Here is a 55,666-nt window from a genome sequence, read left to right as displayed (position 1 = left end):
CGGCGTCCTTGCTGGCGGCGGCCAGTGTTATCGCCATTGGCCCTGGGTTGGGCCGCGATGACTGGGGGCGTGCGCTGCTGGCGCTGGCTCTGGAAAGCGGCAAGCCGCTGGTGGTGGATGCGGATGCCCTGACCCTGATGGCCGACGATGACGGCATTGGTCAGGGCGACTGGGTGCTGACCCCCCATCCGGGAGAGGCGGGGCGCCTGCTCGGCGTATCTGCAGCGGATATTCAACAGGATCGCTTTGCGGCTCTGGAAAGTCTGGCGACCCGCTATGGCGGCACGGTGTTGCTGAAGGGCCTGGGAACCCTGATTCAGGGCGAAGATGTGCTGGGCGAGAAGGGGCGCGCCCTGATCCGTGACGGCAATCCTGGAATGGCTTCCGGGGGCATGGGCGATGTGCTCACCGGTGTGATAGCCGCCTTACGCGCACAGGGCCTGACAAGCTATGATGCGACCCGGCTGGGAGCCATGATTCACGCTCGCGCTGCCGATGCCTGCGCGGCCCGTCGTGGCCCCCGAGGCATGCTGGCCACGGACCTGTTGCCATATTTGCGTGCCGAACTGAATGAAACCTGTCTGGCTGGATGACGAGAGCGTGGATGACTGTTGAACATGTGGAGCTGCCCGATGAAGCCGCTACCCTGGCGCTGGGAGTCAGCTTGGCACGGCGCCTTACCGGTGGTGGCTGCGTCTATCTGGAAGGGGATCTGGGTGCCGGCAAGACCACTCTGGTGCGCGGTCTGCTGCGCGGCCTGGGCCACCAGGGGGCGGTAAAGAGCCCGACTTACACGATTGTGGAACCCTACGAGCTTGGCGGCGTCCATATCTATCACTTCGACCTGTATCGTCTTGGTGATCCGGAAGAACTGGAGCTGATAGGCGTACGTGATTATTTCTCCTCCGACAGCCTGTGCTTGCTGGAGTGGCCGGAGCGGGGCGCCGGGGTGGTGCCTTCACCGGATTTGACCATTACACTGGCCGTTAACGGCCGTGGAAGAAAGGCGACCCTGGATTGGGCCTATGACGCATCGTGACAATAAAAATAACCTGACGACACTGTTTGTCCTTCTGGTCAGTGTATTCTGGGCCAGTCAGGGGTTTGCCCAGACGAACATTGATTCGGTGCGCCTGCACCGGGCGCCGGACCACACCCGTATCGTCTTCGATCTGCCAGCGCCGGTGGATCACAAGCTCGACAAGCTGGCCAATCCGGACCGCATCGTGCTGGATCTGCTGGATGCCAGCCTGGGCTTTGACGTCAACACCCTGGATTACGCCAGCAGCCCTATCGCCAACATTCGCGTGGGCAAGCACAGCGACAAGACCCGTGTGGTCTTCGACATGAAAGACGGCGTGCGCACTCGCACCAACCTGCTCAAGCCTATTGAGCCCCATGGCTGGCGTCTGGTGGTGGATCTGTTTGACAGTGAACTGCAGAGTCCGGCCAAGACCAGTCCGGAACCGGAAAAGAAAAAGGAAGCACCCAGCGAGCCACGGTTGATGGTAGTTGCCATTGATGCCGGCCATGGTGGTGAAGACCCGGGTGCTCGTGGGCCCAGCGGCGTCTACGAGAAAACCCTGGTATTGCAGATCGCCAAGAAGGTGGAAAAGCAGGTCAATGATCAGGCCGGCATGCGTGCAGTGATGGTGCGTGACGGGGATTATTATGTGCCTCTCGCCGAGCGTCGTCGCATCGCCCGTGAAGATCACGGGGCGGATGTGTTTATTTCCATTCACGCGGATGCCTTCACGGATGCCCGCGCCAACGGTGCCTCCGTGTTCGCCCTGTCCAGCAGTGGAGCCACCAGTGCCCGGGCCCGCTACCTGGCCAAGATTGCCAATGAATCAGACCGGGTGGCCGGGGTCTACGAAGAGGAAAAGGACGACAGCTCCCTGCTCAGCGTGCTGGCGGATCTGCGCATGAACGGCTCCATGGCCGGCAGCCTTTACCTGGGGCGCCAGGTGCTGGGGGAAATGGGCAAGGTGACCAAGCTGCACGGCAACCGGGACCGGGTGGAGCAGGCCGGGTTTGCCGTGCTCAAGGAGCCGGAAATGGTATCGATCCTGGTGGAGACCGGTTTTATTTCCAACCCCAGGGAGGAGCGCAACCTGCGCTCCTCTGCCCACCAGAGCAAGCTGGCCCGTTCCATCGTCAACGGGGTGGACGCCTATTTTCGCAGTCACCCGGCGCCGCATAGCTGGTATGCGGCGCAGCGCCGTGAGCACGGCGAGCAGTATCGTATCCAGCCCGGTGATACACTCTCGGAAATTGCCCGTCAGTACAGCGTATCCGAACAGGCAATCCGCAGTGCCAATGCCCTGAATGGTGATCGCATTGTGGTTGGGCAGGTATTAAAAATTCCTCGTTCATGAAGGGGCTATGAGGGCGCATCCTCTATGCCAACGTCATCCCGGGCACAAGCGCAGCGCAGAACAGACGAAGTCTGGCCCCGAAGGGGTGAGCGCAGTGAATAGCCCCGGGATGACATGCCGCTTAATTGGCGAATAGCCATGAATCCCACCAACAGAGACGCCCGTGACAAAGATCCAACTGCTTGATTCCCGCCTTGCCAACCAGATCGCCGCCGGTGAGGTGGTGGAACGTCCTGCCTCGGTATTGAAAGAACTGCTGGAGAACGCCCTGGATGCCGGCTCGGAATCCATCAGCGTGGATGTGGAGCAGGGTGGGGTAAAGCTGGTGCGGGTGCGCGATAACGGCAGCGGCATCGACCGCGACGATCTGCCCCTGGCCCTGTCCCGTCATGCCACCAGCAAGATCCGTGGCCTCGACGATCTGGAAGCTATCGGCACTCTCGGGTTTCGCGGCGAGGCCCTGGCCGCAATCAGTTCGGTATCGCGGCTGACTCTGGCCAGCAACGTGGAGGGCGAAGCGGAAGGCTGGCAGGTGCAGGTGGAAGGGCGCGACATGGCCCCCTCTGTGACCCCGGCCGGGCATCCGCGCGGCACCACCGTGACCATGCGCGACCTGTTCTTCAATACTCCGGCCCGGCGTCGTTTCCTGCGTACTGAGAAGACCGAATTCAATCACCTGGAAGAAGTGTTTCGGCGTATCGCGCTCAGTGAATTCAATACCGCTTTCCGTCTGACCCACAACCAGAAGGTGATCCACCAGTTGCCCGCAGGACTGGATGACACCCTGCGCGCGGCGCGGGTGGCGAAGCTGTGCGGCAAGGGCTTCATGGAGCAGGCGATCCCGGTGGATGTGGAGCGCGATGGCATCCGTCTGCACGGCTGGATGGGGCTGCCCACGTTTTCCCGCTCCCAAGCGGATCTTCAATACTTTTATGTGAATGGCCGGGTGATTCGCGACAAGGTAGTCAGTCACGCGGTCCGTCAGGCCTATGCGGATGTGCTCTATCACGGTCGCCATCCGGCCTATGTGCTATTTCTGGAGCTGGACCCGGCTCAGGTGGATGTGAATGTGCACCCCACCAAGCACGAGGTGCGTTTCCGTGAGCAGCGCATGGTGCACGGCTTCCTTTATAGCTCCCTGCACCGGGCCATTGCTGAGGTGCGCCCGGGCCAGTCATTGGCCGCCAATGTGGTGGACGAGGGGGAGTCGGTGATGCCGGCCATGGAGCCCAGTCAGGCCAGCATGTCCCTGTCCGCCCCGGCAGGCCGGCCTTCTTATGCGTCACCGTCCGGCAACGGATTCGGCTATGGCCAAGGTCAGCGGCAGGCAGACGCCTACGGAGCGCTGGTGCGTTCCGGTGTGGCTGAAGCGCCAGCCATGCCGGCGGCCTCGGACCAGGAAGCCGTGCCGCCGCTGGGTTATGCGGTGGCGCAGTTACATGGCATCTTTATTCTCGCTGAAAACCAGCAGGGGTTGGTGGTGGTGGATATGCACGCTGCCCACGAGCGCATTACCTACGAGCGGCTGAAACAGAGCTGGTCCGAGGACAAGGTGCGCAGCCAGCCGTTGCTGGTGCCGGTGTCGCTGGCGGTATCCTCCCGGGAAGCAGACTTTGCCGAGCAGCAGCCGGAGGTGTTTTCCCGGCTGGGCTTTATGGTGGAGCGTGCCGGGCCGGAGACTCTGGTGGTACGCGAAGTGCCGGCCATGCTGCGTGATAGTGACAGCGAGGCCATGGTGCGCGATGTATTGTCTGACCTGCTGGCCCAGGGAAGCAGCGAACGAATTGAACAGAAGCTGGATGAGTTGCTCTCCACCATGGCCTGCCACGGCAGTGTGCGTGCCAACCGCCGGCTGACCATCCCGGAAATGAATGCTCTGCTACGCGACATGGAAGCCACCGAGCGTTCTGGCCAGTGCAACCATGGCCGTCCCACCTGGACCCAGATGAGCCTGAAGGATCTGGATCGGCTGTTTATGCGGGGGCAGTGAGTGGAAGCTGCAAGCTGGGCATCGTCCGCTGAGGACAGGACAGATCTCGGGCTGCCTGTGCTGCTCCTCATGGGGCCCACCTGCTCTGGCAAGACTGCGCTGGCCATCGAGGCGGCGCAGACACTGCCCATCGACATCATCAATGTGGATTCCGCGCTGGTCTATCGGGGGCTGGACATCGGTGCGGCGCGGCCCAGTGACGAGGAGCTGGCAGCGGCCCCGCACCGGCTGCTGGGATTTCGCGAGCTGAACATGCCTTACTCGGCGGCGGATTTTCGCGCCGATGCCCTGCGGGAAATCGAACAGATCCATGCCAATGGCAAACTGCCCCTGCTGGTGGGCGGCACCATTCTCTATTTCAAGGCACTGGTGGAGGGGCTGGCGCCCCTGCCGGAGGCGGATCCGGCGGTGCGAGCCGAGATTACGGCCCTGGCCGAGAGTAAAGGCTGGCCGGCAGTGCATGCGGCCCTGGCCCAGGTGGACCCGGTCAGCGCCGAACGGCTCAAGTCCACGGACCGTCAGCGCCTGCAGCGGGCCCTGGAAGTGCACCGGGTCACCGGTCGGCCCCTGTCCGCCTTTCATGCGGATCATCATACAACTGTCACACAGAACCGGGATGGTTTGAGTGAGTTCAGTGCCTTTCCCTGGCCGGTGTATAGCGCGGCCCTGGTGCCGCCAGATCGTGCCTGGCTACATCACATGATTGAGCAGCGTTTCCGGCAGATGCTGGAACAGGGGTTGGTAGAAGAGGTGCAGGGCCTGCGACAGCTGCCCGAAATCCATCGGAATCTGCCGGCCATGAAGGCGGTGGGTTACCGCCAGGTGTGGGACTATCTGGATGGCCAGTATGATTATGACAGCATGGTGGAGCGTGGCATTATCGCGACCCGGCAATTAGCCAAACGACAGTTCACCTGGCTGCGTAAATGGCCGTATCTGCACGGCTTCGACAGTAACGATGCGTCACAGCGGCAGGCGCTAGTGGAGCAGCTTGCGAAGATCTGTAAATCTGTGTTTAGTTAGCCCTGTTGCTGGACTTTTTGGTTTATAATTCGCCAAATATCGATTTTGAGCCATTTTGCGGCAATTTGAGATGTGTGGCGCAGAATGTGTTGGGTCGGGACCTGGAACCAATTTGCTGGGTTGTTGACAAAAAATTTGCCCGATAGCGCATCGGGTGAAGGCAGTGACCGTATGGGACGGTTTCACTGTGTTGCAGCGCTGATTGCCCGAAGTGTTGGGCACTACTTTTTACTGTTATTTCAAGGAGACTTGCCATGTCAAAGGGGCACTCGCTACAAGACCCTTTTCTCAACGCCCTTCGTAAAGAGCGTATTCCGGTTTCTATCTTTCTGGTGAACGGAATAAAGCTGCAGGGGCAGATTGAGTCTTTTGACCAATATGTCGTGCTGCTGAAAAATGCAGTCAGTCAGATGGTTTACAAACACGCTATTTCCACCGTCGTGCCCGCCCGCAACCCCCGTGGCGGCGGTAACCCGGCCATGACTGCCACCGGTACAGGCGCGCCTGCTGCTCCTGCTGCCGATGAGGGTTTCGGCAACCAGTAACACTGCCGCAGATCCTGTAATAGAGCCACCTTCGGGTGGCTCTTTGCGTTGTGGCCGGGCTAACGGTCCTGATCGGTACTTTTTCATGCCGGTTTCCCTGTCTTCTTGCTCTGACTGGTTTAAACTGGCGGTCACATCCCCCATGTCAGTTCTTTATGGACCTATTTGATCGCACAGAGCAGACCAGAACCGGCGCCGGTGAACGCGCTGTTCTGGTGCATTTGGATCTGCCCGATGCCATGGGCCGCGAAGATCTGGATGAATTTTATCACCTGGTCACGTCAAGCGGCGTAGAACCGGCGGCGGAGTTGACCGGCAAGCGTGACCGGCCTGATCCGGCCCTGTTTATCGGCTCAGGCAAGAGTGAGGAGCTGGCGGCGCTGGTAAGCGACATCAAAGCGGATGTGGTGCTGTTCAATCATGCTCTGAGCCCGGCTCAGGAGCGTAACCTGGAGCGGGTGGTCAAATGCCGGGTGCTGGATCGCACCGGCCTGATTCTGGATATCTTCGCCCAGCGTGCCCGTACCCATGAAGGGCGCTTGCAGGTGGAGCTGGCCCAGTTGCGCCACTTGTCTTCCCGGCTGGTCAGGGGCTGGACTCACCTGGAGCGGCAGAAGGGCGGCATCGGCCTGCGTGGTCCCGGTGAAACCCAGCTGGAAACCGACCGCCGGTTGCTTCGTGATCGTATCCGCGCCATCGAATCGCGTCTGGAGAAGGTGCGCAAGCAGCGGGCTCAGGGACGTCGCGCTCGCCAGCGTTCCGAAACACCACTGATTTCCCTGGTGGGCTATACCAATGCGGGCAAGTCCACTTTGTTCAACGCCATCACCACTGGCGATGTGTATGTGGCAGACCAGCTGTTCGCCACCCTGGACCCGACCCTGCGCAAGGTAAAGGTGCCGGGCGTGGGGCCGGCGATTCTGGCCGACACCGTGGGTTTTATCCGTCATCTGCCCCACCGGCTGGTGCAGGCGTTTCGCGCGACTCTGGAAGAAACCGTTAACGCCACCTTGCTGTTGCACGTGACAGACTGCAGTGCAGAAGAGCGCGACAGTAATGTGGCGGCGGTGAACGAAGTGCTGGAAGAGATTGGCGGTGACACCCTGCCAGTGCTGCACGTTTACAACAAGGTGGATAATCTGGGCCAGTCACCGAAAATTGATCGGGATGAGCACGGCAATCCCTGGCGCGTATGGATTTCTGCGCAGACGGGAGATGGTTTTGATCTACTGTTTCAGGCCATCGCCGAGCGACTGGCCGCCGGTTGGGTGGATTGCTGGGTGCGTCTGCCCGCGTCTGCCGGTCGTCTGCGTGCTCGCCTGCACGAGGCCGGCGAAGTGCTGGAGGAGCAGGCGGCTCTGGATGGCAGCATGCTGCTGCGTATCAACGTGAACCGGGTGCATTTTGAACGTCTATTGCGTGAGCAGGGGCTCACGGAAGAAGAACTGGTGGTGCCGGCTCCTGCGGTTGCAGGGGATGATGCCCCTTCCTACAATTCACAACGCTCGCACGATGCGAGCCATCAATAATCCGGTGGGCACAGCGCCCGGACCGATTGGAGACCTACATGGCGTGGAATGAACCCGGCGGCAACAAGCCGAAGGACCCTTGGGGTGGAGGCGGTGACCAGGGGCCGCCGGATCTGGATGAAGCTCTGAAGAATCTGAAAGAGAAGATCAACAGCGTATTCGGCGGCAAGGGCGGCAAGTCAGGAGGCGGCGGTCGCAGTGGCGGTGGTTCTCCCTGGCCGGTGCTGATCATCGCTGTGGTGATCGGCGTGGTGGTTTACGGCCTGGTCGGCTTTTTCCAGGTGGATCAGCGCGAACGTGCCGTGGTGCTGCGTTTCGGTGAATACAACCGCACCGTAGATCCAGGTCTGCGCTGGCGTGCACCGATCATTGAGCAGTACGAGAAGGTGGACGTGGAGCAGAATCGCCGCTACGAAATCACTGAGGCAATGCTCACCCGTGACACCAACATCGTCAGTGTGACCTTGCAGGTGCAGTATCAGGTGCTGGACCCGATTCCCTTCCTGCTGAAAGTGGCGCGCCCGGAAGTCATTCTGCAGCACGCCACCAGCTCTGCCCTGCGCCATGTGGTGGGTACCTCCACCATGGATGATGTGCTCAAGGACAACCGTGAGGCCATCCGGGTACAGGTCCGTGAACGTCTTGATGAATACCTGAATCGTTACGATACCGGTCTGGTATTGAAGCAGGTGGTGCTGGATCGGACCCAGGCACCGGATGCCGTACGTGACGCCTTCGATGATGTATCCAGAGCCAAGGAAGATGAGGACCGTTTCAAGAAGGAAGCGGAAGCCTATCGTAATGCGGTGATTCCTCAGGCTCGAGGCGAGGCCAAGCGCCTGGAAGAGGAGGCGGAAGCCTACCGGAACCGTCTGATTGACAGCGCCGTGGGTGATGCAGAGCGCTTTAGCGATCTGTTGACCGAATACCGCAAGGCACCTGAAGTGACCCGTGAGCGTCTCTATCTGGAAACCATGACGGAGGTGTACAGCGCCACCAGCAAGGTGCTGGTGGATGTGGATAACGGCAATAGCCTCATCTACCTGCCACTGGAGCAGCTGGTCAAGGGGCGTGGGGGCAATGTCAAAGTGCCAGAGAGTAAAGGAGGCGCCAATCCGGCCAGTTCTTCATCAGCAGGAGCCGACGATGGCGGCAGTGGTCGCGAGGCCTCTCGCAGCCTCTACAGCACACCAAATCGGGAGTTGCGCTAATGAATAATCGTGGATGGTTGGCGCTGCTGGCTCTGGGTGTTCTGGCCCTGCTGGCGCTGGATTCCTTCTTTATTGTGAACCAGGCCGAAAAGGCGGTGCTCAAGCAGTTTAGCCGGATCGACAAGGCCGACGTGGAGCCGGGCATTTATTTCAAATGGCCACTGGTGGAAGAGGTGGTACGGGTAGATGGTCGTGCCCTGGTGTACGACGTGCCCACCCAGTCTTTCCTCACGGCCGAAAAGAAATTGCTCAACGTGGATGCCTTTGTGGTCTGGCGTATCAACAATGTGCAGCGCTACATCGTCAGTGTGGGTGGCGGCTCTTCCAATGCCCAGGTAATGGAAGGGCGGGCCCGCCAGTTGCTGGACCCGCGGGTCAACGAGGCGTTGCGTAACGAGTTTGCCTCACGCACCGTATTCCAGGTTGTCGCTGGTGAAAGCGATGTGGAGAAACTGGAAGGTGACACGGCCGTACTGCGCGATCCGGTAACTGGTGAAATGACCGAGGTGCCGAGGGATCAGCTGGACGAGTCCATTATCCGTGAAGCCGAGGCCGAAGCCTCCACGGACAAGGTGGATCCCCGGAAAATGGCCAGCGATCAGCGCGAAGCGCTGATGGATCAGGTTCGTGCCAAAGTGAACGAATCCACCATGGAAGACCTGGGTATCGAAGTGGTGGATATCCGTGTCAAGCAGGTGGACTGGCCCGATCAGGTCCGTGGCCGGGTGTTTGATCGTATGCGCGCCGAGCGTCAGCGTGATGCGGCAGCCCACCGTTCCCAGGGCCGTGAGGAAGCGGAGAAAATCCGCGCCGGTGCGGATCGTCAGCGTAGTGAAATCCTTGCTGAAGCCTACCGCAAGGCTCAGGCCACTCGCGGTGAGGGTGACGCTCAGGCCGCTGCCACTTATGCCCAGGCCTACAATCAGGACAAGGAGTTCTTCCGCTTCTATCGCAGCCTCCAGGCCTACAAGGAGAGCTTCAAGGACAAGGAAGATGTGCTGATCCTGGAGCCGGATGGCGAGTTCTTCCGCTATCTGAAGGGGGCCAAGGGCACGCAGCCCTAAGCCCATTCTGAAAAGCCCTGTCGACCCGGTCGGCAGGGCTTTTTTGTGACTCCAGGGAAGAGGGCGTTAACCTGTCCGCCGCCGGGAGACCGTGGTAGAATGCTGCAACCGGGGGCCGAGGCTCCCGGTTTTTTTGTGGCTGTCTGGCAGGAACAATGGACTTCAGCTTATTGATCAAGGCCCTGTGCCTGGTATTGGTGATCGAGGGCATTCCGCTGTTTCTGGCGCCTAATCGTGCGCGTGAGGCGGCCTTGCAGGTTGCCCGCATGCCCGGGCGCTCACTGAGAATTCTGGGGCTGGTGCTGATGATACTGGGTGCCGGCCTGCTACTACTGATGCGGTCGTAAATGATGAACCAGGAAGAACAGTGGCTACTGCCCGACGGGGTAGAAGAGGTTCTCCCGGGCCGAGCCCGGGCCATTGAGCAATTACGCCGGCAGACGCTGGATCTGTACCAGCGCTGGGGCTATGAACTGGTTTTCCCGCCACTGATCGAGTTTCTCGAGTCCTTGCTCAACGGCGCCGGTCGTGATCTTGAGCGGGAAACCTTCAAGATCACTGATCAGCTGACTGGCCGCCTGATGGGCGTGCGCGCGGATATAACCCCTCAGGTGGCGCGCATGGATGCCCACAGCCTGCGCCGTTCGGCCCCCTCCCGCCTGTGTTACTGCTCCAGTGCCCTGCGCACTCGCCCGGCGGTGGCCGGCGCTACCCGGCTGCCCTACCAGCTGGGGGTGGAGCTGTTCGGCCATGCCGGCAGCGACAGCGATCTGGAAGTGATGACCCTGCTGCTGGATACCCTGGCCCTGGCTGGCGTAGCCAATGAAGTGGTGCTGGATCTGGGGCACGTGGGACTGTTCCGCGGGCTGCTGGATGCCTGTGATTTGAGTGATGCCGAGCAAGGCCAGCTGGAAGACATTTATGTCCGCAAGGCGCGGGTAGAGCTGGATAGTTTTTTGGCGGAGCGCAATCTGCCCGCGCCGGCAGCTAGTGCCCTGGCGTCCCTGCCCTGGCTGGCTGGTGGCATCGGCATTCTTGATGAGGCCCGCACCTTGCTAGGCGATTTCCCAGGCGCTCTGGCGGCGCTGGATGAACTCTCGGTGCTTGCCGGGGTCCTGGACTCCCGTGGCGTGCAGTTGCACCTGGATCTGGGTGAGCTGCGTGGCTATCACTACCACACCGGCTGTGTTTTCGCCGCCTACCTGCCCGGCGAGAGTGAGCCTGTGGCCAAGGGCGGTCGTTATGATCACATCGGTGAGGTGTTTGGCCGTGCCCGTCCGGCTACCGGTTTCAGCGCCGATCTGAAGATGCTGGCGGCGCGTACCGAAGCGGCCGCGCTCAATGGCATCCTGGCGGAAGGCTCTTTGCAAGACGCGGGCTTCGCGGACAAGGTGAGGGCCTTGCGCGATGCCGGTGAGCGGGTGGTGCTGGCTCTGACCGGAGCAGATAATGACCCGCAGGAACTGGGATGCCAGCGCCGGCTGGTGCAGGATGGCAGTCGCTGGGTAATCCAGGATATTTCCTAGGACACTTCCCCGGGGAAGTGTCTGATACAACCTCCGGGTGGGCATTCGCCAGCCCGGGGTGAATCAAACTGTGCGCGAAGCGTGTCGCGTACAAGCGTTCAATCAACAGGCAGCAAGCAATCATGGGTAAGAACGTAGTCATTCTCGGCACCCAGTGGGGTGATGAAGGCAAGGGCAAGATCGTCGATCTGCTTACTGATCAGGCCTCTCTGGTGGCCCGCTTTCAGGGCGGTCATAACGCCGGCCATACCCTGGTGATCGACGGCAAGAAAACCGTCCTGCACCTGATTCCTTCCGGCATTCTGCGCAATGACGTTCAGTGTCTGATTGGCAATGGTGTGGTGCTGGCCCTGGATGCCCTGCTCAAGGAAATCGGTGGCCTGGAAGAACAGGGTGTGCCGGTTCGTGAGCGTCTGCGCCTTTCTGCGTCCTGCCCGTTGATCCTGCCGGTTCATGTGGCGCTGGATCAGGCTCGCGAAGCCGCCCGTGGCAACAAGAAGATCGGCACCACCGGTCGTGGCATCGGCCCGGCCTACGAAGATAAAGTGGCCCGTCGCGGCCTGCGTCTTGGTGATGTCTACTCCCGTGAACGCTTTGCCGCCAAGCTTGGCGAAGTGATGGATTATCACAACTTTGTGCTGCGCAGTTACTACAATGCCGAGCCGGTGGACTTCCAGAAAACCCTGGATGAGACCCTGGCCATGGGCGAGGAAGTGCGCAGCATGGTCACCGACGTGACCACCGTGCTCCACGGTGCCCGTGAGCGTAATGAGAACATCATGTTCGAGGGCGCCCAGGGCACCCTGCTGGATATCGACCACGGCACCTATCCCTATGTGACCAGCTCCAACACCACCGCTGGCGGCGCCGCCACCGGCACCGGTTTTGGCCCGCTGTATCTGGACTATGTACTGGGCATCACCAAGGCCTACACCACCCGGGTGGGTAGCGGTCCTTTCCCTACCGAGCTGTTCGACGAAAACGGCCGTTACCTGGCAGAGAAAGGTCACGAGTTCGGTTCCACCACCGGCCGTGCCCGTCGTTGCGGCTGGTTTGATGCAGTGGCCCTGAAGCGCTCCATCCAGATCAACTCCATCACCGGTCTGTGTCTGACCAAACTGGACGTGCTGGATGGTCTGGAAGAAGTGAATATCTGTATCGGTTATCAGGACGCGGAAGGCAACTCTCTGACCTGTGCCTGGGATGCGGATAGCTACGAAGAAGTGAAGCCGGTCTACGAAAGCCTGCCCGGCTGGACTGAATCCACCCTGGGCGCCAAATCCGTGGACGAGCTGCCGGCCAATGCCGTGGCTTACCTGAAGCGGATTGAGGAAGTGACCGGAGCGCCCATCGATATCATTTCCACCGGCCCGGATCGTGTGGAAACCATTATCAAGCGCCACCCGTTCGCCTGAACAGGCTTCCTGTTCGATAAACAAAAACGCCCCGGCATGCCGGGGCGTTTTTGTTGGTGCCTACGGAAACTTATTCCGCCGCGTTGGGGGTGTAAAGCCACAACATGTTGTTGACGTGGTTGCCGGAGTCCTCGCCGATCAGCAGGCGACCATCGTTCATGACGAACAAATTGTCCGGCTGCGCGATGTTGTCTACAGAGCACTTGTCGCCGGTGGCTCCACCGTCATATGGCCCGCCCACTACTGCCGGTTCCATGCGGCTGACGTTGAAATCCGTTTCCAGATCAAACCGGTAAACGATGCCGCAGCGGTTGGCGTCGATGGCAATGTCGCCTGTACCATCAGCCATGGAGCCGGCCACGTCGGCCATGGCCACATACATGTAGGGCACTTCACCGCTGGCTGCGCCGGCGGGATTGATGTTGATCCCTTCCATTTTGTTGAACTCGGTGGTCGCCCCCATGGCCATGGCAACCGCGTTGGTTTCCAGGAAGGCGATGGGGTCAAGGGCGCTATTGTCTCCGCCAGCCACATAGGCGGCGGCATAGTCGTCCACTTGCTGCTGGGAAATGTAATTGGTGTCCCCTTCAACGAAGTCGTTTTCGTCCAGGCCGTCGAAGGAGCGGATCAAGGTTTCGATCGTGGCGTTGTCGGATTTGCCGAGTTCGATCCAGCTGATGTCAAAGCCGGTGGTGGCATTGTCAGTGCCGGCATCCTGGGTCACTTTGGCTGCATACAGTGTGCCCGCTGACAGGTTCTGAGCGTCATCGGCGACAAACTTGAAAAAGCCCTGGGAGCCGCCGTCGGAGGTCAGGTAGACGGTTTTCTCATCGGGCATGATGATGGCATTTTCATGGGCCATACGGCCGGTGGTGAAGTGTTTCACCGGTTGCGGTGTGCCGGTGGGTGCCGTCAGTTCAACGATATACCCGTAGTCATAGGGGTTGGGGAAGGTGCCATCCAGATAGGTCTGGATGTTCTTTACATCGTTGTAACTGGGGTAACCGCCGGCCCCAGCCTGGTTCCACTGTGCCGTGGCTGATACCTCGGAAGCCATGTAGTTTTCCTCCGAGGTGAGTGGTGTACCCCAGGGAGATACACTGCCGAAGCAATTGATCATGGTGCCGTTCACGCCACTGAAGTCCACATTGAGGGCGCCATTCACGGTCCAGCCGTCGTCGGTCTTGCTGAGGGCCAGTCGGGAAACGCCGCCGGGGCGATCTTCCCAGGCAGTGAAAAGATAGCCGCTGTTCTCGCCGTCGGCGATCCAGGCGTTGAAGTCCGGATCGTTGGACTGCAGAACGGAAGCCTCATTTTTGTCCAGCACTGTGATATGACCGAGACCGAAGGGCAGATCTCCACGGTAGTTGTAACCTTCGCGGCCGAGTACCTGGTAGCTGCCCAGAGCCATGCGGGTGGTTTCCGCATCGCTGCTGGTGGGGTCGGGAACGGTGATTGGTGTAATGCCTGCAGGCAGCTCGTTGATGTTGGCACCAACCCAGGCGCCGATAGCGGCCTTGTTCTCTGCATCCGGGAGAGAGTCTGCCGGGTGCTGGATGTTAAAGAAGGCATCGCCTTCCTCGGTCACTTCCAGGCCGGTCAGTTCGGCGCCCAACGGAATGGTGGCCAAGCGGGTCAAGGGAAGGGTTGCAGATTGTTCGCTGCCGTTACTGGGGTTGTTGTCATTGTCGCTGTCGCCACCGCAGGCCGCCAGCAAGGAAGTGGCAGCAATGGCGATAGCCAGCTGTGTTTTGCGTGTATTGATAGTCATGGTTTTCCCACCAGTTGTCGAATGAACTCAAGGGTGGGAAAAGCCTAGGACTCAAACTATGAAGTTTTATGTCGATGAAAATAACATTAAATGACAATGCACTTCGCACCCTCTCATATTCGACGCTGGGGCGGGTTGTCAGGGGTGGCGGGCGAGCTTCTCCTGGTCTCTGGGCGGTTGCCAGTCCATGCGCAAATCCCATTGGAAGAAGCGGAATTCCGCTGGCAGAGGCGGCTCGCTTTCATCCACTTCGGTAAACACATTCCTGGCGGGTAGCCAGGTGGCATCACGGCCGTGAATGTAGCTTTGATGGCGCACGATATGGGTATAGGCCTTGTTTAGTTTCAGGGCCCTTTCCCGGGAGGGTGTGATCAAAGTATAGACATCGGCATTGGCAATGGCCTCTTCGTTCAGGCTGCCGTCCGCACGGTACCACTTGTCCACCATTTCCGGATTTTCCCGGAACTCACTGCCGCCACCGGCACGTTTCAGGTAGTTGCGAATTTCGCCGCCAGGTTCACTGATGTTGGCAGCATCCGGCATGCCTTGCAGGTCGATGTAACCCCAGCCCTCGGCGCCATCTACCTTGCGGGCCAAAGCGAAAGTCTGGTCAATGGTGACGCCCACTGCGGCATGGCAGCCCATACAGAAAAGGTTTTCTTCATGGCTTTGCGGGCGCAGGCGGCCATCATAGTCTTCAATAAACCCCTGCATTACCCAGCCCATGCCGTTTTCCATGCCTTTCTCGTGAAGGTTGACGAACGTTGGCAGCAGCCCCCGGTGCTTGTCCTTGCGTTCGCGATCATAACGGCTGCGAACATCATGGTTTTCCAGTGCCCGGATCTTGCGCATGTAGCGCAGTTCTTTCATGCGTGGTGGCACGCCAATCACATCATGCTCATCAATGCCCACATAGCGCACCGTATGCATGAGTTCGGCGCCTTGCGGATATTGTTGAAAAGCGATTTCAATGTTGCGGGCATCGCCCAGATAATGCTGGCGTTTTTTCAGAGTACGGGCGATGCCTGACACGCGACCGTCGCCATTCAGGTCGGTGTTGAGGCGGGTTTCATCGGTGGCAGGAATCGACATGCTTTCGTGTTGCTTGATCGCCATTTCCAGCAGCGTCAGATTGAGTAGATAAAGTTCGCGTTGGTAGCTGCCGTCGATTTCCCGGAAGGCGGCGGGTAGTCGTATCACCACGTCATCGGTTGAGCCATTGGTTGGCCAGAAGGTGCCGGGGAAAGGCTTGTAGTTAAAGGCAACCCAGTGGCTGCCGTCGCGGGCCAGCCCCTGCTTATCAAAGGCACCGGCGGCCAGGTGGTAATTATCCAGATCGGGGGTGAAGCCCTCCCAGCCCTGTTTTTCAAGGCGTGGCGCCAAGTCACTGTAATTGTCCTGGTTGATGTAGGTGAGGATCTGTTCGTCGCTAATGCTTGCCTGCCAGTCGCGTCGATCCACGAACAGGTTGTCCCAGTGATTGGTGACGCCTACATCAGAAAATAGATAACCGCCTTGCAGATGCCCGTCATCAAGCTGATTCATTCTTGCCGCTTTGTCCCGGTCGTAATTCTGGTGACAGGTGTAGCAGGGATTGTGCTCTGCTTCGGTTTTTGTATAGCACTGTGGCGGGATGGGTGCCTCCAGGTTGCCGATGCGTTCGTCAGTGACGGGCGTGCGCGACTCGGTATCAACGGGCGGTAGCAGGGCGTTGTCGGTATCCCCGTCGCAACCGTGCAGCGGCAGGGTGGCAAGGCCGAGAAGTAGCAGGGCTGGGACGGTGTATTGAGTCATGTTGTTTCCTGTTGATCGGGGACGCCCGCAGCCTAGTCAGTGGCAATGACAGGAAAGTGACAACACTGGAGTTGTGGCAGCAATAAAGATGTAGGGAGAGTGAGATCAGGCTGACATGAAAGAGCGGTTTACTGGCGGACAGACAGGGGGGATTCTCTGGAGTCTGTTCGGGATTTGCCGGGGGCGCGAGGAGAGTGTCCAGGGGCTGTTCAGTTGTTCCCGGTGCCGGGTTACTTCCGGCGCCGGGTAATGATGATCAGTGCCACGGTGATACCGATGACGGCCGCCGGAAACACCAGCAGGTAGCGTTTTCGGTTGGCTTCTTTCTCCCGCTGGGCGTCGGCCTGCTGGATGGCCGGATGCTTGCTGGTGGCGTCGTTGTCGGCGTAGGTGGCAACCGGGGCCAGAAACAGGCCGGTGGCCAGTACCAATGCGGCGATCATGGAGCGGAGAATAGTCATGGCTTTCTGCACCCTGGCTCTGTGGAGACTGGTGGTGTCTGGCCTGAAACGAAAAAGGGCCCCCGTCTGGGAGCCCTTTGAATTGGTGCCGAGGAGAGGACTTGAACCTCCACGGGGTTGCCCCCACTAGCACCTGAAGCTAGCGTGTCTACCAATTTCACCACCTCGGCGTTTCGTGCTGTACCGGACCCTTGTAGATAAGGTAAAGTTTCTTACCGTTTCCGGCCGGTTCATCGCGAAAGCGCGTGCATTCTAGTATATGATGGCCGGATGTCAAACCCTCTTTCCGAAAAAAATTTAATGCCCCCTAAAAAACGTTACCGCGACCCCCATGCCGATCGTGAGGCCGAAAATTACGAAAACCCCGTCCCCAGCCGGGAACTGATCCTGGAAGTGCTCAACGACCATGGCAAGCCCATGGAGTTCGACCAGATCGCCTCCCTGCTGGAGGTTGATGAGGACGGTGAAGTCGGGCTCGAGCGCCGCTTGAAGGCCATGCTGCGTGATGCCCAGTTGGTGCAGAATCGCAATGGCAAGTTGGGTGTTGTGTCCCGAATGGACCTGATTCCCGGACGCGTGCAAGGCCACAAGGATGGCTTCGGCTTCCTGATTCCCGATGACAAGGCCCAGAGTGACCTGTTTCTCGGCCCGCGCCAGATGGAAAAGGTCATGGACGGGGATCGGGTGCTGGTCAGCGATGCCGGCTACAACCGCTTCGGCAAGAAAGAAGCCCGTATCGTGGAGATTACCGAGCGGGTTGCCACCGAAGTGGTGGGCCGCTATCGCCGTGAAGCCGGTATCAGCTTTGTGGAGCCGGAAAATCGCCGCATCACCAAGGAAGTGCTGGTTGAGGACAAGAACGGCCTGAAGCCAAATCCTGGCGACCATGTCCGCGCCATCATTACCCAGTACCCCAGCCGCGACCACCATGTGTTGGTGCGCCTGGAAGAAATCATTGCCACCCCGGATCAGGCCGGCATGGAAATCGAGGTGGCCCTGCGCCGTTTCGAGATTCCCCATGTCTGGCCGGACGGTGTGGAAGCCGACGCCGAGCGTTTCGGCGCCGGTGTGCCCCACAAGGCCAAAGCCCATCGGGTGGATCTGCGTGATCTGCCGCTGGTCACCATCGATGACGAAACCGCCCGGGATTTCGACGATGCGGTCTATGTGGAGCGCCGTCCCCGTGGTGGTTGGCGCCTGATCGTCGCCATTGCCGATGTCAGCCACTATGTGTCACCGGGTTCCGCCCTGGATCGGGAAGCGGCCACCCGTGGCAACTCGGTCTACTTCCCCAACCGGGTAGTGCCGATGCTGCCGGAAGCCCTGTCCAACGGCCTTTGCTCGCTCAATCCCCATGTGGATCGGCTGTGTCTCTATTGCGACATGAGGATTTCCGCCAACGGTCGCCTGACCGGGTTTGTCTTCCGTGAAGGGGTGATGCGCTCGCGGCACCGCCTGACCTACAACAAGGTCGGCGCCATGATCGAGGAGCCGGATTCCCAATTGGCCCAGGACACCGTGGCCAGCCTGGATGATGAATCTCTGGACATGATCTGGTCGTTCCACGAAATGTTCCTGGCACTGCGCAAGCGCCGTGCGGAGCGGGGCGCCATCGATTTCGACAGCGATGACACCCGCATCATTTACGATGAAAACCAGAAAATTCAGGCGATTGTGCCGGTGACCCGCAACGTGGCGCATATCATGATCGAGGAGGCCATGCTGGCCGCCAACATCTGCTCCGCCAAGCTGCTGGAAAAGGCCGGTGTACCGGCCCTGTTCCGTAACCACGAGCCGCCCAAGGAAGAGCGACTGAGCAAGTTGCAGCAATTCCTCGGTGGCCTGGGGTTGAGCCTGGGTTGGTCGGAAGGGGCTCCCAGCCCCCATGTCTATCAGGATCTGCGCGAGCAGATCCTGGAGCGCCCGGATCGCAACGTGATCCAGACCATGATGCTGCGCTCGATGACCCAGGCCAAATACGAAGCGGAGAACAAGGGGCACTTCGGGCTGGCCTACAAGGCCTATACCCACTTCACCTCGCCGATTCGCCGCTACCCGGACTTGCTGGTGCACCGGGCCATTCGCTTCCTGATCCGTAGCGAGGCTGTGCCCAATCACGTAGATAATCCGGGTAAGTTGCCGAAGATTCCCAGCGAGAAAATCATCCCCTACAGCCAGGCGGACATGGTGGCCATCGGTGAGCAGTGCTCCATGACTGAGCGCCGGGCGGACGATGCCACCCGCGATGTGGTGTCCTGGCTCAAATGCCAGTTCATGGAATCGCACATCGGAGATGTGTTTGAGGGCGTTATCAGTGGTGTGGCCAACTTTGGCCTCTTTGTGCAGCTCAACGAGCTGCACATTGATGGTCTGGTGCACGTGGCCAACCTGGATAGTGACTACTACCACTTCGATGAGGTCAATTTGACCCTCACCGGGGAAAGCAGTGGCCGTAAATTTGGGCTCGGCGACGGTGTCACCGTGCGTGTGGCTGCGGTGCATACCGAAGAGCGCAAGATTGATCTGCAACTGGAATCCTCCACCCCGTCTGGCAGGGGCCGGCCCAAGGGTGGCAGCAAGAAGGCGAGTGGCGGTAACCGCAGAGGCGGCAACAGTGAACGGGAAAAGTTGGCCAAGGGCGATATCCCCAAGCCCAAGGCCAAACGCAAGGGCCCGCCGCGTGGCAAGAAGGCGGCCCGGCGTAGCAGCAAGAGCTAGAGCCTTCTGTATGAGCTTGCCTGCAAGTGAATGAACCACGCTGCGTAGCGGGGGCGCTTGCAGGCATACCCGCGGGGCACAGAGAGCTCCTACATCCAATATTTGCCCGGTCGTGTTACGTGCAGGCGTTATCATGAGCAAACCCCAGAAACCCTTGATGTATTCCGGCTTCCACGCGGTTGAAGCCCTGTTGCGGCATCGCCCTGAGGCGGTGTTGGAGCTGTTCGTGCAGGACAGCCGTGCGGAACGGGAGGAGCCGCGGCTGGCGGCCATGATCCAGTCCGCCCGGGATTTCGGTATCGCGGTGCAGCGCGCCCGTCGGGAAGTCCTGGAAAAACACGCCGGTCCTCAGCATCAGGGCATTGTGGCCCGGGCAAGGCCGCGTAAACCGGGTGATGAAAGCGGTCTGCTGAAGTGGCTGGACGGTAAACCCGCGCGGCCCTGGCTACTGATTCTGGAGAACGTGACAGACCCTCATAACCTGGGGGCCTGCCTGCGCAGTGCCGATGCGGCTGGCGTGGATGCGGTGATCGTACCGCGTCGCAACGCCGCCGGGCTCACCCCGGTGGCCTGCCGCACAGCGGTGGGGGCGGCAGAGAGTCTGGCCTATTACGAAGTGGGCAATCTGGCCAGCCTGCTGGATCAGCTTCGTGAGAGAGGTGTCTGGGTGGTAGGCACCGCGCTCGAGGAGCGCAGCGAGTCCTTGTTTACGTTCCAGGCCCCGGATGCCCTGGCCGTCGTGATGGGGGCGGAAGGCGCCGGCCTGAAGCGGCTGACCCGGGACAAGTGCGACCAGCTACTGGAAATTCCCATGGCTGGCGAAGTGCAGAGCCTGAATGTGTCCGTGGCGACGGGGGTGATGTTGTTCCATGTGCGGGCGCAAAGAAGAGCAATTGACAGTTGATAGTTGATAATTGATAGCTCGCGCTCTGGGCTGATCTGATTCTTCAACGTAAGAGGCCGCGCTCATTGTCTGGGCGCGGCCTCTTACGTTGAAGAATCGATGGCGCTGCCCCGCGCCGTTGTCAATTATCAACTATCAATTATCAACTGCCTTTCACCGCAGTTCGGCCTGGTTGACGACGGTTTGCCGCTCCAGGGTGGGCAGTGGCAGTTGGGGGCGGCGGGCGGAGAGTTCCCGCTGGATGCGCACGTTGTCCTCCAGCAGTATCTCCGGGATCTCCTTGTCATGGTTGTCCGGCAAGATGCCCGGGGCGCTCAGGGCCTTGTCGGCCAGTTGCTGGCCGGGCAGTGGCGCCAATGGAAAACTGACATGGGTGGTACGGTTGAAACGGATCGGTTCCCGGTATTTGGGCTGTACATAGCCGTGGGCATTGCGCACGGCGGTATCCAGATCCTCCGGGCCGGTGACATGGTGCCAGTCGTTGGGTGTGCTGGGCCGGGGCGGGGTAATGGACTCACCGCGGGACAGCCTGGCGGTCAGGCGAGTTTTGCGTTGCTGCCAGGCCAGCAAGTCGGTGACGAACTGGTCCTGACGGCGGTAGTTCTGGATGTCCGGGCGTGGCCCCAGGGCCTGCTCAAGAGCCTGCTGCTGACCTTGGCTCAGCCCGTTGTCACCGGCCGCCGACGTGGCCGCTGGCAACATCGGGCCCAGCAGGGCAAGAAAGGCAATAAAGCGGATCAGGGTCATGATGTGCTCCGGGGCTCCTCTCCTTCGTGTCTCCGGCGGCGCTAGGGGGAACTGTCGCAGTCGCTGCTCAAACAGCTTTCCACTTCAATGATGCCAGTGGTCAGCACAGGCTCATTGTTCAGATCCAGATAGAGCATCAGGTTGCCGTTGCGGGATATCTCGACGATGGCATTGGGATTGCTGGCCAGCAGGGTGGCCAGGTCTGCCTTGCGCTCTTCGTTAAACAGGTTTCGGTAAAGCTGTTCGGTGAGCAGATTTCTGGCGTCACCGCCGTCGTTCAGTCCGTCCAGTTGCATGCCGACAATGGTCATGGGCAGCACCAGGGGGGTGTCGGAGCCAGCATTGCCGAGCAGGGTACGGATATGCTCCCCGGACAGGGAGTTGCCGGGCAGGGCGGGCAGGCCGAAGCTCTGCGAGGTGGAGCGGTTGTACCAGGTTCGGTTGCGCTGGTAGTCAATGGGGCTCAGGCGCTCGGTGCGGGCCAGGGCGCTGTCCAGGGTTTCCGGCTGATCAATCACGGTGGGGTCGCTGCTGGCCACCGGCTCCGGCTGATAATCCTGGGGGCAGGCTGCCTGATGGGCTGCCTGATCGCGATTGGCCTGCTTGTACTGCATGACCTGCAGCAGGAAGTCCGAGTAATCCGGGTAATCTTCCAGTGCCGGTTTGTCCGGTACGATCACTGGGCTGCCACAGGGCGGCGGGGCCGATTCCCGCGCAGACAGGGGGCTCAGCATGCAGATGCTGCACAGGCCGAGGGCCAGAGCTCTGAGTTTCATGGTCGTATCCCGTTCTTGTTGTTTTCCCCTTTTATTTCAGGGATTTAGGGTTAACGACGCTTCTTGTAAGCGTTTGTAGCGTTTTGTTTCTACTGAGGATACGTCCGTCTTTGCCGGATGGCAACGGATATACCTTGAGGAGGGGGCGTGCTATGGGATAGAATCGCGCGCTTCCTGCGTCCGACAGGGATTAACTGTCGGGCAGGTCTCCTTGCTTCACCGTCACGCCTATGCGGATGGGAAGCTGAATTGATGCCGTGAGGTATCGCAACCGTAAGGAGCTAATATGCGTCATTACGAAGTTGTGTTCCTGGTTCATCCGGACCAGAGCGAACAGGTGCCGGCCATGATCGAGCGTTACAGCGCGATCGTGACTGATGGTAAGGGCACTATCCACCGTCTTGAAGATTGGGGCCGTCGTCAGCTGGCGTACCCGATCAACAAGATCCACAAAGCCCACTACGTGATGCTGAACATCGAATGTGACGGCGAAACCCTGGGCGAGCTGGAAAACACTTTCCGCTTTAACGATGCCGTAATCCGTCACCTCGTAATTCGTTGCGACAAGGCGGCCACCGAGCCGTCCCCGCTAGCCAAGAATGACGAGAAGGAGGGGGCTGCCAGCTGATTTTGGAAAGCAATCGCTGCGAACTCACCGGTGTGATCGTCACTTTGGAAAAAGTGGCACTGACGCCGGCAGGGGTGCCGCGCCAACGCCTTTGGCTGGAGCATCGCTCCCGACAACTGGAAGATGGCCATCCCCGTGAAGTCCAGGCCCGCATTGCCGTAATACTGGCAGGCGGGATGACCCGACAGGCCCAGGGCCTGAGAGAGGGTCAGCGCATCAAGGTTACCGGTTGCCTGAGTCGTGCCGGTTACAAAGGTGACGCCCGGGACCGTTTGCAACTGATTGCCCAGACGCTGGACACCCTCAACCAGGATTAAACAGGAGATTATCCAATGGCCCGTTTTTATCGCCGCCGCAAGTTCTGCCGCTTTACCGCGGAAGGTGTTGAGTACATCGATTACAAAGATCTCGACACCCTGAAAGCCTACATCACCGAAACCGGCAAAATCGTGCCCAGCCGTATCACCGGCACCAAGGCACGCTACCAGCGTCAGCTGGCCTCTGCGATCAAGCAGGCCCGCTTTCTGGCGCTGCTGCCGTACACTGACAGCCACGACAATTAAGCCGAGGGGACCATCATGCAAGTGATCCTGCTGGAAACGATCAAGAACCTGGGCGACCTGGGTGCTGTGGTGGATGTACGTTCCGGTTACGGCCGTAACTTCCTGATCCCGCAAGGCAAAGCCCTGCCGGCCACCAAAAACAACCTGGCCGAAGTAGAGCAGCGTCGCGCCGAGCTCGAGAAGCACGCCGCCGAGCAGCTGGCTGCTGCCCAGGAACGTGGTGAAAAACTGAACGAAGCCAGCGTAACCGTGACCTCCAAGGCCGGTGACGAAGGCAAACTGTTCGGTTCCGTGGGTACCCGCGACATCGCCGAAGCCATTACCGCCGCCACTGGCGTGGAAGTGGAAAAATCGGAAGTGAAGCTGCCCCACGGTGCGCTGCGTAACACCGGTGAGTACGAAATCGACGTGGTTCTCCACGCTGATGTGACCGTGACCATCAAGCTGGCTGTGGTTCCTGCCGAGTAATCGACAGTTGACCGACAACCGGTTTGCCCCTTGCGGGGCGCGGTGACAGAATCAGGGCATTGTCCGCAAGGACAGTGCCCTTTTTCGTTTAGTTACAAGTTGAAAGTTCAAAGTTGAAACGCGAGCCAATCCGGTCACAATTTCAGGGTTGCTGGCCGTGTGCAGGACGTTGGCACAGAGAGAAGCATAGAATGGAGCTCTGCGTCCCCGATTGCGTTGGGACTTTTAACTTTCAACTTTCTCCTCTTATGTTGGTTGCCCCATGAACGAACCGCTGTCTCTGGATAAACATCTGCCGGAAAACCTCCGGATTCCCCCCAATTCCCTTGAGGCGGAACAGGCCATCCTCGGTGGGCTGCTTCTCAATAACAGTGCCTGGGATGATGTGGCGGAACGCGTGGGTGCCCGTGATTTCTACCGCAAGACCCATCGGCAGATTTTTGAGGTTATTGCGCAGCTGGTTGAGGAGGAGAATCCCTGTGACCTGGTCACCGTATCCCAGGCTCTGACCCAGTTGGGGCAGCTGGAGGGTATTGGTGGCATGACCTATCTGTCTGAGCTGGCACGCAATACACCCAGTGCGGCGAATATTACCGCTTACGCAGAAATTGTTCGCGAGCGCAGCATTCTTCGCCAGTTGATCAGTGTGTCCCAGAATGTGGCGGACAATGCCTTCAAGCCGGAAGGACGCAAGTCCCTGGAAATCCTTGACCTGGCAGAATCCGCGATTTTCGAGATTGCCGAGCAGCAGAAGAAAGGCTCGGGGCCGCAGGACATCAAATCCGTCCTCAAGAAAACCGTGGACCGCATTGATGAGCTCTACAAGAACAAGAGCGCTATTACCGGGGTGACCACCGGCTTTGACGAACTGGATAAAATGACCGGTGGCTTGCAGCCCTCCGACATGATCGTGATTGCCGGCCGGCCCTCCATGGGTAAGACCACCTTTGCCATGAATCTGTGCGAGAACGTGGCGATCAAGGCCGGCAAGCCGGTGCTGGTCTTCTCCATGGAGATGCCTGCCGATTCCATTGTCATGCGTATGCTGGCTTCCCTGGGACGCATTAACCAGACATCTATCCGATCCGGTCAGTTGGAAAAGGATGACTGGCCCCGCATTACTTCCGCCATTCACATGCTCAGTGAGCAAAAATTCTTTATCGACGACACGCCGGCGCTCAGTCCCCTGGAAATGCGTGCCCGTGCCCGTCGGGTTGCCCGCGAATGCGGCGGTGAGCTTGGCGCCATCATGGTGGATTACCTGCAGCTGATGCAGGTGCCGGGGGTCGATAACCGGGTCAATGAAATTTCAGAGATTTCCCGCTCCCTGAAAGGGCTTGCCAAGGAATTAAGCTGTCCGGTGCTGGCTCTTTCCCAGCTGAACCGTTCTCTTGAACAACGCCCCAATAAGCGCCCGGTGATGTCCGACTTGCGTGAGTCAGGGGCGATTGAACAGGATGCTGACTTGATCGCGTTCTTGTACCGGGATGAGGTTTACAACAAGGACAGTAACGAAAAAGGTGTGGCGGAAGTGATTATCGGCAAACAGCGTAACGGGCCTATCGGCACGGTACGTCTTGCCTTCCAGGGGCAGTTCTCCCGGTTCGATGATCTGGCACCTGAATACTATGCTCAGCTGGCCTCCATGGACGAGTAACGGCCTTGCATGATGCAGAGACTGGAAGAGACGACAAGGAGAGCAGAGTGCTGACCTGGTCTGCCCCCTGCGGGAGTCTGTCCTGATGAGAGGAACCCGAGTAGAGATCCGCTGCGCAGCACTGACGCACAATGCTCGACGTGCCAGGGCTCTGGCGGAGAGTGCCCAGGTGTTTGCCATGGTCAAGGCTGATGGCTATGGCCATGGAATGACGCTGGCGGCAGACGCCATGGCAGGGGAGGTGGACGGTTTCGGCGTGGCGGTCCTGGAAGAGGCCCGGGCCCTGCGCGAACATGGGGTCAGTGCACCGATTCTGGTAGCGGAAGGTTTTTTCGATCGGGATGAGCTTGAGCAGGCCCGGGAACTGTCGTTGGAAGTGGTAGTTCACTCCTCATGGCAGGTGGGGCTGTTGCTGGAGCACCCTGGCCCGCTACGCATCTGGCTGAAACTGAATACCGGTATGAACCGGCTGGGATTGCGCCCGGATATTGCTCTGGAAGCTGCCGGTCAGCTTGCTGCCGCCGGGATGAAGCCGATGGGAGTGATGAGCCATTTCGCCTGTGCTGATGAAGCCAGCGATGGTCGCAGTAACACCCAGCTGCGCCTGGCTGATGAGGTTGCTGATGCCCTCGACCTGCCTCTCTCTGCCGCTAATTCAGCCGCTCTGATTCGTTATCCCAATGCCCGGGCCCAGCGGGTGCGGCCGGGTATCATGCTATATGGATCGTCGCCGTTCGATTGGCAAAGCGCGGCGGAACTGGATCTGGCGGTGAGCCACCGTTTCAGTGCCCGCCTGATTGCCATTAACGAGGTTCAGCCTGGCGACACTGTGGGCTATGGCGCCACCTGGACCGCCCCGCGCCCCGGTCGCATTGGCGTGGTAGCCGCCGGCTATGGCGACGGCTACCCGCGCCACGCCCCCAGTGGTACCCCCGCCGCCGTCAATGGCCAGCCCACGATATTGGTGGGGCGAGTATCCATGGATATGCTGACCATCGATCTGAATGGCATCCAGGCTGACATCGGCGATGAGGTAGAACTATGGGGGGACCATGTGGACGTGGACAAGGTTGCTCGCGCCTGTGGCACCATCAGCTATGAATTGTTCTGTCAGATCACCGGTCGGCCGGAACGCGTCATCGTTTGATTCGACGTCGCTGTAGGAGCACCTCTTGAGGTGTTATTCGCTGCGCTCACCCCTTTGGGGCGGCACTCCGTGCGCTACTCCGCTGCGCTACGTTCCTGCAGCGGCTCCGTAGCTACGCCTGCACAAGAAGGAATTGTTTTGGCCAAGAAAAAAACCGCTTTTGTCTGCACCGATTGTGGTGCTGATTTCCCCAAGTGGCAGGGGCAATGCCCTGCCTGTGGTACCTGGAATACCCTGCAGGAATTCGTCCATGACCCGGCCACGCCCATGTCCAAGGGGGCGGGCAGTCGTGGCGGCTTTTCCGGGCAGTTGTCCGAGGTACAGAATCTGGGTGAGATCGTGCTGGCGGAAACGCCGCGCATCAGTTCCAGCATGGGTGAGCTGGACCGGGTGCTGGGCGGAGGTTTGGTGCCGGGCTCGGCGATCCTGATTGGCGGGCACCCCGGTGCCGGTAAATCGACCTTATTGCTGCAAACCTTGTGCAAGCTGGCGGCTACCCAGAAGTGCCTTTATATCACCGGTGAAGAGTCACTTTCTCAGGTGGCCATGCGTGCTGACCGACTCAAGCTGCCCAAGGAACAGCTGCGGCTGGCGGCGGAAACCGATGTGGAGCAAATCCTGGATCTGGCTCGCAAGGAGCAGCCTCGGGTGCTGGTGGTTGATTCCATCCAGGTCATGTTCCTGGCCGCCTTGCAGTCTGCCCCTGGCAGTGTGGCCCAGGTGCGCGAATGTGCTGCCGCGCTCACCCGTTTTGCCAAGCAGACCGGCACCGTGCTGTTGCTGGTGGGCCATGTCACCAAGGATGGCACCCTGGCTGGCCCCAAGGTGCTGGAGCATATGATCGACTGCTCACTGATGCTGGAAGGCTCCACGGATTCCCGTTTCCGCACCCTGCGCGGGCTGAAGAATCGTTTTGGCGCAGTGAATGAGCTGGGCGTGTTTGCCATGACCGGCGAAGGGCTGAAAGAGGTCAAGAACCCCTCCGCCATCTTCCTTAACCGGGCAGACGAGATTGCATCGGGCTCCCTGGTGACGGTGGTCTGGGAGGGCACTCGTCCCTTGCTGGTGGAACTGCAGGCGCTGGTGGATGCCTCCCACTTCGGTAACCCGCGCCGGGTGTGTGTGGGCCTGGAGGCAAATCGTCTCGCCATGCTACTGGCGGTGCTGCATCGCCATGGTGGCATCCAGGTAGGGGATCAGGATGTATTCATGAACGTGGTGGGCGGCGTCAAGGTCACTGAAACCGCCGCCGACCTGGCCCAGGTGCTGGCCATCGTCTCCAGCTTCCGCGACCGGGCTCTGGGCCGGGAGCTGGTGGTGTTCGGTGAAGTGGGTCTGTCCGGCGAAATTCGCCCCGTGCCCCAGGGCCAGGAGCGGCTCTACGAAGCGGTCAAACACGGCTTCAAGAAAGCCATTGTCCCCAAGGCAAACCTTCCACGACAACTACCGGAAGGGGTGGAGGTGATCGGGGTCAGTACGGTGGCGCAGGCGCTGGAATACCTTTAGTTAATTGAGAATGGATAATTGATAACTCGCGATGCGGGGTTATCTTTTCTGAAATTTATGAGGCCGCGCCCATGCTTTGGGCGCGGCCTCATAGGTTTAGGTCGTGAGAGCTCTTCTCGCGACGTTATCAATTATCCATTCTCAACTATCAATTGCATTTCACGGGTGTAGCGTCACCCGATCCCCCTGCGCCCAGCACCAGGCATCGATGATGTCGTAGAACAGGCTGACGGCATTGACCATTACGATGGCCACGGTGAACGCCCATTGGCTTGGGGTCATGAAGTCGTCGCCCCAGACGCCGGCGAGTTGGCCGAGCAGTCCCAGCTCCAGAGGGATCCAGGCGAGCAGGTGAACCAGAGACATGTCCTTGTTCATGCCGCCGTGGTGCCACATGAGCGACAGGTTGACCGCCAGTACCAGCAGCAGGGCCAGGGCCGTGGCCTGGCCGCTGAAGCTGTCCAGTAATAACAAACTGGCGCCGTTCAGAGGCATCAGGATCAGCAGCACCCAGCCCTGCAGCCACAGGGGAAGGTTACGAAAGGAATGCCAGATGCCCAGCAGGCGGTGCGAAGCGGTGTTGCCTTCCATGACTCAGCTCCCGTTGGTTTATTGGTTCAGTGACCAGTCATAATCCAGAAACTGAATCTTCAGCTGTTCCGCGTCCAGTGCTTTTCGGTGGCTGGCGGGTATCTCCAGCGTATCCGCATACTGCAGAAGGTAATGGTGCAGGCTGCCGGCGGCATCCACAAAATCCTCCTCATACCAGTCGAAGATCTTCGATACTTCCAGGCGTGCCGGATTCTCATTGAAGTGATTGCGCTGCCGGTCGGAAAGAAAGCGGCGGGTGCTGTCGGCCAGCTGTTGCTCCAGCGTCTCTCCGCGGTAGGCTTCCGGCCGCAATGCCGGGCAGCCCACGGAGGCGCAATTCACCGCAAAATGGATACGCGGATCCATCAGCGCCGGATTGCCGCGAATCATTTCATGCTCCACTTCGTCCAGGGTGCGTTCTTTGCCCAGCAGGGCAAAAAAGCGCTGGTCCCAGGGGCCGGAGAAGAAGGAGCCGATATCGCGGATGGAGTCGGGCAGGGAGTCCTGGCGCAGGATCAGGTCGATGGTGAAGGCATTATAGGCGTTGATCAGAAAAGCCAGTTGCTCGTCACCACTCCATTTGCCGAAGTCGTCTGCAGAAACTGACGACAATGCCTCAAGGTAGCGGTTCAGTGCTTTCCGATCCGTTTGGAAACCACGGTAATTGACAACGGTAGTGACGCCATTGCGTTGCCATTGCACATTATCAGCAAGTAATGCATCCCAGCGCTGGTGATCAAAGGCCATCAGCGGAGAGCACAGCAGCAACAGTAGCGGGATCAGCAAACGGACAGTCATTACAGCTCCAGTCGGTTATCCATGAACGATACCGGTTTGAGTGTGTGCATGCCGTGATGTTACAGCGCTTTCGCCGCGGTGTCGGGAATGTGGCTGAGCACGTTGGTGTCGGCTTAGGGATCAAGCCGCGTAGCGACCCCTTTCCTGCGTCGCCGGGCGCGAAGCCGCAACTGCCGCTTCTGCCACCACAGGTAGCTGCCAGTGATGAACAGCAGCAACGGAGCAATGCCACTCAACAGCACCAGAAATCGTCCCGGCAGGCCCAGGGCATCGCCATTGTGCAGAGGGAATTGCCAGCTCATTACCTGGCTGCCGGCGGCCACGTTCAGGACATCCCAGGCCGCCAGAATCTCGCCGCTGTATGCATCCACCCAGACGCTGCTGGCACCGAAATCCGACCAGGGTTCGCCGGGTTGGTTGAAGGCCAGCCGGTAGCTGCCATCGGGGCCATCGGGCAAGTACAGACGCTTTAACTCGGCTTCCGCAAACACGGTGCGTGCGGCTGCCACCGCCTGGTCCGCGTCGAGCATCGGCAGGTCGCTGGGCCGTGATTTTGGAGTCGGGCGCTCTTCCATGGGGAGCAAGGCGCTCACCAGGGTCGATACCTGCTGACTGAACACCAGACTCACACCGGAGAAGGCGATCACCAGCAACACCGGCAGCAGGTAGATCCCCACCACGTTATGCAGATCAAAATGAAAGCGGAACCGGCCCGCATGGCGCTGCAGGGTCAGTGCCCGTTTCCACTTGCCGGGCTTCGGCCACCACAGGTAGAGGCCGGTCAGACAGAAACCGAGCAGGCACAGGCCCAGCACGCCCACCACGATCTTGCCGGTGGCCCCGGCCAGCAGGGTGTAATGCAGCCGATAGATCCAGGTCACCGGGTAGTTGCCCCAGATACGGTCGGCCAGAATCTCGCCACTATAAGGGGAGACGCTAATCTGCCGTGGTCCCGGTGAGCCTTCCGGAGAAGGGAAGCGCAGTGTGTGTGGGCTGCCCGGTTGACGAGCCAGGTCGATCCGTTGCGGACTGGCATCGGGGATGGCGGCATCCGCGCGGGCAATGATGTCTGCCAACGGCAGTGGTGTGCCGACGTCACTGACCAGTCCCGGTGTCAGCTGTTCGTCCAGTACATCGTGAAACACCAGCAGGCTGCCGGTCAGGCCGCTGACAACCAACAGTAGCCCGGCGATCAGGCCGGTATATTTGTGCAGCGAAAAAAGCAGTTGGCGCATGGACAGGAATGCTCAAGAAAGAAAACCGGGCAGCGCTGTGGCGGCCCGGTGCAGGACGATGAAATCTGCGTCAGAAATCCAGATTGTAGCCCAGGGTAATAGTGCGGCCTCTACCCTTGAAGTTCTGATCGTCGCGGTCGGTGGCGGTCTGCGAGAAGTAGGTGAAGTAGTCCTCGTTAAGCAGGTTGTCGATGCCTGCGGTGATCTGGCCCTTGGGCAACTGGTAGCCCAGAGACAGGTCCACCAGCTGGTAGGCGGAAAAATCCTTGTGGTCTTCAAAGTCCTTGTTGAAGTAGTGGCGGGCCTGCAGCTGGGAGTTGAGCTTGCCGGTCCAGTTGGCCTGCCAGCGCAGGGCGACACTGTCCGGTGAGATGTTGCGACCGTCCAGGCGGGTATCCACGCTGCCGTCTTCGTCGCTGTCGAACTTGCCGCTGATATGGGCATAGCTGGCGTTCAGGTGGTGCTGTGTGTTGATCTGCCAGCCGGCTTCGGCTTCGATGCCCTGGATCTCGGTGCGCTCGCGTTTCACATCAAAGGTGCCACCGTTGTTTTCCAGTCGCTGACCCAGATCGGAATCGGAGCTGAAGTGGCTGAGCTGGAAGTGAGTGCTGTCACCGTTCAGGCGGACACCGATTTCGGTGTTGTCGGTGACAATGGGCTGCAGGTTGAGAAAGTCATCGACCCGCTGGTTGTCCTGGTTGATGCCACGCAGTACCCGGCCCACATCCGGCATGCCGAAGCCTTCGGCGTAGTTGGCAAACAGCTGGGCGTGTTCGGTGGCCTGAAAGACCACACCGAAGTTGGTCAGAGTTTCATCAAAACTGGGGCTGCCGCCTTCCACCTGTTTGCTGCCATAGGAGGCCAGGGTGGTGAAGTCGTCCACGTTCAGTTTGGCGTATTCGTAGCGGATTCCGGCCTGCAGGGTCAGTTGCTGCAGGGGCTGTACTTCCGCCTGGAGGAAGGGGGCGATATTGCGGAAACGGGTTTCCGGCACCCACTCGCGACCGGTCTGGGCCAGTACCTGGCTGGTCTCGTCCTGGAGAACGTCCAGGCCGGTGGTGAGCTTGAGTTTGTTGTCCAGCAGGCCGGCCCGGTTCAGGGTCAGTTTGCCGCCCACCTTGTCGGATTCGTTCTGGGACTGGTCGAAGATTTTGTCTTCATCATTTAGCCCCTGAGTAAACTGGAAAGTATCAAAGGTGCCGCCGCCGTAACGGGCGCGGAAGCGCTGGGTGTAGAGCTGCGCGGTGAACTGATTGCCCGCCAAGTTGCTATGGTGATACTTCAGGCCGGTGGTCAGCACTTCGTTCTGCGGCGCGTCGCCTTCCGGGTTACCGCGGCGGGATTTGGTGGAAATACCCTTTTTCCAGTCCCCTTCAACGGCAACGTAGTCGTAATTGCCTTCCAGCTGGAAACGGTTAACGCTCAGTTCGATGTTCTGCTCGTCGCTGATCCAGTAGCCCAGTTTCAGGAAAATATCGTGGCTACGCGAATCCATGATGTCGCCCTGGGTGCCGTCCACGCCGATGGTGCGGTCATCCGCATCATAGAACATGCCCCGGTCGATATAGCTCAGCCCCAGCAGGTAATCCCAGTCGCCTTTGATGCCGTCCACCCGGTAGTCCACCTTGTAGCTGTGGCTGTCGGGCAGGGTGTCATCGGTGGGGGCGGTGAACTGGACGCCCACATGCTGGTTCAGGGTGCCGTCTTCCGGGCGACGGGTAACGAAGTTGATGATGCCACCGGTGGCGCCCAGGCCATGCTCGGCGCTGGCCCCGTGAATCACCTCGATGCGCTCCACCATGGACAGGTCAATGGTGTAGCCGTCCCGGGAACCGTCGCGTAACGGGTTGGACTGGGGAATCCCGTCAATCAGGAACAGCGGGTTGCGACCCCGGAAGGTTTCACCGGCATTGCTCAGCTTCTGGCGGCTGGGGGTATAGCCCGGAATCAGGTTGCTCAGCACCTGGGACTGGTCCGAGCTCGTGCGCAGTTGCTGCTCGATCTGGTCCCGGTTGATCACGGTGATCTTTTGCGGTGTCTTGCCTTCGGTGCTGTTGGCACGGGTGGCGGATACGGTGATTTCACCCAGTTGGTGGGCATCCTCGGCCATGGCCAGGGGCGCGCAGGTCAGGGTCAGCAGGGAAACAGGCAAGCCAAAACGGCACAAACGGGGCACGGCGCTCTCCTCGATAATCTGTATCGAATGTAAATGCGCCGTGCACGTTAGTGTTGATGAGAATGATTGTCAATTGAAAATTGATTCAGCGCCGCCAATCATGAAAGCGCTCTACCCAGCGCAGCACGCCTTCGGGCTTGTGGGCCTTCTTCCATTCGCCGGCGGCAAACTTGTTGGCTTCCGCCATGGTCGGGTAGATGTGGATGGTGCCAAGGATCTTGTTCAGGCCCAGACCATGTTTCATTGCCAGCACATACTCGGCGATCAGCTCGCCGGCATGCTGGCCGACAATGGTGACACCGAGAATTCGGTCGCTGCCACTGGCGGTGATCACTTTCACGTAGCCTTCGTCGGCACTGTCGGCAATGGCCCGGTCCAGATCGTCAATGCCGTACCGGGTAACCTCGTAGTCGATGCCTTGCGCATCCGCTTCCTGCTCGTTGAGTCCCACCCGGGCCACCTCCGGGGAGGTAAAGGTGCACCAGGGGATGACACGGTAATCCACCTTGAAGGATTTCAGGAAGCCAAACAGCGCGTTGACTGAGGCATACCAGGCCTGGTGGGCGGCGGTGTGGGTAAACTGATAAGGGCCAGCCACATCGCCGCAGGCATAGATATTCGGATAGCGGCTTTGCAGCAGCTCGTTGGTCTGAATGGTGCCGTCCGGATCGGTGGGTAGTGCAAGAGTCTCCAGACCGAGATTGTCAGTATTGGCCTGCCGGCCTACGGCCACCAGCACGGCATCGAAGGGCAGTGCTTTTTCTTCGCCTTCGTGCTCCACATGCAGGTATTTCTCTCCGGCCTCGTTACTGAAACGAATGGCATTGTGCCCGGTGAGCACCTGTACGCCACTGTCCTCCAGAGATTGCTTCACCAGCTGACAGGCCTCTGGATCTTCCCGCACCATCAGACGCGGCTGTCTTTGCACCTGGGTGACCTGACTGCCCAGCCGGGCAAAGGTCTGCGCCAGCTCGCAGCCGATGGGGCCGCCTCCCAGTACCAGCAGTCGTTCGGGTTGTTTATCCAGCTTCCAGAGATTGTCGGAGGTGAGAATGTCCATGTCCTCAATGCCGGGAATGGGTGGCACAAAGGGGCGGGCACCGGAGGCAATAATGATGCTGCGTGCGGTGAGGGTTTCCACCTGGTCACCGTTACGGATTTCCACTTCCCAGGGTGACAGGAAGCGGGCTTCCCCCTGGCGGCAGTCCACGCCCAGGTCGGTGTAGCGTTCTACAGAATCATGGGGTTCGATTTTTGCGATGGCCCTGTGTACCCGCGCCATCAGTTTGCTGAACTGGAACTGGCTGTTGATGCTATCGAAACCATATTTTTCCGCTTGTTTGTCATGGAAGGCCACGCTGGCGCTCTTGATCAACGCCTTGGACGGCACGCAGCCGGTGTTGAGGCAATCACCGCCCATCTTGTGCTTTTCGATCAGAGTGACTTTGGCTTTCACCATGGCGGCAATATAGGCGCTCACCAAGCCTGCGGAACCGGCGCCGATGACGATCAGGTTGCGGTCAAAGTGTTTGGGTTTCTTCCAGCCCTGATAGACCTTGCGGGCCTGCAGGCGAGCCATGATGCCTTTGGCAATCCACGGGAAGATGCCCAGCAATACAAAGGCGCCGATCAGTTCCGGTGACAGCAATCCGCTGGCGCTCTCTATTTGCCCCAGTTGCGTGCCCGCCAGTACATAGACGGCGGTGCCCGCCAGCATGCCCACCTGGCTGACAAAGTAAAAAGTGCGGACCTTGATGGGAGTCAGGCCCATCACCAGGTTGATGACAAAAAACGGAAAGGCAGGTACCAGACGCAGGGTAAAGAGATAGAAGGCCCCGTCTTTTCTGACACCTTCGTTGAGTTTTTTCAGACGATCGCCGAAGCGTTGCTGCACCGTATCGTGAAACAGAAACCGGGAAGCGAGAAAGGCCAGGGTGGCCCCCATGGATGACGCAAAAGACACCAACAGCAAAGCGACCCAAAACCCAAACAGGGCGCCGGCGGCCAGTGTCATGATGGCGGCACCGGGCAGGCTCAGGGCGGTAACCACCACATACATGATGAAGAAACCGCCAAGAATCAGTGCCGGGTTTTCCTGGTAAAGAGCATCAAAAGAGGCTTGTTGATTCTTGATGTAATCCAGGCTCAGGTATTGGCCAAGATCGAAAAAAAAGTAGCTGGCGATCAGGATGGCAAAGACCGCCAGCAGGATGAGTTTGCGAACATTCATGGGTGAGTCCTTGCCGGGTTAACCCTGGAAAATCCAGGGTTGGTCGATCAGGGTTCAGAGAGAGTGCCGCTCTCCCTTGACGGGAACATGAGTCGTGCCCGCCAGAGTGAGGCGACTGAATGCCATTGACACCAGAACGATGATGGCTCGTTGCATTGTTCTCTCCTGTTGGCCCGGTACAGCAATAGGATGCGTGGAAAGAACGGGTGTTACACCGCGGGCGATGACAGCAAGCGTGACGTTACCCTGTCAGCAACAGGGAGCTCCATCGTTGCCGGCATCGTTATCTTCAAAGGGAACGTTCAATCCGCACCCTTCAAAGATGCCGTAATGGGTGTCGAAGTTCCCGACGAAGGTGAAATGCTCGGCGAAGCGGCTTTTCTCCAGCATCAGCCAGGTATTGCCGCAGACCGGAAATACCTTGCCGGTTTCCATTACATGGTGATCGTCCAGCATGAACGCATGGGGATGCTGCTCCACGGTGCCCTGATAGATCACCGCCTGGCCGTAGTCTTCGCAGGCCGGTTCCAGCCCTTCAATATTGAACAAACGGTAGGTGGCAGAATAAAAACGTTGTTGACCGAGGCGGGACTCGATGTCCGGGTTTTCGATGGTGAGCCGACGGGATTCCACCAGCCGGGGATCAGCAAAGCCGTTCTGCTTGGCCAGGTTGATAAAGTCATTCCAGTACAGAGCGCCGGCCAGACATTCGCCATACAACACCGGGTCGTTGAGGAGCGGTTGTGGCACGCGACGATCTGCATACACATCCGAGAAAAAGAACTCGCCCCCGGGTTTGAGCAGGCGTTTCACGTCACGGATGACCTTGGGCTTGTCAGTGCTGAGATTGATCACGCAGTTGGAAATAACAATGTCGAAGTAGCCGTCTTGCAGATCCAGTTGATCCAGCTCTTCGATATATCCCTTCAAAAAGCGCACATTGCTTTTCGCATAGCCGAAAACGTCCCGGTGGTAGTCCTGATGACGTTTGGCTACCTCCAGCTGTTCATCGGTCATGTCCACGCCCACCACTTCACCATGCTCGCCGACCAGGGCGGAAAGGAGATAGACGTCGCGCCCGGAGCCGGAGCCCAGGTCGAGAATACGCATCCCCTTCAATAGCTGGGGAGCTACCAGACCGCAGCCGTAGTAGCGCATGACAACTTCATCATGGAGCTGCGCAAGAAGGGGTTTCAGATAGGCCGGTGGCTCCTGGTCACAGCAAGCATTGGTCTGCAGATCGTCACTGGAGTGCAGCTGTTGGCCGTAGTAGTTCTGTACCTCTTCACGCATTGTTGATCCTCTGGTGGGTGCATCGGTGTAACGTATGATCAGTGGGAATGATGGGGCCCGATGACATATTGATGCCGTCTCTCTGATCAGGTTACACCGACGAGCGTCCTTGACTGTAATTTTTGCGTCAAGATGGCATCCAAAGCGACAGGAAAAGGTGAATAAGGACGACGCATGCTCGGGAAGACGTTGAAAGGCTTTTTATTGGTGTGGCTGTTGAGCGGCTGCCAGCCGGCAGAGGACAAGCTGGTCATTACCGGTTCTAGTACCATCTCGCCGTTAATGGCGGAGCTGGCCGAGCAGTTTGAAGCACAAAGCGGCATTCAGGTGGATGTGCAAAGCGGTGGTTCCGGTCGCGGCATCAGCGATGCCCGCCAGGGGCTGGCGGATTTCGGTATGGTCAGCCGGGCGCTGAAGACAGATGAGCAGGATCTCACCGCTCACCTGATCGGTCGCGACGGCATCGCCATGATCGTTAACGCGGCGAACCCGGTGACCGCTCTCAGTAATGCGGAAATTGTCGCCATTTACACCGGGGAACAGCAAAACTGGTCATCATTGGGTGGTAATGACGCTGCCATCACCGTGGTGCACAAGGCGGATGGTCGCTCTACCCAGGAGCTCTTTCTGGCCCATTTCGGCCTGAACAATGACCAGGTGCAACCGGATATGGTCATTGGTGAAAACCAGCAGGGCATCAAGGCGGTGGCCAATGATGTGAATGCCATTGGTTACGTGTCCATTGGCACCGCCATCTACGAAGCGGATGCCGGCGCCCCCCTGCGCTTGCTGCCCCTGTCCGGTGTGCCTGCCACACTGGAAAGCGTTGATCAGGGGCGCTATCCCCTGAGTCGGGAGCTGAATCTGGTCAGCCAGGGCGAGCTGTCCGAGACGGCCAGCCAGCTGCTGGACTTCATGACTGACCCGGACCGTGCTGCGACCTACCATGATTACTACTTCCTCCCGGTTTCACGCTGATTCGCTGCTGAGCTGGCTGCTGCGCCTCACTGGCGCGGCGGCGGTGCTGGTGCTGGGCGGCATCGTGGCCGTGCTGTTGATACAGTCCGCGCCCTTTCTGGTCGAGCATGGCAGTGCCCTGTGGCGCAACGACTGGCAGCCTGGCCAGGCCCGTTATGGCATGGCGGCCATGATTGCCGGCTCCGTGCTGGTGAGCGTGCTGGCGCTGGTGATTGCCGGCCCGCTGGCGGTGCTGCTGGCGGCCTGGCTACGCTATTTCGCGCCGCTGATTCGTCGGCCGGTATTGGCGTTGGTGGAGCTGATGGCGGGGATTCCGTCGGTGGTGTATGGGCTGTGGGGGATGCTGGTGCTGGTCCCCTGGATCAATCAGTGGGCGCCGCCGGGGGCGTCCTGGCTGGCCGCCTCGCTGGTGCTGGCACTGATGATTCTGCCGCTGGCGTTGCTGGTCACCGACACGGCGCTGGGCCAGTTGCCCGCCCGTTATCTGCAGGCGGGGCAGGCCCTGTCCCTGTCCCGGGTGGGTATGCTGCGCCGGGTGCTGTTGCCCCAGGCCGGGCCGGCCATTGTCAGTGGTCTGGTACTGCAATTTGGCCGCGCTCTGGGGGAGACCATGGCGGTGTTGATGGTGGCCGGGAATGTGGTGCAGTGGCCCACGTCCCTGTTCGACCCGGTGCGCACCCTGACCGCCAATATCGCTCTGGAAATGGCCTATGCGACCGGGGACCACCGGGTGGCCCTGTTTGTCAGCGGGTTGTTGCTGCTGCTGGTGACGGCGGTGCTGTTGATGTTGAGCTGGCGTCTGCGGGGAGAGCGGCATGAGATGGCCTGACCGCCTTGCCGGCATGATCGGCGGGCTGCTGTTGCTGGCGGTGCTGGTGCCCATGGGCCTGATGTTGTGGTCCTTGCTGGAGCAGGGTGCCGGCGTGCTTTCCATGGACTTCCTGCTGGAAGACCCGCGCCAGGCGGGCCGCGCTGGCGGCATTGCTGCGCTGCTGGTCAGCACCGGCTGGATCCTGGCAGTGTGTCTGCTGGTGGCGGTGCCGGTGGGGCTGGGCTGTGCGCTCTATCTGAGCGAGCAGGTACCGGCGGGCACCCGCCGTGCCCAGTGGCTGGGCGGGGTGCTGGATATGCTGGCGGCGGTTCCCTCCATCGTTTACGGGCTGTTTGGTTACCAGTTTTTCGCCATCAGCCTGGGGCTGGGTTTCTCCATTCTCAGTGGCGCTCTGGCGCTGGCGCTGATGGTCTTGCCGCTGATGATACGCAGTGCCGAGCAGGCCCTGCGTGGGGTGCCGATGTCCTACCGGCAGGCCAGTGAAGCTCTGTCGATCAGCCGCTGGGGCTGGGTCAGGCGCATTCTGGTGCCCCAGGCGGCACCGGGCATTGCGGTGGGCATTATTCTCAGCATTGGTCGGGCATTGGCGGAAACCGCCGTGCTGCTTTTCACTGCCGGTTATGTACTTCGTCAGCCGGATTCGTTGCTGGATTCCGGCCGGGCATTGAGCGTGCACATCTATGATCTGGCCATGAACGTACCCGGCGGCATGCCCCGGGCGGCGGCCACCGGCCTGGTGCTGGTGGCCATACTGGTGATACTGAATCTGCTGGTGCGGCGCTGGCTGCGCCCGGCACAAGGAGCCTGGCAATGACGTCCCCGACCCTGGAACTGCAACAGGTCTCCGTCTATTACGGCAATCAGGCTGCCATAGAGCAGGCCAGCCTGACGGTGCAGGCTGGCGAGCTGATGGCGCTGGTGGGCCCCAGTGGCTGTGGCAAGAGCAGTCTGCTGGCCAGCATCAATCGCATGACGGACAGCCTCCCCGGGTGCCGGGTCAGTGGCACCATTATGCTTGGCGGAGAGGCGCTGTCTGCCAGCCAGGATGCCACGGCCCTGCGCCGCCGGATTGGCATGGTGTTCCAGCAGCCCAATCCTTTTCCGCTCTCCATTATCGACAACCTGCGTTTTCCCCTGGCGGAGCACGGTGTGCCGCGCCGTGAGCGCGACCCCCGTGCCGAACAGGCGCTGCGGGCGGTGGGGCTGTGGGAGGAAGTCAAAGACCGGCTGTCGCAGTCGGCGTTGGGATTGTCCGGCGGGCAACAGCAGCGGCTGTGCATTGCCCGGGCGCTGGTGCTGGAACCGCAGGTGCTGCTGCTGGACGAGCCCTGCTCGGCGCTGGACCCGGTGTCCTCGAAAGTGGTGGAAGAACTGATTGTGTCGCTCAAGGGGCGTTATACCCTGTTGATGGTGACTCACAACCTGGCCCAGGCCCGACGTATTGCTGACAGCGTGACGGTCTGCTGGGTGCAGGAAGGCTGTGGCTGTGTGGTGGAATCCAGTGGCTGCCGTCAGGTGTTCGAACACCCCAGCCACCCCATCACCGCGGCCTATTGTGCCGGGGAGGCCGGCTAGCATGATGGATCGGATGACGGATATCTGGCGCTCCTGGCGGAGCTTGCCACTGTGGGTGCAGATCTGGGTGGCCGGCATACTGGTACCAGTGAATGTGCTGCCCTTTTTCCTGCTGGAGAGCGTTGTGGGACAGGCCGGGGCGCTGGCCGCCTTACTGGTACTGGTGACTAACGGGCCCCTGATGTGGGTGTATCGGGGCATGAACAAGGTCCTGTCGATCCCGCACCTGATTGCCTGGGGACCGCTGGAAATCTATCTGTTGATGCTGTTGGCGAATAGTGACTTCCGCGCTGAAGCCTCCTCCATGGAGTTGGGCCTGGCTGCACTGTTGCTGGTTATCAATGGTATCAGCCTGGTGTTCGATGTGATGGACAGTGCCAAATGGATGGCGGGGGATCGGACGACGCCTGGCATCGCGGGTGACAATTAATCGCTCTTGCGAATATTTCACCGGGAGTAAGTCTTCTTCGCATCAGTAAGGGGCAGGCTAGCCGGACTAGTGGTCTCTTGATGCGTCCAGCTTTTTGAGAATGGCTTCTGTGCGGGCATCGTCTAACGGTGTCTCCTCGCGGGGCAGAAAGCCCAGCAATGCACGTAGCTGCCTGACATAGCGTCGGCAATGGCGGCACATAATCAGATGCAGGCGCAACGCAAAGCGCTCGCGGCGGCTGATCGGCGTGCCATCAACCAGGGCGTCCGCCTTTTCAACGAGGTGTTGGCATTTCAGCATTCGCCTGTCTCCTGGAAGTGATCCACCATTTCGAATAATCGGGCCCTGGCCCGATGAAGCAATACCCGAACATTCGATGCACTGATTTCCAGCATGTTACAGACATCGTCTGCGGGCAGGCCTTGCAGATCGCGCAGCTCCAGCACCAGACGTTGGCTGTCCGGCATGAAGTGCAGGTGTTTTTCCATGCAGCGGCGCAGTTCTTCGCGGGTCAGCAGGTTTTCAGGACTGGACAGTTCCCAGTGCTGTGGAGGGTGCTGCCAGTGGCCATCACCGTGAAAGCGATGCGCCAGAGCGTCAGGATCGTTGGTGGGATCAAACTGAATTTCCCGCCCCCGCTTCCTGAGCATCATTTTTGCCTGATTGATCACGATCCGCGTCAACCAGGTGCGCAGCAGGCTGCGCCCCTCGAATTTTGCGATCGCCCTATGCGCGGCAATCCAGGCATCCTGCACGGCTTCTTCGGCATCAGCCGGGCTGAGCAAGGTGCGTGCAGTGGCCAGCAACATGTTGTGATGGCCTTTGACGAGTTGGCCAAAGGCAACCGGGTCTCCCTGACGAAGTTTTTCGATAAAGCGGGGATCTTCCAGCTGGGTATCGGCCATTGGCAGTTCCGGTTGGCTAGCGGGGGAGGAGGTTGCTGGGGTCGTCTTCGCCGTCGTCTCCCTGGTGCAGCATGACCAGACGGCGCAGGTGCTGCATGTCGTCTACGGAGGGACGGTTGAACATGAGGCCGATTTCCAGACCCTGTTGGCGTTTCACGGTGCCGGGTAGGGTCAGGTGGATATCCGAATCCTCCAGGGTGATGGTCAGGGTGACCGGGGAGGCGTCCGGCAGGGCCAGCGGCTGATTGCTGTGAACCTGGGCACCCATGACGGACAGGTCCACCAGTTCCACCGCAAAGGTGTCCTGCTGGAAGATCAGTGTGGCTTCACCATCAAAGGCAACGCGATTGGCCCGGCGCCGTTCATTCATGTTGTTTGTCCTTGTCGATCCCCGCACCCCGGCGACGCTCCTGTTGCCGGGGTGACCCTCTCTCGTCTTACACCTCGATACGCTTGTATTTCATGCGCTTGGGCTGCAGGGCGTCGTCACCCAGTTGCTTGCGCTTGAACTCCTCGTATTCGGTATAGGAGCCTTCAAACCATTCTACCCGTGCATCCCCCTCAAAGGAGAGAATATGGGTCGCCACCCGATCCAGGAACCAGCGATCGTGCGAAATCACGATGGCACAGCCGGGGAAGGCCAGCAGGGCTTCTTCCAGGGCCCGCAGGGTTTCCACGTCCAGATCGTTGGTGGGCTCATCGAGCAGCAGCACATTGGCGCCCTGCTTGAGAAGTTTGGCAAGGTGCAGGCGATTTCGTTCCCCGCCAGACAGGTCGCCGACGCGTTTCTGTTGATCGCCACCCTTGAAGTTGAAGCGGCCCAGGTAGGCGCGGCTGGGGACCTCGTAATTACCGATCTTGAGGATATCGTTGCCGTCTGAGACTTCTTCCCAGACAGTCTTCTTGCTGTCCAGGTCCTCGCGGCTCTGGTCCACGTAGGCCATTTGTACGGTGTCGCCAGTAACGATTTCACCGCTATCCGGGGTTTCCTGGCCGGCCAGCATGCGGAACAGGGTGGTTTTACCGGCACCGTTGGGGCCGATAATGCCGACGATGGCGCCACGGGGAATCTGGAAGCTCAGATCTTCGTAGAGCAGTTTGTGGTCGAACTGCTTGCCGACACCGTGTAGCTCGAAAACCTGCTCACCGAGACGATCACCCGGTGGGATATAGAGTTCCTGGGTTTCGTTGCGTTTCTGGAATTCCTGGCTGGCCAGTTCCTCGAACGCGCTCACCCGGGCCTTGTTCTTGCTGCGCCGACCTTTGGGGTTCTGGCGTACCCATTCCAGTTCCTTCTCCACGGTCTTGCGGTGGGCCGATTCGGATTTGGCTTCCTGCTCCAGGCGCTTCTCTTTCTGTTCCAGCCAGGAGGAGTAGTTCCCTTTCCAGGGGATGCCTTCGCCGCGGTCCAGTTCCAGAATCCATTCGCAGGAATTGTCCAGGAAGTAGCGGTCGTGGGTCACCGCCACCACAGTGCCGGGAAACTCGTGAAGGAAGCGCTCCAGCCAGGCCACGGACTCCGCGTCCAGGTGGTTGGTGGGCTCATCCAGCAGCAGCATGTCCGGGGCGCTCATGATCAGGCGGCACAGGGCCACCCGGCGGCGTTCACCCCCGGACAGATGCTCGACGCTGGCATCCCAGGGTGGCAGACGCAGGGCGTCGGCGGCGATTTCCAGCTTGCGCTCCAGGTTATGGGCATCGCTGGTTTCGATGATGGCTTCCAGCTTGGCCTGCTCGGCGGCCAGCTTGTCGAAATCCGCATCTTCTTCCGCGTAGGCTGCATAGACTTCGTCCAGGCGCTGCTGGGCACTGAGGATCTCGGACAGGGCTTCTTCCACGATTTCGCGGACATTCTTGCTTGGGTCCAGTTCCGGCTCCTGGGGCAGGTAGCCGATATTGGTGCCCGGCTGCGGCCGTGCTTCACCCAGATAATCCTTGTCCACGCCGGCCATGATGCGCAGCAGGGTGGATTTACCTGAGCCGTTCAGGCCCAACACGCCGATTTTGGCGCCGGGGAAGAACGACAGGGAGATGTCTTTGAGGATGTGCTTTTTCGGCGGGACAACCTTGCCCACCTTGTCCATGGTGAAGATGTACTGGCTCATAAACTCCGACCGCAGTGTCATTGAGTGTACGGGGCCCTGCGGGTCCCGTCGGAATGGCGCCTAAGCTAACGGAAAGCGGCGCCGAGTGAAAGGCTGCGGGCCCCGGAACATCAGGAGGTGGGTAGCTTCTGGCCCCCTACTGAGGGGAGTTGCCAATGCCGCTGCCGAGAAGGATCCGGATGATGTCCTGCTGCTTGTTGACGCCGAGTTTGTGGAAGATACCTTTTAGCTGGGTCCGGACGGTGGCCAGACTGACGCCTTTCTGATTGCTGATTTCCTTGAGATCCAGACCGTTGGTGAGCGCAATGGCAATGCCTGCTTCTTTGCGGGTCAGGCCAAAGGCCAGGGTTAGTTGTTCCTCGGAGGCATTAAAGGAAGCGCCGGGGTCAGACAGGTAAAGCACCACCAGCCCGGGTTCTGCCGGGCCAAACTGCGAATGCGGAGTCTCGTGACAGGGAACACCAATCAGGGTAAGGGGGTGGTTGCGTTCCGGATGGCGCAAACCAACAGCCTGATCTTGCGGCCAGGGGGAGGGCTCGGGTGTCTCGCGCAGGCGAAGCAGCATTTCCTGGAGCTTCAGCTCGTCTTCCGGGTAATAGGCCTTGAAACCTTGTTGTGTTTGCACCAGAGCAGGATGGGTTTCCAGCAGCAGGGTAGCCAGGTCATTGCAGTAGCGGATGCGGTTGTCCTGGTCGATGATGACCGTGCCCAGCATGACTTTGGACAGGGCGTACTGGAGTGTTTGTGCCCGGCTTTCCTGAAGGTGCAGCTGTCGCTGGATCAGCAAGGCCCGCTGAAAATGGGGAGCCAGCTGATCCAGCAGCTGCAGTTCCCGCTCTGTGAAGGGTTCTGCCTTGAAGGAGCGGTGAACGCCTATACCTACATGCCAGTGATCATCGTTGAAGAAGCTGATGGCGGCCACGTAGCCCAGATCGTTGGGTTTGGCGATCAGCCGGTAGTAGAGCGGGTGGGCCAGGCGGGCCTCATCATGTCGGGAGACCAGGCCGGCTTTGCCAATGGGGCGAAGACTCTGGATCTTATAGATAGGATCATATTTGGCCATGCCCAGCCGATAGGATAGCTCGGCAGCTTTGGGTAACCCGTAACTGGCCATCATGTAACGGGTATTCTGGTGGTAGTCCTCCACGTGGATGCCGCCGGACTTGGCATTCAAGCGCCGGCACAGCTCGGTAATGACCTCCTTCCAGTGCTCGGGGTGGTGGCAGGCTTCATAAATATCACCGATAAACTCAAGAATCTCTTCTGCGGTACCCTCTGCCGCATTCCCTCTGGCTCGTTCCATGGCGCTCCCCGCAGCACTATTTTCAGCATTATCAGTGGTGCAATGGGCACCCGACACTCACCTGATGCTGCTTTCCCTTAGAATTATTATGGGTATTTCACTTGGCCATCAGTGTAGGCAGGCTGCCCCGCTGTTGGCAATAAATGTGATACAGGTCTCAACAATGGAGTGATGAACGGGCCGGAATAATGAAGGCCTGTCATGGAGAAATGAAAGGCCTTCATGTGCCAAGACGCTGGCTTTTGGGTAGAATACGCGCCCCAACCCATCTCTTTGCATGCTGACAGGTAGCCCATGTTCCCGAAATCCATGTCCATCGCCGAGTTCGACCCGGAAATCCAGGCGGCCATCGAGGCCGAGGAAGTTCGCCAGGAAGAGCATATCGAGCTGATTGCCTCTGAAAACTACGCGTCTCCACGGGTCATGGAAGCCCAGGGGTCCGTGCTGACCAACAAATACGCGGAAGGCTACCCGGGCAAGCGCTATTACGGCGGTTGCGAGAATGTGGACGTAGTCGAGCAGTTGGCCATCGACCGGGCCTGCGAACTGTTTGGTGCCGATTGGGCCAACGTGCAGCCGCATTCCGGTTCCCAGGCCAACGGCGCGGTCTACATGGCCATGCTGCAGCCGGGCGACACCGTACTGGGCATGAGCCTGGACGCCGGTGGCCACCTGACCCACGGTGCCAAGCCGAACTTCTCCGGCAAGACCTACAACGCGGTGCAGTATGGCCTGGATAACGACACTGGTCTGATCGACTACGACCAGGTGGAAGCTCTGGCCCGTGAGCACAAGCCGAAGATGATCGTGGCCGGCTTCTCCGCCTACTCTCAGGTCGTGGACTGGCAGCGTTTCCGGGATATCGCCGACGAAGTGGGCGCCATCCTGCTGGTGGACATGGCCCACGTGGCCGGTCTGGTTGCTGCCGGCGTGTACCCGAGCCCGGTGGGCATCGCTGACATCACCACCACCACCACCCACAAGACCCTGGGTGGTCCCCGTGGCGGCCTGATCATGGGCAAGGCCAACGAAGAAATTCAGAAGAAGATCAACTCTGCAGTGTTCCCTGGTGGTCAGGGTGGTCCGCTGGAGCACGTGATTGCCGCCAAGGCGATCTGCTTCAAGGAAGCCATGCAGGCTGATTTCAAGGGCTACCAGCAGCAGGTAGTGAAGAACGCCCAGGCCATGGCCAGTGTGTTCATCGAGCGTGGCTTTGATGTGGTTTCCAACGGAACCGAGAACCACCTGTTCCTGCTCAGCCTGATCAAGCAGGACATCACCGGCAAAGATGCTGACGCAGCCCTGGGCCGCGCCAACATCACCGTGAACAAGAACGCTGTCCCTAACGATCCGCGTTCCCCGTTCGTCACCTCCGGCCTGCGCATCGGCTCCCCGTCCATCACCCGTCGCGGCTTCAATGAAGACGACGCCAAACAGCTGGCCGGCTGGATTTGCGACATTCTCGATAACATGGGCGATGAGTCCGTGATCGAGACCGTGAAGGGCAAGGTGAAGGAAATTTGTGCACGGTTGCCGGTGTATGAGCGGTAATTGATAATTGAGAATGGATAATTGATAACTGGAGGCCACGGATGGCTGAAGGTAGTGTGGCGCGGGAGAAATCCCGCGCTTTTGCTTTGCGGGTGGTGAAAGTGTGTCAGTACTTGCAAGAGCAAAAGCGGGAATATGTGCTAAGCAAGCAACTTTTGCGCAGCGGAACAGCTATAGGTGCATTAGTACGGGAAGCTGAGCAGGCCGAGAGCCGGGCAGACTTTATTCATAAGCTGTCCATCGCGCTCAAGGAGGCCAGTGAAACCGAGTACTGGCTTGATTTGCTCACTGAATCAGGTTATTTCGAGAGACATGCGGGAGGTTCAGTGCTCAAGGATGTTGATGAGTTATTGAAACTGCTTACCTCGATTATCAAAACCACCAAGAGTCGGAGATAGCGGGTTTTCGTTATCAATTATTAATTATCAATTTTCAATTGGGGTTTCCATGTATTGCCCGTTTTGTTCGGCCCAAGACACCAAAGTGATCGATTCGCGTCTGGTCGCGGATGGCGGGCAGGTGCGTCGTCGGCGTGAGTGTCTTAGCTGCAACGAACGCTTTACCACCTTTGAAACGGCGGAGCTGGTGATGCCGCGATTGGTGAAGTCCGACGGCACTCGTCAGCCATTCGATGAAGCCAAGTTGCGGGCCGGCATGTTGCGGGCGCTGGAGAAGCGGCCGGTGAGCATGGAGGATCTGGAGGCGGCGATCAGTCGTGTCTGTCACCGCTTGCGGGCCACCGGGGAGCGTGAGCTGCCGGCCCGGGAGCTGGGCGAGTTCGTGATGGAAGAGTTGCAGCAACTGGACGATGTGGCCTATGTGCGTTTTGCGTCCGTGTATCGCAGCTTTCAGGATATTTCCGAGTTTTCCGCAGAGGTGGATCGACTGCGCGGGAGAAGTGACAAGAAAGAGGATTAGGCTGGGAGCCTCTAAACGCCTGTTCTTGTTGTGGGAGGCGATGCTTGATCGCTTCCCACTGAAAATCCAGAAGCGTTGAGATTTTTTCAAAGGCGCCCTGAAACATAAAGCCACCGGTCACAGCCTTGTGACGGGTGGCTTTTTCGTTGTGCTGCAAGAAGGCTCCTTAGCTGTGCAGCCATTGGGCAAGCAGCAGATACAGTGGGATGCCTGCCAGCACATTGAACGGAAAGGTAATGCCCAGTGATGCAGCCATGGAGAGGGTGGCGTTCGCCTGAGGCAGGGCGACGCGCATGGCTGCGGGCACTGCAATGTAGGACGCGCTGGCTCCCAGAACCGCAAGCAGGGTGATGCCGCCTACTGACAGGCCCAGCCCGTGGCCCAGCAGGGCACCCAGTCCGCCTGCCAGTAGCGGCATGAAGATACCGAAGGCGGTCAGAAACGGGCCGTCCTGCTTGAGCGCGCCCAGTTGCTCCGTGGTAATCAGCCCCATCTTCAGCAGAAACAATGCCAAAGCGCCCTGGAACAGGTCCATGAAGAAGGGGGAAATCTTGCTCAGACTGTCGCCGGCGAAGGCACCGATCAGCAGGCCGCCAACCATCAACACGATCCCCGGGCTGAGCAGGGTTTCGTGGGCCAGTTGGCGGTTGGCCAGGCCGACGGATAGCCCCTTTGCCAGTACCAGGCCGACAATGATGGCGGGAATTTCCAGCAGCACTACAAACAGAGGAAAGTAGGGCTCGTAGGCCACGCCTGCGGCATCCAGCACCGCTACGGCGACTGCATAGGTGGCCACACTGACGCTGCCGTAATGGGCGGCGATGGCGGCCGCGTTGATCCGGTTCAGGCCGCCTACATAGCGCAGCAGCGGGAAGGCCAGTAGCGGCAGAACCACGCCGAAACCCACCACCAGTAACGATTCCCGGACAATCCGCAGGCTGGCATGTTCCGCCAGGGCGGCGCCGCCCTTCAATCCGATGGCCAGCAGCAGGAACAGGGTCAGGCTTTGATACAGGCCGCCGGGGAAGGGAAGGCGGACTTTCAATACGCCAGCGGCCAGTCCCAGCACGAAGAAAAGTACTACCGCATCAAGCTGCATAGCTGTCCCCGCCTCGCTGGGCGTCAGTGATGGCGGCCGGGTTGCGTCCTGCCAACCAGGCCAGCGGCAGTAAGGCGGTGCCGATTACTCCCAGCGGAATGCCGGCGTGCCCGTTGGCAGTGAGGGCCATTGCCAGGCCAAGGTTGATCAGGGCAACGAGGAGAATAAAGAGACGCTGTCGGGTGTGTTGTGGCATGAGACCTCCTGGAGTCAAAACGGAGGCTATTATCCGAGAGAGAAAGATTAGATAAAAATAGATACTATCTAGTTTTAATATAGATAAAGGTCTATTTATGAGTCGGTTGCATGCCCGCGTGGGCACTCTCAGGCAATTGGAAATTCTGCTGGCGGTGCATGAGGCGGGCACCGTGACCGGGGCCGCGGAAGTGCTGCACCTGACCCAGCCCACGGTATCCATGCAGCTGCGTAAACTGGTGGAGGCCATGGGCATGCCCCTGTACGAGCAGCAGGGCCGCAAATTGCGCTTCACCGATGCGGGGTTGGCGGCGGTGGCCAGTGCGCGCCGGGTGCTGGAGGAGTTCGAACACCTGGATATGACCCTGGCGGATCTGCGCGGGCTCAAGGCTGGCACCCTGCGTCTGGCGGTGGTCAGCACCGCCAAGTATTTCGTGCCCCATTTGCTGGGGCCCTTCTGTGCCCGGTATCCCGGCGTGGAAGTGTCTTTTCATGTGGGTAACCGTGAGCAGATCATTGAGCGGCTGGAGCAGGGGCTGGATGATTTCTGCGTCTTCAGTCATGTTCCCGGTGGTCGCCCGTTGATCTCCAGTGCCTTTCTGGATAACCCGCTGGTGGCCATTGCCGCTGAGCACCATCCGCTGACCCGTCGCTCCCATCTGACCCTGGATGACATTGCCAAGGAGCCTTTTCTGATGCGCGAGCCCGGCTCCGGCACTCGTCATGCCATCGAGCACTATCTGCAGCAGCAGGGCAAACAGCTGAACGTGAAGATGACGGTGGAAAGCAACGAGGCCATTCGCCATTCGGTGATGGCCGGGCTGGGTATCTCGATCCTGTCGGCCCATACCCTCAATCTGGGCGGTTGGGTGGGGCTGGCACCCTTGAAGGTGGTTGGTCTCCCCATCGTTACCCAGTGGTACCTGGTGCGGCCTTCCGGGAAAAGGCTCTCCATCGTGGCGCAGGCATTCCAGCAGTTCATGGCCAGTGAGGGCAGAGCGGTGCTGGCGGATTTTGTGGAGGATGCGGATCGCTTTGTTGCGGCACCGGACTCTCGCATCCAGTAGAATGCCCGCCATGTTTACGCGTTTGGATACTCAATACATGGCCCGCGCCCTGCAACTGGCGGAGCAGGGACTGTACACCACCGACCCCAACCCCCGGGTAGGGTGTGTGCTGGTGCGCGATGGTGAGATTGTTGGCGAGGGCTTTCATGCCCGTGCCGGTGAGCCCCATGCAGAACGTCATGCCCTGGCCGCAGCGGGCGAGCGGGCGCGTGGTGCCACCGCCTACGTGACGCTGGAGCCCTGTTCCCACACCGGTCGTACCGGGCCCTGCGCGGATGCGCTGGTGGCCGCCGGAGTGTCCAGGGTGATCGCCGCCATGGAAGACCCGAACCCCCTGGTGGCGGGCAATGGCATGCAAACGCTGGCGGCGGCGGGAATCGAAACCGCGTCCGGCTTGCTGGAAGCCGACGCGCGGGCCCTGAATCCCGGCTTTATCTCGCGCATGAGCCGCCAGCGGCCCTATATCCGCGTAAAGATAGCTGCCAGCGTGGATGGCCGCACAGCCATGGCCAGTGGCGAGTCCCAGTGGATTACCGGCCCGGCAGCCCGTGAAGATGTGCAGCGGTTGCGCGCCCGTAGCTCCGCAGTGATTACCGGCGTGGGGACGGTGTTGGCGGATCGTCCCTCTTATACCGTGCGTCCGGATCAGTGGAAGCGTGCGGATTATCATCGCCAGGCAGATAGCCAGTGGGTGCGCCAGCCCCTGCGGGTGATCCTCGACCGTACCCTGCAAACACCGCCGGATGTGCCGGTGGTCAGCGCCCCCGGACATTGTCTGCTGGTGGCCGGCGAGCAGCATCCGGGGCGCCAGAATGCCCTGGAATCCGCCGGTGCCGAGGTGATGCTTTTGCCCGCCTCCGGGTCCGGGATCGACCTGCAACAGTTACTGATCGAACTGAACCGGCGCGAATGCAACGAAGTACTGGTAGAATGTGGCGCCACGCTGGCCGGGGCCTTTGTTCGCGAGGGGTTGTTCGACGAGCTGATCGTCTATATGGCGCCGGCCCTGCTGGGCTCATCGGCGCGCCCGCTACTAGGTTTGCCGCAACTGGCCAGCATGAGCGAGAAGGTGTCGCTGAAGTGGCAGGACGTGCGGCGGATCGGTGATGACCTGCGGCTGACGCTGACGCCAGTCTGATGGAATTTCGCCGTAGGAGCGGCGCTTGAGCCGCGAAGCGCTTCGGTAAGGTTTCTGCAGTCGGTTTCGCGGCTCAAGCGCCGCTCCTACAGCCTGAAATGACGAGGTTTTTCCATGTTTACCGGCATTATTGAAGCCATGGGCAAGGTTGCGGCCATGACCCCGAAGGGGGGCGACGTGACCCTGCTGATCAAGAGCGACGCGCTGGATTTTTCCGATGTGCAGCTGGGTGATTCCATTGCCGTTAACGGCGTCTGCCTGACCGCCACGGCCTTGCCCGGTGGCGCCTTCGAGGCGGATGTGTCCGGGGAAACCCTGTCGCTGACGTCCCTCAAGCAGATTGCCGTAGGCAGCAAGGTAAACCTGGAAAAGGCCCTGACACCGACCACCCGGCTGGGCGGTCACCTGGTCAGTGGTCACGTGGATGGTCTGGGCAAGGTCGTGCAGATGAAGCAGGATGCCCGCTCGGTACGCATCGATATCGAAGCCCCGGTGGAGCTGGCCCGCTACATTGCCCACAAGGGCTCGATCACAGTGGATGGCATCAGCTTGACGGTGAACAGTGTGGACGGTGCGGTATTTTCCCTGAACATCATCCCCCATACCCAGGACGTGACCACCATCGGCCAGTGGCAGGTGGGGACGCCAGTGAACCTGGAAGTTGATATAATCGCCCGCTATCTGGAGCGCCTGTTGCTGGGAAACAAGGCCGCCGAGCCCAATGCGGAAGGCATCTCCATGGCGTTTCTGGCCGAAAACGGGTTTTTGAAGGGCGGCTGAGCCGCCAGTAACGAGCCGCAAGCGACAGGCTTCAACGCGATAAAAGCGAGTTGCCATCAATTGCAGGCTTGGAGTGCGCGAACATCGCGTACCGGAAAGACAGGGTTCGCACTGGTTTTCCTTGTAGCTTGCGGCTTGTAGTTTGCAGCTCATCACCGGTGAAAAATGCAGAGGAAGTGCAGTTTGCTTCCACGCTAAATAGGTCGAGTACCACTATGCAGCTCAACAGTATTGAAGAACTGATCGAAGACATCCGCCAGGGCAAGATGGTCGTCCTGATGGATGATGAAGACCGGGAAAACGAGGGTGACCTGGTGATGGCCGCCGAGCATGTGACTGCCGAAGCCATCAACTTTATGGCCAAGTACGGCCGTGGCCTGATCTGTATGCCCATGTCCCGGGAGCGCTGCGAGCTGCTGGAGCTGCCGTTGATGGTGCAGAGTAATGGCAGCGGTTTCGGTACCAAGTTCACCGTGTCCATCGAGGCCCGTGAAGGGGTGACCACCGGTATTTCCGCCGCGGACCGCGCACGTACCGTGCAGGCCGCCGTGGCCCGCAATGCCCGCGCCTATGACATTGTTCAGCCTGGCCACATCTTCCCGCTGATGGCCGAGCCCGGTGGCGTGCTGCGTCGCGCCGGTCATACCGAGGCGTCCTGTGACCTGGCCATGCTGGCCGGCTGCGAGCCTGCGGGGGTGATCTGTGAGGTGATGAACGAAGACGGCTCCATGGCTCGCCGGGAAGATCTGGAAGTGTTCGCCAAGGAACATGACCTGAAAATCGGCACCATTGCGGACCTGATTCAGTACCGCGCCCTGAACGAGAAAACCATTGAGCAGGTATCCGATAATGCCCTGGATACCTGGTATGGCGACTTTCGTCTGGTGGCTTTCCGCGACACCGTGGACGGGCTCACCCATGTGGCACTGGTGAAAGGCGAGATCAGCGAAGACCGGGAAGTGACGGTTCGGGTGCACCAGGTGGACCCGTTGCGGGATCTGATGAGCGCCAAGATGAATGGTCGCACCGGCTGGAACATGCATCGGGTGCTGGAAGCCGTTTCCGAGGCCGATGCCGGTGTGGTGATTATTCTCGGCCAGGATTATGAATCCCAGGACACCGTGGAGCGCCTGGAGAGTTTCTTTGGCGGCACCGCCGCCAAGCCCAAGGGTGAATCCCGTGCCTACCGGAATATTGGCACCGGCTCCCAGATCCTCAAGGCCCTGGGCGTGCGCAAGATGCGCCTGCTCAGCTCGCCGATGAAGTTCAACGCGCTCAGTGGCTTCGATCTGGAAATCACCGAGTACGTGGAAGCGGATAGTTGAGACAAGTCGGACGTCTGAGGTCGGACGTCCGACGACAAGTTCAAGAGCGTCAGGCGTCAGACTTCCGACGTCCGGCCCCAAGTTAAATACTGCGTCGGTAGCCGTGAGCCACCGGCACTGACAGGAAGGCAAGCATGCAAAACATCAAGACCCTTGAAGGCACCCTGAACAACGTTGGCGGTCGATATGGCATCGTCGTGGCTCGCTTCAACAGTTTTGTGGTGGAAGCCCTGCTGGAGGGCGCAGTGGATGCGCTGGTCCGTCACGGTGTCAGCCCCGATGACATCGAGATCATCCGTGTCCCCGGAGCCTGGGAAATGCCGGTGGCAGTGAAGAAGATCATCGAAAAGCGTGACTACGACGCCGTGATCACCCTGGGTGCGGTGATTCGCGGTGGCACCGCCCACTTCGAATATGTGGCCGGCGAAGCCGCCAAAGGCATTGCTGCCGTGCAGAACGCCACCGGCGTGCCGGTAGTCTTCGGCGTACTGACCGTGGATACCATCGAGCAGGCCATCGAACGTTCCGGCACCAAGGCCGGCAACAAGGGTGCCGAAGCGGCCATGAGCGCGCTGGAAATGGTCTCCCTGTTTAAGGCACTGTAATTATTCGGGACGCGGCGCGGGGCGCAGGCGTCCCGCACCACTTCCTGACGTTGAGGCAGCATGAACAATCCTTCCACACCCAGTGCCCGCCGCAAGGCGCGCCGATTCACCATGCAGGCCCTGTATCAATGGCAGCTGGCCGGTGCCGCGGTGAGCGACATCGAAGCCCAGTTCCTGGCTAACCAGGATTTTGCCAAGGCAGATCGCGAGTACTTCCATGACCTGCTGCACGGGGTGCCGGCCCAGGTGAAAGAGCTCGACGAGCTGCTCACGCCCTATCTGGATCGCCGGGTAGAGGAGCTGTCCCAGATCGAGAAAGCGATCCTGCGACTCGGCGCCTACGAGCTGAAAGAGCGCCTGGATGTGCCCTACCGGGTGGTGATCAACGAAGGTATCGAACTGGCCAAGGTGTTCGGTGCCGACGATTCCTTCAAGTACGTCAACGGCGTACTCGACAAGCTGGCGCGCAAGCTGCGCTACCAGGAAGCGTCAGAACGTCCTTTCCGCGACTGAGCGGGTGCGTGCAGGGTCCCCTGCGCGCTATGCTTCTTCCATGACAGACACCCCAAAGCAGCAGAGCCTGGATGAGTTTTCCCTGATCCGGCGCTACTTTCATCGCCATGGTCACCACGGCCCGGATGCCGGCGTGGTGCTCGGCCCCGGTGATGATGCAGCCATCCTGGCTCCCCCTGCCGGTCAGCAACTGGTGATGACCCAGGACACCAGTCTGGGGGGGCGCCATTTCCCCGACGACATGGATGCCGCCGATGTGGGTTACCGCTGCCTGGCGGTGAATCTGTCCGACCTGGCGGCCATGGGTGCCGATCCCCTCTGGTTTCTGCTTTCGCTGACTCTGCCTGATGTGGATGAAACCTGGCTGTCCGGCTTTGCTGATGGCTTGTTTGCGCTGGCGGATCAGGCAGGGATCTCCCTGGTGGGCGGCGATGTGACCCGGGGCCCGTTGTCCGTTTCCATCCAGGCCACCGGGGCAGTGCCGCCGGGTCAGGCCCTGCGTCGTGATGGCGCGCGGGTCGGCGATCGCATCTGTGTGGGGGGTGTCACCGGCGCAGGCTTGCTGGGTTTGCAGCAATGGCAACAGGGGATGCGCAGTGGTGCCGCCATCGATCACTTCCGTCGTCCGTCTCCGCAACTCAGTCTGGGGCAGGCGCTGCGGGGCCGGGCCACGGCATGCATTGATATCTCCGACGGGGTGTTGGCGGACCTGGGCCATATCCTGGCCGCATCCGGTAATCTCGGTGCCTGTTTGCAGAAAGATGCCCTGCCGCGGGCCACTGCTGTGCTGGCCGGTTGCAGTGAGGAAGAGCAGCTCCGTCTGCAATTACAGGGCGGCGATGATTACCTGCTGCTTTTCACTCTGCCGGCGCAGGAAAAGCTGCCGCCGGGCTGCTATTGTCTGGGTGCGGTAGAGCAGCAGGAGGGCCTGCGACTGGCAGCCCCGGATGGAACAATAACCACGTTGCAAGCCAGCGGCTGGCAGCACTTTTGATAACGCAGGGTGGGTGTAGGGTGCAGTTCGCCTTCGGCTCAGTGCACCCTACGTCATAATGAAAGAGAAATGTCGATGGAACTGAAACGCCCGAAGATGACAAACCCGGTCCACTTTCTTGCTTTCGGCTTTGGCTCCGGGTTGGCGCCCATTGCGCCGGGCACTTTCGGTACGGTGGCGGCCATGCCCATCTGGTGGCTGTGTGCCCAGCTGCCACTGTGGGGCTATTTGCTGGTGACGGCGTTAATCATCGCGGTGGGGCCGTATTTGTGTGGAAAAACCTCCCATGACATGCATGTGCATGATCACCCCGGCATTGTCTGGGACGAAATTGCCGGCCTGCTGATAACGATGATTGCGGTGCCGGTGACCTGGTGGGGGGCACTGGCCGGTTTTGTGGCTTTTCGGGTTTTCGACATCATCAAGCCCTGGCCCATCGGTTGGCTGGACCGCCGCGTGGAAGGGGGGCTGGGGATCATGGTGGACGATCTGTTGGCCGGGGTGTACGCGGCGGCGGTGGTGCAGTTGCTGATTGTGTTTCTGCCACAGTGGTTTACCTGAGCCATCGCAGAAAACGCCGTTGCTGGAGTGCGCTGCTTGCTTGATATGTTCCTTATTGCACTAACCATTGTTGCCCTAATATCGTTTTGTCACTACCGCTGGCACGAAAAGGATAGCGCCAGGCGGGGTTAGCTCTTAGCCTGAACGCATAATAACTGACCAACCGCAGGCAGGGATTTGCCATGTCGGATACCGATCCCCGTTCCAGGCGGGTGGTGGTGCCGGGGGTGCGCTGGTTACGCTTTCCCCGGCGCCTGGAAACGGAATACCGTGAATATCAGTGCCGGGAAGCCGTAGAGGGTTTCCGGGTCAACGCCTTTTATATTCTTCTGCTTTATGTCCTGCTGATCACCGGTATCTATGCGCTGGCACCGGAAGCGGTGCGCGGCCGCTGGCTGGCAACTTATATCTGGGTGGGAGTCATCGTGCTGGTGGCCGGTGGTCTGGCCCAGGTGTCGGCCCTGAATCGTTACTTTCCCTGGTATGCGGGGCTGGGCAGTTTTCTGGCCGTGGCTGTGTCCATGGCGATTCCCGGTTTTATCGACGGGCCGGTGGCGGTCCAGCTGGCCCATGTGTCGGTGATCTATGCGCTGGTGATTGTCTACGCCATGGTTGGCCTGCGCTTCCCGGTGGCGGTGGCGGCCTGCT

The 55,666-nt window shown here is 59.8% G+C and carries 55 protein-coding genes, 1 tRNA gene and 1 pseudogene (1 of these 57 cut by a window edge); 38 read left to right on the top strand and 19 right to left on the bottom strand.

Features of this window, described 5'->3' with window-relative positions:
• From HUJ17_RS03060 to HUJ17_RS03005, 12 genes are all read left to right on the top strand, one after another.
• A protein-coding gene (locus HUJ17_RS03060; protein ID WP_290509294.1) for an NAD(P)H-hydrate dehydratase crosses the window boundary here: on the top strand, positions 1-593 show its final stretch. Its footprint begins 919 nt before the window's first position; 593 of the gene's 1,512 nt are visible here — the last part of the coding sequence; its start codon lies off the left edge, out of view; it ends in the stop codon at positions 591-593.
• Between the two features lie 11 nt (positions 594-604).
• Positions 605-1,039, top strand: a complete 435-nt coding sequence (gene tsaE / locus HUJ17_RS03055) for a tRNA (adenosine(37)-N6)-threonylcarbamoyltransferase complex ATPase subunit type 1 TsaE (RefSeq protein WP_290509293.1) — start codon at positions 605-607, stop codon at positions 1,037-1,039.
• Positions 1,026-2,378 carry an N-acetylmuramoyl-L-alanine amidase gene (locus HUJ17_RS03050; RefSeq protein ID WP_290509292.1) on the top strand — a complete coding sequence of 451 codons (1,353 nt, stop codon included), beginning with the start codon at positions 1,026-1,028 and terminating at the stop codon, positions 2,376-2,378. The genes tsaE and HUJ17_RS03050 overlap by 14 nt, the downstream gene beginning before the upstream one ends.
• Before the next feature lie 163 nt (positions 2,379-2,541).
• Positions 2,542-4,368, top strand: coding sequence for a DNA mismatch repair endonuclease MutL (mutL, locus tag HUJ17_RS03045; RefSeq protein ID WP_290509291.1), 1,827 nt, complete (start codon positions 2,542-2,544; stop codon positions 4,366-4,368).
• 69 nt (positions 4,369-4,437) lie between these two features.
• A complete protein-coding gene (gene miaA / locus HUJ17_RS03040) occupies positions 4,438-5,391 on the top strand; it encodes a tRNA (adenosine(37)-N6)-dimethylallyltransferase MiaA (protein WP_290509301.1) in 954 nt (317 codons plus the stop codon).
• 254 nt (positions 5,392-5,645) lie between these two features.
• On the top strand, positions 5,646-5,936 hold the full coding sequence (hfq, locus tag HUJ17_RS03035) for an RNA chaperone Hfq (RefSeq protein ID WP_290509290.1): 291 nt from the start codon (positions 5,646-5,648) through the stop codon (positions 5,934-5,936).
• Between the two features lie 155 nt (positions 5,937-6,091).
• Positions 6,092-7,465: a ribosome rescue GTPase HflX gene (gene hflX, locus HUJ17_RS03030; RefSeq protein WP_290509289.1), complete on the top strand. Its 1,374-nt coding sequence runs from the start codon at positions 6,092-6,094 to the stop codon at positions 7,463-7,465.
• A gap of 38 nt (positions 7,466-7,503) precedes the next feature.
• Positions 7,504-8,676, top strand: a complete 1,173-nt coding sequence (gene hflK, locus HUJ17_RS03025) for an FtsH protease activity modulator HflK (RefSeq protein WP_290509288.1) — start codon at positions 7,504-7,506, stop codon at positions 8,674-8,676.
• The gene (hflC, locus tag HUJ17_RS03020; protein ID WP_290509287.1) at positions 8,676-9,740 is read left to right on the top strand and encodes a protease modulator HflC; all 1,065 of its coding nucleotides are present in this window, start codon (positions 8,676-8,678) and stop codon (positions 9,738-9,740) included. The genes hflK and hflC overlap by 1 nt, the downstream gene beginning before the upstream one ends.
• Before the next feature lie 155 nt (positions 9,741-9,895).
• Positions 9,896-10,087, top strand: coding sequence for a DUF2065 domain-containing protein (locus tag HUJ17_RS03015; protein WP_290509286.1), 192 nt, complete (start codon positions 9,896-9,898; stop codon positions 10,085-10,087).
• Positions 10,088-11,266: an ATP phosphoribosyltransferase regulatory subunit gene (locus HUJ17_RS03010; protein ID WP_290509285.1), complete on the top strand. Its 1,179-nt coding sequence runs from the start codon at positions 10,088-10,090 to the stop codon at positions 11,264-11,266.
• 122 nt (positions 11,267-11,388) lie between these two features.
• A complete protein-coding gene (locus HUJ17_RS03005) occupies positions 11,389-12,681 on the top strand; it encodes an adenylosuccinate synthase (RefSeq protein ID WP_290509284.1) in 1,293 nt (430 codons plus the stop codon).
• 70 nt (positions 12,682-12,751) lie between these two features.
• Here the strand turns inward: HUJ17_RS03005 and HUJ17_RS03000 are convergent, their stop codons facing one another.
• The 4 genes from HUJ17_RS03000 to HUJ17_RS02985 form a co-directional block, all read right to left on the bottom strand.
• Positions 12,752-14,452, bottom strand: coding sequence for an alkaline phosphatase PhoX (locus HUJ17_RS03000; protein ID WP_290509283.1), 1,701 nt, complete (start codon positions 14,450-14,452; stop codon positions 12,752-12,754).
• Positions 14,453-14,590: 138 nt separating this feature from the next.
• Entirely contained in the window at positions 14,591-16,246 is a 1,656-nt protein-coding gene (locus HUJ17_RS02995) for a hypothetical protein (RefSeq protein WP_290509282.1), read from the bottom strand.
• 230 nt (positions 16,247-16,476) lie between these two features.
• The gene (locus HUJ17_RS02990; RefSeq protein WP_290509281.1) at positions 16,477-16,707 is read right to left on the bottom strand and encodes a hypothetical protein; all 231 of its coding nucleotides are present in this window, start codon (positions 16,705-16,707) and stop codon (positions 16,477-16,479) included.
• A gap of 83 nt (positions 16,708-16,790) precedes the next feature.
• Positions 16,791-16,877: transfer RNA gene (locus HUJ17_RS02985), tRNA-Leu, on the bottom strand.
• Positions 16,878-17,007: 130 nt separating this feature from the next.
• On the opposite strand from HUJ17_RS02985, the gene rnr reads away from it, so the two are divergent.
• Together rnr and rlmB are read left to right on the top strand one after the other, a co-directional pair.
• Positions 17,008-19,425 (top strand): ribonuclease R, encoded by a 2,418-nt coding sequence (gene rnr, locus HUJ17_RS02980; RefSeq protein WP_290509280.1) that lies wholly within the window; start codon positions 17,008-17,010, stop codon positions 19,423-19,425.
• A gap of 133 nt (positions 19,426-19,558) precedes the next feature.
• Complete coding sequence (gene rlmB, locus HUJ17_RS02975) at positions 19,559-20,329, top strand: 23S rRNA (guanosine(2251)-2'-O)-methyltransferase RlmB (protein WP_290509279.1); 771 nt, start codon at positions 19,559-19,561, stop codon at positions 20,327-20,329.
• Between the two features lie 153 nt (positions 20,330-20,482).
• Here the strand turns inward: rlmB and HUJ17_RS02970 are convergent, their stop codons facing one another.
• The gene (locus HUJ17_RS02970; protein ID WP_290509278.1) at positions 20,483-21,076 is read right to left on the bottom strand and encodes a hypothetical protein; all 594 of its coding nucleotides are present in this window, start codon (positions 21,074-21,076) and stop codon (positions 20,483-20,485) included.
• Positions 21,077-21,117: 41 nt separating this feature from the next.
• Positions 21,118-21,852 (bottom strand): hypothetical protein, encoded by a 735-nt coding sequence (locus HUJ17_RS02965; RefSeq protein WP_290509277.1) that lies wholly within the window; start codon positions 21,850-21,852, stop codon positions 21,118-21,120.
• A gap of 286 nt (positions 21,853-22,138) precedes the next feature.
• Between HUJ17_RS02965 and rpsF the strand changes: the two genes are divergently transcribed.
• From rpsF to radA, 7 genes are all read left to right on the top strand, one after another.
• On the top strand, positions 22,139-22,480 hold the full coding sequence (gene rpsF, locus HUJ17_RS02960) for a 30S ribosomal protein S6 (protein WP_290509276.1): 342 nt from the start codon (positions 22,139-22,141) through the stop codon (positions 22,478-22,480).
• A gap of 2 nt (positions 22,481-22,482) precedes the next feature.
• Entirely contained in the window at positions 22,483-22,797 is a 315-nt protein-coding gene (gene priB / locus HUJ17_RS02955; RefSeq protein ID WP_290509275.1) for a primosomal replication protein N, read from the top strand.
• Positions 22,798-22,812: 15 nt separating this feature from the next.
• On the top strand, positions 22,813-23,043 hold the full coding sequence (rpsR, locus tag HUJ17_RS02950; protein ID WP_035245006.1) for a 30S ribosomal protein S18: 231 nt from the start codon (positions 22,813-22,815) through the stop codon (positions 23,041-23,043).
• Between the two features lie 15 nt (positions 23,044-23,058).
• Positions 23,059-23,511 (top strand): 50S ribosomal protein L9, encoded by a 453-nt coding sequence (gene rplI / locus HUJ17_RS02945; RefSeq protein WP_290509274.1) that lies wholly within the window; start codon positions 23,059-23,061, stop codon positions 23,509-23,511.
• A 262-nt stretch (positions 23,512-23,773) separates the two neighbouring features.
• The gene (gene dnaB, locus HUJ17_RS02940) at positions 23,774-25,168 is read left to right on the top strand and encodes a replicative DNA helicase (protein WP_290509273.1); all 1,395 of its coding nucleotides are present in this window, start codon (positions 23,774-23,776) and stop codon (positions 25,166-25,168) included.
• 85 nt (positions 25,169-25,253) lie between these two features.
• Positions 25,254-26,315, top strand: coding sequence for an alanine racemase (gene alr, locus HUJ17_RS02935; RefSeq protein ID WP_290509272.1), 1,062 nt, complete (start codon positions 25,254-25,256; stop codon positions 26,313-26,315).
• Positions 26,316-26,453: 138 nt separating this feature from the next.
• Positions 26,454-27,821: a DNA repair protein RadA gene (gene radA / locus HUJ17_RS02930; protein ID WP_290509271.1), complete on the top strand. Its 1,368-nt coding sequence runs from the start codon at positions 26,454-26,456 to the stop codon at positions 27,819-27,821.
• A gap of 159 nt (positions 27,822-27,980) precedes the next feature.
• Here the strand turns inward: radA and HUJ17_RS02925 are convergent, their stop codons facing one another.
• From HUJ17_RS02925 to HUJ17_RS02900, 6 genes are all read right to left on the bottom strand, one after another.
• Positions 27,981-28,412 carry a hypothetical protein gene (locus tag HUJ17_RS02925; protein ID WP_290509270.1) on the bottom strand — a complete coding sequence of 144 codons (432 nt, stop codon included), beginning with the start codon at positions 28,410-28,412 and terminating at the stop codon, positions 27,981-27,983.
• Between the two features lie 18 nt (positions 28,413-28,430).
• Entirely contained in the window at positions 28,431-29,210 is a 780-nt protein-coding gene (locus HUJ17_RS02920) for a DUF547 domain-containing protein (RefSeq protein WP_290509269.1), read from the bottom strand.
• 113 nt (positions 29,211-29,323) lie between these two features.
• Positions 29,324-30,445 carry a PepSY-associated TM helix domain-containing protein gene (locus tag HUJ17_RS02915; RefSeq protein WP_290509268.1) on the bottom strand — a complete coding sequence of 374 codons (1,122 nt, stop codon included), beginning with the start codon at positions 30,443-30,445 and terminating at the stop codon, positions 29,324-29,326.
• Between the two features lie 70 nt (positions 30,446-30,515).
• Positions 30,516-32,621 (bottom strand): TonB-dependent receptor, encoded by a 2,106-nt coding sequence (locus HUJ17_RS02910; protein ID WP_290509267.1) that lies wholly within the window; start codon positions 32,619-32,621, stop codon positions 30,516-30,518.
• An 85-nt stretch (positions 32,622-32,706) separates the two neighbouring features.
• Positions 32,707-34,851, bottom strand: a complete 2,145-nt coding sequence (locus tag HUJ17_RS02905) for an FAD-dependent oxidoreductase (protein ID WP_290509266.1) — start codon at positions 34,849-34,851, stop codon at positions 32,707-32,709.
• Between the two features lie 249 nt (positions 34,852-35,100).
• Positions 35,101-36,144, bottom strand: a complete 1,044-nt coding sequence (locus tag HUJ17_RS02900) for a methyltransferase domain-containing protein (protein WP_290509265.1) — start codon at positions 36,142-36,144, stop codon at positions 35,101-35,103.
• A gap of 174 nt (positions 36,145-36,318) precedes the next feature.
• On the opposite strand from HUJ17_RS02900, the gene HUJ17_RS02895 reads away from it, so the two are divergent.
• The 5 genes from HUJ17_RS02895 to HUJ17_RS02875 are packed head-to-tail and all read left to right on the top strand — an operon-like array spanning position 36,319 to position 39,959.
• Positions 36,319-37,122 (top strand): phosphate ABC transporter substrate-binding protein, encoded by an 804-nt coding sequence (locus tag HUJ17_RS02895; RefSeq protein WP_290509264.1) that lies wholly within the window; start codon positions 36,319-36,321, stop codon positions 37,120-37,122.
• A complete protein-coding gene (pstC, locus tag HUJ17_RS02890) occupies positions 37,091-37,951 on the top strand; it encodes a phosphate ABC transporter permease subunit PstC (protein ID WP_290509263.1) in 861 nt (286 codons plus the stop codon). The genes HUJ17_RS02895 and pstC overlap by 32 nt, the downstream gene beginning before the upstream one ends.
• Positions 37,938-38,768 carry a phosphate ABC transporter permease PstA gene (pstA, locus tag HUJ17_RS02885; protein WP_290509262.1) on the top strand — a complete coding sequence of 277 codons (831 nt, stop codon included), beginning with the start codon at positions 37,938-37,940 and terminating at the stop codon, positions 38,766-38,768. The genes pstC and pstA overlap by 14 nt, the downstream gene beginning before the upstream one ends.
• The gene (locus tag HUJ17_RS02880; protein WP_062815773.1) at positions 38,765-39,529 is read left to right on the top strand and encodes a phosphate ABC transporter ATP-binding protein; all 765 of its coding nucleotides are present in this window, start codon (positions 38,765-38,767) and stop codon (positions 39,527-39,529) included. The genes pstA and HUJ17_RS02880 overlap by 4 nt, the downstream gene beginning before the upstream one ends.
• Before the next feature lie 13 nt (positions 39,530-39,542).
• Positions 39,543-39,959 carry a hypothetical protein gene (locus HUJ17_RS02875; protein ID WP_290509261.1) on the top strand — a complete coding sequence of 139 codons (417 nt, stop codon included), beginning with the start codon at positions 39,543-39,545 and terminating at the stop codon, positions 39,957-39,959.
• A 66-nt stretch (positions 39,960-40,025) separates the two neighbouring features.
• Here the strand turns inward: HUJ17_RS02875 and HUJ17_RS02870 are convergent, their stop codons facing one another.
• The 5 genes from HUJ17_RS02870 to HUJ17_RS02850 form a co-directional block, all read right to left on the bottom strand.
• Positions 40,026-40,259 carry a zf-HC2 domain-containing protein gene (locus HUJ17_RS02870; protein WP_290509260.1) on the bottom strand — a complete coding sequence of 78 codons (234 nt, stop codon included), beginning with the start codon at positions 40,257-40,259 and terminating at the stop codon, positions 40,026-40,028.
• Complete coding sequence (locus tag HUJ17_RS02865; protein ID WP_290509259.1) at positions 40,253-40,864, bottom strand: sigma-70 family RNA polymerase sigma factor; 612 nt, start codon at positions 40,862-40,864, stop codon at positions 40,253-40,255. Before HUJ17_RS02865 ends, HUJ17_RS02870 begins: the two co-directional genes overlap by 7 nt.
• Before the next feature lie 16 nt (positions 40,865-40,880).
• Positions 40,881-41,234, bottom strand: a complete 354-nt coding sequence (locus HUJ17_RS02860; RefSeq protein WP_290509258.1) for a PilZ domain-containing protein — start codon at positions 41,232-41,234, stop codon at positions 40,881-40,883.
• Between the two features lie 67 nt (positions 41,235-41,301).
• Positions 41,302-42,969: an energy-dependent translational throttle protein EttA gene (ettA, locus tag HUJ17_RS02855; RefSeq protein WP_290509257.1), complete on the bottom strand. Its 1,668-nt coding sequence runs from the start codon at positions 42,967-42,969 to the stop codon at positions 41,302-41,304.
• A 136-nt stretch (positions 42,970-43,105) separates the two neighbouring features.
• Positions 43,106-44,272, bottom strand: coding sequence for a LuxR C-terminal-related transcriptional regulator (locus tag HUJ17_RS02850; protein WP_290509256.1), 1,167 nt, complete (start codon positions 44,270-44,272; stop codon positions 43,106-43,108).
• A gap of 294 nt (positions 44,273-44,566) precedes the next feature.
• Between HUJ17_RS02850 and glyA the strand changes: the two genes are divergently transcribed.
• From glyA to nrdR, 3 genes are read left to right on the top strand one after another with little or no spacing between them, the layout of a single operon-like run.
• Positions 44,567-45,823 carry a serine hydroxymethyltransferase gene (glyA, locus tag HUJ17_RS02845; protein WP_290509255.1) on the top strand — a complete coding sequence of 419 codons (1,257 nt, stop codon included), beginning with the start codon at positions 44,567-44,569 and terminating at the stop codon, positions 45,821-45,823.
• A gap of 41 nt (positions 45,824-45,864) precedes the next feature.
• The gene (locus HUJ17_RS02840) at positions 45,865-46,221 is read left to right on the top strand and encodes a four helix bundle protein (protein WP_290509254.1); all 357 of its coding nucleotides are present in this window, start codon (positions 45,865-45,867) and stop codon (positions 46,219-46,221) included.
• 49 nt (positions 46,222-46,270) lie between these two features.
• Positions 46,271-46,741, top strand: a complete 471-nt coding sequence (nrdR, locus tag HUJ17_RS02835) for a transcriptional regulator NrdR (RefSeq protein WP_290509253.1) — start codon at positions 46,271-46,273, stop codon at positions 46,739-46,741.
• Positions 46,742-46,907: 166 nt separating this feature from the next.
• Here the strand turns inward: nrdR and HUJ17_RS02830 are convergent, their stop codons facing one another.
• Positions 46,908-47,840, bottom strand: coding sequence for a sodium-dependent bicarbonate transport family permease (locus HUJ17_RS02830; RefSeq protein ID WP_290509252.1), 933 nt, complete (start codon positions 47,838-47,840; stop codon positions 46,908-46,910).
• Entirely contained in the window at positions 47,830-48,036 is a 207-nt protein-coding gene (locus HUJ17_RS02825; RefSeq protein ID WP_290509251.1) for a hypothetical protein, read from the bottom strand. The genes HUJ17_RS02830 and HUJ17_RS02825 overlap by 11 nt, the downstream gene beginning before the upstream one ends.
• Before the next feature lie 97 nt (positions 48,037-48,133).
• Here HUJ17_RS02825 and HUJ17_RS02820 point away from each other — a divergent pair, with 97 nt between their 5' ends.
• The 9 genes and pseudogenes from HUJ17_RS02820 to HUJ17_RS02780 form a co-directional block, all read left to right on the top strand.
• Complete coding sequence (locus HUJ17_RS02820; protein WP_290509250.1) at positions 48,134-49,102, top strand: LysR family transcriptional regulator; 969 nt, start codon at positions 48,134-48,136, stop codon at positions 49,100-49,102.
• Between the two features lie 10 nt (positions 49,103-49,112).
• Positions 49,113-50,240, top strand: a complete 1,128-nt coding sequence (gene ribD / locus HUJ17_RS02815) for a bifunctional diaminohydroxyphosphoribosylaminopyrimidine deaminase/5-amino-6-(5-phosphoribosylamino)uracil reductase RibD (protein ID WP_290509249.1) — start codon at positions 49,113-49,115, stop codon at positions 50,238-50,240.
• A gap of 114 nt (positions 50,241-50,354) precedes the next feature.
• Positions 50,355-51,020 (top strand): riboflavin synthase, encoded by a 666-nt coding sequence (locus HUJ17_RS02810; RefSeq protein ID WP_290509248.1) that lies wholly within the window; start codon positions 50,355-50,357, stop codon positions 51,018-51,020.
• Between the two features lie 215 nt (positions 51,021-51,235).
• Positions 51,236-52,345, top strand: coding sequence for a bifunctional 3,4-dihydroxy-2-butanone-4-phosphate synthase/GTP cyclohydrolase II (gene ribBA / locus HUJ17_RS02805; RefSeq protein WP_062815784.1), 1,110 nt, complete (start codon positions 51,236-51,238; stop codon positions 52,343-52,345).
• A 134-nt stretch (positions 52,346-52,479) separates the two neighbouring features.
• Positions 52,480-52,950, top strand: a complete 471-nt coding sequence (gene ribE, locus HUJ17_RS02800; protein WP_290509247.1) for a 6,7-dimethyl-8-ribityllumazine synthase — start codon at positions 52,480-52,482, stop codon at positions 52,948-52,950.
• Positions 52,951-53,010: 60 nt separating this feature from the next.
• A complete protein-coding gene (gene nusB, locus HUJ17_RS02795) occupies positions 53,011-53,463 on the top strand; it encodes a transcription antitermination factor NusB (protein ID WP_035244976.1) in 453 nt (150 codons plus the stop codon).
• Positions 53,464-53,503: 40 nt separating this feature from the next.
• Positions 53,504-54,457: a thiamine-phosphate kinase gene (gene thiL / locus HUJ17_RS02790; RefSeq protein WP_290509246.1), complete on the top strand. Its 954-nt coding sequence runs from the start codon at positions 53,504-53,506 to the stop codon at positions 54,455-54,457.
• A gap of 75 nt (positions 54,458-54,532) precedes the next feature.
• Entirely contained in the window at positions 54,533-55,018 is a 486-nt protein-coding gene (locus tag HUJ17_RS02785) for a phosphatidylglycerophosphatase A (protein ID WP_290509245.1), read from the top strand.
• A 182-nt stretch (positions 55,019-55,200) separates the two neighbouring features.
• Positions 55,201-55,666: pseudogene (locus HUJ17_RS02780) on the top strand (GGDEF domain-containing protein); the annotation flags it as partial.

Source organism: Alcanivorax sp., assembly GCF_014762765.1.
In the GTDB taxonomy this organism is placed as follows: domain Bacteria; phylum Pseudomonadota; class Gammaproteobacteria; order Pseudomonadales; family Alcanivoracaceae; genus Alcanivorax.
Note: the sequence above shows the minus strand (reverse complement) of the source record. Positions and strands in the feature narration are given on the sequence as shown.

Coding starts and splice junctions, on each gene's coding strand:
- tsaE (WP_290509293.1), top strand. CDS start 605: ATGACTGTTGAACATGTGGAGCTGCCCGATGAAGCCGCTACCCTGGCG.
- HUJ17_RS03050 (WP_290509292.1), top strand. CDS start 1,026: ATGACGCATCGTGACAATAAAAATAACCTGACGACACTGTTTGTCCTT.
- miaA (WP_290509301.1), top strand. CDS start 4,438: ATGGGGCCCACCTGCTCTGGCAAGACTGCGCTGGCCATCGAGGCGGCG.
- hfq (WP_290509290.1), top strand. CDS start 5,646: ATGTCAAAGGGGCACTCGCTACAAGACCCTTTTCTCAACGCCCTTCGT.
- hflX (WP_290509289.1), top strand. CDS start 6,092: ATGGACCTATTTGATCGCACAGAGCAGACCAGAACCGGCGCCGGTGAA.
- hflK (WP_290509288.1), top strand. CDS start 7,504: ATGGCGTGGAATGAACCCGGCGGCAACAAGCCGAAGGACCCTTGGGGT.
- hflC (WP_290509287.1), top strand. CDS start 8,676: ATGAATAATCGTGGATGGTTGGCGCTGCTGGCTCTGGGTGTTCTGGCC.
- HUJ17_RS03015 (WP_290509286.1), top strand. CDS start 9,896: ATGGACTTCAGCTTATTGATCAAGGCCCTGTGCCTGGTATTGGTGATC.
- HUJ17_RS03010 (WP_290509285.1), top strand. CDS start 10,088: ATGATGAACCAGGAAGAACAGTGGCTACTGCCCGACGGGGTAGAAGAG.
- HUJ17_RS03005 (WP_290509284.1), top strand. CDS start 11,389: ATGGGTAAGAACGTAGTCATTCTCGGCACCCAGTGGGGTGATGAAGGC.
- HUJ17_RS03000 (WP_290509283.1), bottom strand. CDS start 14,452: ATGACTATCAATACACGCAAAACACAGCTGGCTATCGCCATTGCTGCC.
- HUJ17_RS02995 (WP_290509282.1), bottom strand. CDS start 16,246: ATGACTCAATACACCGTCCCAGCCCTGCTACTTCTCGGCCTTGCCACC.
- HUJ17_RS02990 (WP_290509281.1), bottom strand. CDS start 16,707: ATGACTATTCTCCGCTCCATGATCGCCGCATTGGTACTGGCCACCGGC.
- rnr (WP_290509280.1), top strand. CDS start 17,008: ATGCCCCCTAAAAAACGTTACCGCGACCCCCATGCCGATCGTGAGGCC.
- rlmB (WP_290509279.1), top strand. CDS start 19,559: ATGAGCAAACCCCAGAAACCCTTGATGTATTCCGGCTTCCACGCGGTT.
- HUJ17_RS02970 (WP_290509278.1), bottom strand. CDS start 21,076: ATGACCCTGATCCGCTTTATTGCCTTTCTTGCCCTGCTGGGCCCGATG.
- HUJ17_RS02965 (WP_290509277.1), bottom strand. CDS start 21,852: ATGAAACTCAGAGCTCTGGCCCTCGGCCTGTGCAGCATCTGCATGCTG.
- rpsF (WP_290509276.1), top strand. CDS start 22,139: ATGCGTCATTACGAAGTTGTGTTCCTGGTTCATCCGGACCAGAGCGAA.
- rpsR (WP_035245006.1), top strand. CDS start 22,813: ATGGCCCGTTTTTATCGCCGCCGCAAGTTCTGCCGCTTTACCGCGGAA.
- rplI (WP_290509274.1), top strand. CDS start 23,059: ATGCAAGTGATCCTGCTGGAAACGATCAAGAACCTGGGCGACCTGGGT.
- dnaB (WP_290509273.1), top strand. CDS start 23,774: ATGAACGAACCGCTGTCTCTGGATAAACATCTGCCGGAAAACCTCCGG.
- alr (WP_290509272.1), top strand. CDS start 25,254: ATGAGAGGAACCCGAGTAGAGATCCGCTGCGCAGCACTGACGCACAAT.
- HUJ17_RS02925 (WP_290509270.1), bottom strand. CDS start 28,412: ATGGAAGGCAACACCGCTTCGCACCGCCTGCTGGGCATCTGGCATTCC.
- HUJ17_RS02920 (WP_290509269.1), bottom strand. CDS start 29,210: ATGACTGTCCGTTTGCTGATCCCGCTACTGTTGCTGCTGTGCTCTCCG.
- HUJ17_RS02915 (WP_290509268.1), bottom strand. CDS start 30,445: ATGCGCCAACTGCTTTTTTCGCTGCACAAATATACCGGCCTGATCGCC.
- HUJ17_RS02905 (WP_290509266.1), bottom strand. CDS start 34,851: ATGAATGTTCGCAAACTCATCCTGCTGGCGGTCTTTGCCATCCTGATC.
- HUJ17_RS02900 (WP_290509265.1), bottom strand. CDS start 36,144: ATGCGTGAAGAGGTACAGAACTACTACGGCCAACAGCTGCACTCCAGT.
- HUJ17_RS02895 (WP_290509264.1), top strand. CDS start 36,319: ATGCTCGGGAAGACGTTGAAAGGCTTTTTATTGGTGTGGCTGTTGAGC.
- pstC (WP_290509263.1), top strand. CDS start 37,091: ATGATTACTACTTCCTCCCGGTTTCACGCTGATTCGCTGCTGAGCTGG.
- pstA (WP_290509262.1), top strand. CDS start 37,938: ATGAGATGGCCTGACCGCCTTGCCGGCATGATCGGCGGGCTGCTGTTG.
- HUJ17_RS02880 (WP_062815773.1), top strand. CDS start 38,765: ATGACGTCCCCGACCCTGGAACTGCAACAGGTCTCCGTCTATTACGGC.
- HUJ17_RS02875 (WP_290509261.1), top strand. CDS start 39,543: ATGACGGATATCTGGCGCTCCTGGCGGAGCTTGCCACTGTGGGTGCAG.
- HUJ17_RS02870 (WP_290509260.1), bottom strand. CDS start 40,259: ATGCTGAAATGCCAACACCTCGTTGAAAAGGCGGACGCCCTGGTTGAT.
- HUJ17_RS02865 (WP_290509259.1), bottom strand. CDS start 40,864: ATGGCCGATACCCAGCTGGAAGATCCCCGCTTTATCGAAAAACTTCGT.
- HUJ17_RS02860 (WP_290509258.1), bottom strand. CDS start 41,234: ATGAATGAACGGCGCCGGGCCAATCGCGTTGCCTTTGATGGTGAAGCC.
- ettA (WP_290509257.1), bottom strand. CDS start 42,969: ATGAGCCAGTACATCTTCACCATGGACAAGGTGGGCAAGGTTGTCCCG.
- HUJ17_RS02850 (WP_290509256.1), bottom strand. CDS start 44,272: ATGGAACGAGCCAGAGGGAATGCGGCAGAGGGTACCGCAGAAGAGATT.
- glyA (WP_290509255.1), top strand. CDS start 44,567: ATGTTCCCGAAATCCATGTCCATCGCCGAGTTCGACCCGGAAATCCAG.
- HUJ17_RS02840 (WP_290509254.1), top strand. CDS start 45,865: ATGGCTGAAGGTAGTGTGGCGCGGGAGAAATCCCGCGCTTTTGCTTTG.
- nrdR (WP_290509253.1), top strand. CDS start 46,271: ATGTATTGCCCGTTTTGTTCGGCCCAAGACACCAAAGTGATCGATTCG.
- HUJ17_RS02830 (WP_290509252.1), bottom strand. CDS start 47,840: ATGCAGCTTGATGCGGTAGTACTTTTCTTCGTGCTGGGACTGGCCGCT.
- HUJ17_RS02825 (WP_290509251.1), bottom strand. CDS start 48,036: ATGCCACAACACACCCGACAGCGTCTCTTTATTCTCCTCGTTGCCCTG.
- HUJ17_RS02820 (WP_290509250.1), top strand. CDS start 48,134: ATGAGTCGGTTGCATGCCCGCGTGGGCACTCTCAGGCAATTGGAAATT.
- ribD (WP_290509249.1), top strand. CDS start 49,113: ATGTTTACGCGTTTGGATACTCAATACATGGCCCGCGCCCTGCAACTG.
- HUJ17_RS02810 (WP_290509248.1), top strand. CDS start 50,355: ATGTTTACCGGCATTATTGAAGCCATGGGCAAGGTTGCGGCCATGACC.
- ribBA (WP_062815784.1), top strand. CDS start 51,236: ATGCAGCTCAACAGTATTGAAGAACTGATCGAAGACATCCGCCAGGGC.
- ribE (WP_290509247.1), top strand. CDS start 52,480: ATGCAAAACATCAAGACCCTTGAAGGCACCCTGAACAACGTTGGCGGT.
- nusB (WP_035244976.1), top strand. CDS start 53,011: ATGAACAATCCTTCCACACCCAGTGCCCGCCGCAAGGCGCGCCGATTC.
- thiL (WP_290509246.1), top strand. CDS start 53,504: ATGACAGACACCCCAAAGCAGCAGAGCCTGGATGAGTTTTCCCTGATC.
- HUJ17_RS02785 (WP_290509245.1), top strand. CDS start 54,533: ATGGAACTGAAACGCCCGAAGATGACAAACCCGGTCCACTTTCTTGCT.